The organism is Amycolatopsis sp. CA-126428 (assembly GCF_002904335.1).
Taxonomy (GTDB): domain Bacteria; phylum Actinomycetota; class Actinomycetes; order Mycobacteriales; family Pseudonocardiaceae; genus Amycolatopsis.
The window spans coordinates 113,106-170,776 of sequence record NZ_PPHF01000062.1 but is presented as its reverse complement, the minus strand read 5'-3'; the positions used below and the strand labels follow the sequence as shown (position 1 = coordinate 170,776).

Below are 57,671 nucleotides of genomic sequence, written 5' to 3'. Positions count from 1 at the left end.
GACGCCGCTTGGAGCCCGCGCATCGTCACCCGCGTCAACGACTACGACATCCGCCTCGCGCGGTTCGACGGCGAGCACGTCTGGCACGTCCACGAGAACACCGACGAGTTCTTCCTCGTCCTCGACGGCGAGATCGAGATCGGCCTGCGCGATCCGGCGGAACGGGTGGTCACGCTCGGCCGCGGGCAGGTCTTCGTGGTCCCGAAGGGGACGTTCCACAAGCCGTCGTCGAAGGCGGGGGCGAGTGTGCTGCTCGTCGAGCCGGCGGGGACGCTCACGGTCGGCGACGTGCACGACGAGGTCCCCGACCACGTCGACGTGACCACCGGGCACCTCGTATGACGTCGAAGCACGCGGGCTGACCTGCTGAGTCCTATCCCGGGACGGCGTACTCTCAGCCGCATGAAACGGACATCGTTCGCGCAGTGGCCGTGCTCGATCGCGCGCACCATGGATCTGCTCGGCGACTGGTGGACCCCGCTGGTGCTGCGGGACGCCTTCTACGGCGTGCGCCGCTTCGACGAGTTCCAGCAGGCTCTCGGCATCGCGCGCAACACCCTCGCCGACCGGCTCAAGCGGCTGGTCGACGAGGGCCTGCTGGAAAAGGTGCCGTACCAGACCGAGCCGGTGCGCCACGACTACGTGCTCACCGAGAAGGGCCGCGACTTCTACCCCGTGCTGCTCGCGATGACCCGCTGGGGCGACAAGTGGCTCGCGAGCGAGGCCGGCCCGCCGATCACCGTGCACCACCTCGCCTGCGGGCACGACACACACGCCGAGATCGTCTGCGCCGACTGCCGCGAACCGATGACGCCGGACGACACGCGGATGCGCCGCGGCCCCGGCTTCCCGGCCCGGCTGGCGCAGCGCCCGGACGTCGAGGAGCGGTTCGCGCGGCAGGAGTAGCCGTTGACAGGGTAGGTCTATCTACGCAACTATCGTGGTCAGCAGCCTCGGGAAAGGGAGTGCGACCACGATGGAGTGGACGGGTGCGCGGTACGCCGACCTGCCGACGGCCGAGGTCTCGACCTGGATCGACGCCGCGCCGGAGGACGTCTGGCCGGTCGTCTCGGACATCACCCTGATGCCCGAGACGAGCGCGGAACTCCAGTCCGTCGAGTGGTGCGAGGAAGGCCGCAAGTTCCTCGGCCGCAGCAAGCACGACGCGTTCGGCGAGTGGGAGACGACCTCGTACGTCGTGGAGTGCGAAGCGCCGCGCGTCTTCGCGTGGGCCGTCCAGGACCCCGAAGAGCCCAGCGCCGTCTGGAAGTTCACCCTCGAGCCGGACAACGGCGGCACGCGCCTGAGCCAGTGGATGCGGATGGGGCCCGGCCGGTCCGGGCTGTCGTTCGCGATCGACCGGATGCCGGAGAAGGAACAGAAGATCGTCTTCGTCCGCATGCGGGAGTTCGAGACGGCGATGCGGACCAACCTCGCCGCGATCAAGGCCCGGATCGAAAACCGATGAAGACCGCGACCACCGTCGAGTTCTCGACGGACACCCGCACGACGCTGGACTTCGTGCTGGAAGCGGAGAAACTCGGCCTCGACGTCTGCTGGGTGGCCGAAGCCTGGGGCTCGGACGCGCCGTCCGCGCTCGGCTACCTCGCCGCCCGCACCGACCGGATCCGGCTCGGTTCCGGGATCATCCAGCTGGGCACCCGCACCCCGGTCGCGATCGCGCAGGCCGCGCTCACCCTCGCCGACCTCTCCGGCGGCCGGTTCGCGCTCGGCCTCGGCCCGTCCGGGCCGCAGGTCGTCGAAGGCCTGCACGGCGTCCCGTTCGCAAAGCCGCTGACGCGCATGCGCGAGACCGTCCAGATCATCCGGCAAGCCTTCGCGGGGGAGAAGATTTCGTTCTCCGGCAACGCCTTCGAGATCCCGCTGCCCGGTGAAGCCCGCCCGATGCGGCTGTCCACCGCGCCGAACCCGGACATCCCGATCTACCTGGCGACGCTGTCGCCGAAGCTCCTCGAGCTCACCGGCGAGGTCGCGGACGGCTGGCTCGGGACCAGCTTCGTGCCCGAAGGCGCCGACGCGTACTTCACCCACCTCGACGCCGGGCTCGCGAAGGCGGGTAGGCAGCGTAAGGACATCGACGTCTGTCAGGGTGCCGAAGTCGCCTTCGCGGACAACGAAGCCGAACTGCGCACCCTGGTCGGCAGCCGCAAGAAGGAGCTGGCCTTCAGCCTCGGCGGGATGGGCTCGGCCAGCACGAACTTCTACAACAACGCCTACAGCCGCCAGGGCTGGGCCGACGTCGCCGCCGAGGTCCGCGAGCGCTGGCAGGCCGGGGACCGCGACGGCGCCGCCGCGCTCGTCACCGACGAAATGGTGCTCGGCACGACGTTGCTCGGCACCGAAGAGATGGTGCGGGAACGCTTGCGCGTCTGGCGCGACGCCGGCATCGACACCGTCCGGCTCTACCCGGCCGGCGAAACGCTCGAAGCGCGGTTGACGACGCTGGGTCGCGCGCTCGACCTGCTGTGAAGGGGACCGCCATGGGCGAGTGGCAGCGCACCGCGTGCAGCCTCTGCTACCTCAACTGCGGGCTGGAGGTGCAGCTCGACGGCCGGAAGATCACCCGCGTCCGCGGCGACAAGGCGCACCCGCGCTCGGGTGGTTACCTCTGCCAGAAGGCGCAGCGCCTGACCTTCTACGGCGACCACGAAGACCGCCTGACGACGCCGCTGCGCCGCCGTCCCGACGGCACGCACGAGCCGATCGGCTGGGACACCGCACTCGCCGAGATCGCGGCCAAGCTGCACGCGATCCGGGACGCCGACACCGCGGCCGGGCGGCCCGGCTCGTTCGCCTACGTCGGCGGCGGTGGCCAGGGCAACCACTCCGGCGGCGCGTACGGCACGTCGCTGCTGAAGTGGATGAACTCGACGCGGCACTTCAACGCGCTGTCGCAGGAGAAGACCGGCGACTTCTGGGTCAACGGGCAGCTGTTCGGCTCGACCCTCGTGCACACCGCCGAGGACGTCGAGCACTGCGACCTGCTCGTCGTGCTCGGCTGCAACCCCTGGCAGGCGCACGGGTTCAGCAACGCCCGGCAGGCGCTCAACACGCTCAAGAACGACCCGGACCGGCGGATGATCGTGCTCGATCCGCGGCGCACCGAGACCGCGGAGATGGCCGATCTGCACCTCCCGCTGCGGCCCGGCACCGACGCCTACCTGCTGGGCGCGATCCTGGCGCTGCTGCTCGAGCGGGGTGCCGCCGACGAGCGGTTCCTCGCGGACCGGACCGAAGGGTTCGGCGAGGTCGCCGCCGTGCTGGCGAAAGTGCCGGTGGACGCGTGGATCGCGCACGCCGAAGTGTCCCGGGTGGACGTCGAGCGGGCCGTCGACCTGATGAGCGCGGCCCAGGCGATGACCGTGCGCGTCGAGCTGGGCATCCAGCAGGGGCGGCACTCGACGCTCAACAGCTACCTCGAGAAGCTGCTGTACCTGCTCACCGGGCACTTCGGCCGGCGCGGCACGAACAACCTGCACTCGTGGCTGCTGCCGCTGTGGGGCTCGACGACCGGACAGCGCTCCGAGATCACCGGCTTCGAGTACATCGGCGGCCTGCTGCCGGCGAACACCCTCGCCGATGAGGTGCTCGCCGACCACCCGAACCACGTCCGCGCGGTGTGGGTGGAATCGTCGAACCCGGCCAACACCTTCGCCGGGACACGGGAGGTCGAGCGCGCGCTGGAGGCCGCGGAGCTGTCCGTGGTCGTCGACGTCGCCTACACCGAGACGGCCGCGCTGGCGGACTACGTGCTGCCCGCGGCGTCCCAGCACGAGAAGTGGGAGTTCACGCTCTTCACCTTCGAGTGGCCGACGAACTACTTCCAGCTGCGACGGCCGTTGCTGGATCCGCTGCCGGGCACGCTCGTCGAGGCCGAGATCTACGCGCGGCTCTTCGACGCGCTGGGCGTGCTGCCGCCGTCCGATGTGCTCGCCGAACTGGCCGCCGGGCCGCGGGCCGAACTGCAGGCGGGGATCGGCGCGCTGGTCCAGGCGATGCCGGAGCGCGCGGCGATCCTGCCGGTGCTGCTCTACCGCACCCTGGGTGCGTCGCTGCCCGACGGCGCGGCGTCGATCGCGCCGCTGTGGGCGGGCTGCCACCGCGCGGCGAAGACGATGACCGTGCCGGTGCAGCGCGCGCTGGGCAGCTCGGCCACCGGTCCGCGGCTCGGGGAAGAGCTCTTCGAGCGGGTGCTGGCCGGTCCGACGCCGTTTTCGGCGCACGAACAGGACGAAGTGTGGAGCCTGCTGCGCCGCTCGCGGATCCGGCTGGCGGTACCGGAGCTGCTGGACTGGCTGGCCGCGCTGGACCCGGCCGCCGAGCGGCCCGACCCGGCGTTCCCGTTTTCGCTGGTCAACGGGCAGCGGCGGGCGCACAACGCGAACCAGATCCTGCGTGACCCGCGCTGGCGCCGCACGGATCCGGACGGCGCCCTGCGCGCGCGTCCCGAAGAACTGGCGTCGATCGGCGCTTCCCCGGGGGACTGGGTGGCCGTCGTGACGCCGGCGGGCCGGGTGGTCGTCCGCGCCGAGGCCGACCCCGCGATGCGGCCGGGCCAGCTCGCGTTGCCGCACGGCTACGGCATGGCCCACCCGGCCGCCGACGGCCGCCGCGTGGTCAGCGGCCCGCGGATCAACCTCCTGACGGACGCGCGGGACCGCGACCCGATCGCGGGCACGCCGCACCACAAGGACGTCCCGGCGCGCCTGGAACCCGCGACCGAAGAGGAGCGGGCGCGGGCGGAGGCGGACAGCGCGCGCGTCCGCGAAACCGTCACGAGTGGACGGTTCGCCGGTTTATAGTGCCGGCGTGATCACGCCGTTCCGGATCGAGGTCCCCGAGGCCGACCTCGACGACCTGCGCGCGCGGCTGCGGCGGACGCGCTGGCCCGAGGCCGGACCCGGGGACGACTGGAGCCAGGGGACGCCGCTGGGGTACCTGCGCCCGCTGTGCGAGTACTGGGCGGAGGCGTACGACTGGCGGCGCACGGAAGCGCGGCTGAACCGGTTTCCCCAGTACCGCACCGAAATCGACGGGCTCGGCGTCCACTTCCTGCACGTGCGCTCGCCGGACCCGGCCGCGTTGCCGCTGATCCTCACGCACGGCTGGCCCGGCTCGTTCGTCGAGTTCACCAAGGTGATCGAGCCGCTGTCCGAGGAGTTCCACCTGGTGATCCCGTCGCTGCCGGGCTACGGCTTCAGCGACAAGCCGTCGTCGGCGGGCTGGGGCATCGAGCGGATCGCGGCGGCGTGGGCTTCGCTGATGGCCCGGCTCGGCTACTCGCGATACGGCGCGCAGGGCGGCGACTGGGGGACGTCGATCACGACGTCGCTGGCCCAGCAGGACGCGGCGCACCTGGCGGGCATCCACCTGAACCCACCGATCGCGGCACCGGACCCGGCGACGTTCGACGACCTGACGGCCTCCGAGCGGGCCGCGCTGGCGGCGTTGGAGCACGCGCAGCGCTGGGAAGACGGGTATTCGGTGCTGCAGTCGACCCGGCCGCAGACGATCGGCTACAGCCTCCTCGACTCCCCGGCGGGCCTGTGCGGCTGGCTGGTGGAAAAGTTCCACGCCTGGTCCGACGGCTTCCCGTTCACCCGCGACGAGCTGCTGGACGACATCACGCTGTACTGGCTCACCGGCACGGCGGCGTCGTCGGCCCGGCTGTACTGGGAGAGCATCCGCAAGGTGCAGAAGTGGTTCTCGGAGGCGACGGACGACACCGTCGACGTGCCGGCGGGGTGTTCGATCTTCCCGGCGGAGATGCCCCGCCCATCGCGGCGCTGGGCGGAGCGCCGGTACACCGACATCCGGCATTGGCACGAGCTGGAGCGCGGTGGCCACTTCGCGGCTTACGAGCAGCCTGAGCTGTTCGCCGAGGAGGTGCGGACGTTCTTCCGGCTGGTCCGCTAGTTGACCTGCCGCGACCGACCCTGCCAGAACGGCTCCCGGAGCTTGAACTTCTGGATCTTGCCCGTCGCCGTCCGGGGTAGCTCCGCCAGGAACTCGATCCGCTTCGGGCACTTGTACCCCGCCAGGTACCCGCGGCAGTGCTGGATCAGCTCCTCGGCCGTGACGTCCCCGTCGACCACGACCAGCGCCGTCACCAGCTCGCCCCACTTCCGGTCCGGGATGCCGATCACCGCGGCTTCGCGGATCGCCGGGTGCGAGTTCAGCGCGTCCTCGACCTCGATCGACGACACGTTCTCGCCGCCCGAGATGATCACGTCCTTCTTGCGGTCGGCGATCGTCAGGTAGCCGTCCTCGAACGCGCCGCCGTCGCCCGTGTGGAACCAGCCACCCTCCTGGACGCGGGCCGTCTCCTCGGGGTTCTCCCAGTAGCCGTCGAGGTTGTGGTTCGACTGGGCGAGCACCTCGCCGTCGGTGTCCACGGCGATCCGGACGCCCAGCGCCGGCGTTCCCGCGCGGCCCAGCAGCCGGGCCTGCTCGTGCGGGTCGAGGTCCGCCCACTCGCTGCGCATCCGGTTGACCGTCAGCAGCGGCGCGGTCTCGGTGAGCCCGTAGATCTGGATGAACTCCCAGCCCAGCTCCGCCCGGACCCGCTCGATCGTGCGCGTCGGCGGCGGTGCGCCGGCCACGACGATCCGGACGCGGTCGCGGCCGGGGATCTCGCCGTCCCAGCTCGCGGCGCCGTCCAACGCCGCCGTGACCACCGCGGGTGCCGCGCAGAGGATGGTCACGCCGTGCTCGTCGATGCGCCTCAGGATTTCGGTGCCGTCGACCTTCCGCAGCACGATGTGCCGCCCGCCGAGGCCGGTCACCGCGTACGGCATGCCCCAGCCGTTGCAGTGGAACATCGGCAGGGTGTGCAGCAGGACGTCGTGGTCGCTCAACGTCGTGTGCAGGCCGAAGACGGCGGCGTTCAGCCAGATGTTGCGGTGGGTGAGCTGCACGCCCTTCGGCCGGGCGGTCGTCCCCGACGTGTAGTTGATGGTGGCGGTGGCCGACTCGTCGCCGGCCCAGGGCCGGGGCGTCCCGTCGCCGCCCCAGATGGCGTCGTCGTCGCGGCCGAGGACGAACACGTGCTTCGCCGTCACCGTGTCCAGCAGGTGCGCCAGCTCCGGGTCGACGATCAGCACCTCCGCCCCGGAGTGCTCCACTATGTACTTGACCTCGGCGGGAGCCAGCCGGAAGTTCACCGGCACCAGGACCCGGCCCCAGCCGGACACGCCGAAGAACGACACGAGCAGCCGCGCGGCGTTGTGCGACACCATCGCCACGCGCCCGCCGGCCGGCACGCCCAGCGCGTCGAGGTTGGCGGCCTGCGCGCGGGCCCGGCGCGCCACCTCGCGGTAGGTGAGCGAACCCCAGCTCGGCGCCGGCTGGTCCGGCTCGTCGACCACCGCGACGCGGTCCGGGTACACCGTTTCCGCGCGGTCGAGGAAGTCCCGGACACCCAGATCGAAGAACATCCTCCGATGATGACCCTTCCTGGATGCCCGCACCAGTCCGATGTGGTTCGCTGGACCACGATGGACTTCGACACGGTGGCCGGCGAACTCTACGGGGGCGACCTCGCGGAGTTCGTCAGCGCACGCAACGCGGCGGCGAAGGCGGCGAAGGCCGAGGGAGATGCCGAGCTCGCGAAGCGGATCCAGCAGCTTCGCAAGCCGACCACGGCCGCGGCGATCGTCAACGGCCTGGCCGGGGACGACTCCGCTCAGCTCCGCGAGCTGGCCGAGCTCGGCGCCGAACTGCGGGACGCGCACACGCGCCTGGCCGGCGACGAGCTGCGCGCGCTGACCCGGCGCCGCGGCGAGCTGGTGCGGCGGATCCTCCACGAGCTGCCGTCGATGAGCGACACGGTGACCCGCGAGGTGGAGGCGACCCTGGAAGCCGTCGCGGCCGAGCCGGACACCGCCGCGCTGGCGCTCGCCGGGCGGCTGACGTCGGTCGCGCACCAGGACACCGACCAGTGGTTCAGCCTCGCCGGGAGCGTCCCGCCCGTCACCGGGAAGCGCTCGGAGAAGCTGGTGGACAAGGCCGAACCGGCCCGGCCGAAACGGGACCACCGGCGCGAAGAGCGCGAACAACGCGAAGAGGAAGAGGAGCGGAAGCGGGTCCGCGCCGAACGCGAGCGCCTGCGCAAGGAAGCCGCCGAACGCGACAAGGAACGCGCGGTGGCCGAGCGCGACCTGGTCCGCACCGAGCGCGCGGCCGAGCAGGCCACGGCCCGCGTCGACGACCTCCGTGAGCGCCTGGCCGAAGCCGAGGAACGCGCCGAGCGGGCGACAGCGGAGTTCGAGACGGCGAAAGCGGCCTTCGACGAAGCCGACGAGGCCGCCTCCGCTGCGCGGAAAGCCGCTGACGCCGCCCGCTGAGCGGGGCTACCGGGCTATGCGGTTGAGGGATGGCCGTCTGCCGGCCCGATTGGGTACCGTCTGATCGTGCCCCGGATGGGCCGGCACACGCATCCGGTGAATTCGTCATCGGAAAGGACCACCCAGCTTGATCATGCTCACCACGACCGGCGCCCGGACGGGCCGGAAGCACCGGATTCCGTTGGGCGCGCTGGAAATCGGCGGCAGGCTGGTCGTCGTCGCTTCGGCGATGGGCGCGCCGAAGCACCCGGCCTGGTACCACAACATCCGGCGCAACCCGCTGGTCACCGTGGAAACGGACGCCGAAACGTTCGAGGCGATGGCGGCCCTCCCGCCGGACCGCGACAAGCTGTTCGCCGAGGTGATCGAGCGTGAGCCGGGGTTCGCGGGCTACCAGGCGCGAACGACCCGGCTCCTGCCCGTCGTCGAGCTGCACCGGATCGACACCGCGCGCCGCATGGGCGACTGGCTCGTCGAGATGCACGACTGGCTGCGCGGTGAGCTGACGCAACTGCGGGCCGAGCTGGATTGCGGCGTCCCGCGGCAGCTGCGCACGCGGTGCGCCGGCTTCTGCACGGCTCTCGGCCGGCACCACACCGGGGAGGCCACGAACATCTTCCCCCTGCTGGCCGAGCGGTTCCCGGCGCTGAAGCCCACGTTGGCCGAGCTCGACGAAGAGCACGTCGTCGTGGCCCGGCTGCAGGAGGAAATCGAGCGGCTCGTCGAGGAGGAAGCAGATCCGGTGCGGCTCCGCGCGGAGTTCGACCGGCTCAAGTCCGAATTGGACAGTCACTTCGCCTACGAGGAACGCACGCTCGTCGCGGCGCTGAACGCCCTGCTGCCCGCGCCCGGCTGATCAGAGCAGCACGTCCGCGAGCCGCCGCTGGTTCGCCAGCTCCGCCTCGGGGGACGCGCCGAGCACCTGCACGGCCACGTGGTCGGCGCCGGCGTCCACATGGGACAGCAAGCCCTTGGCGATGGTCTCCGGCGTGCCGTGCAGGACCAGGTCGTCGATCAGGCGGTCGCTGCCGCCGCCGGCGACGTCGGCCTCGGTGTACCCGTGGCGCAGCAGGTTGTTCACGTAGTTGCGCAAGCCCAGGTACGGGGTCCGGACGTACGGCCGTCCGATGGCGCGCGCGGCCACCGGGTCGTCGTCCACGACCACCTTGTGCTCCGGCGCCAGCAGCTTGCCCGCGCCCAGGATCGCCCGCGCGTGCCGGGTGTGGGTGACCGGCACGAGGTACGGGTGCGCGCCCGCGCTGCGCTCGGCGGCCAGCTTCAGCACGCGGTCGCCGAGCGCGGCGAGCACCCGGGCTTCGGCCGGGACGCCGGCCGCGTCGAGCCGGTCGAGGTAGTCGACCATCTTGGCGTACGGGCCGCGGTATTCGGTGACCGACTCGGGGTGGCCGACGCCGATCCCGAGCAGCAAGCGCTTTCCGTAGCGGTCCGCGAGCCGGTGGTAGGACGCGGCGAGCGTCTCCGGCTCGTCGACCCACATGTTGACGATCGCCGTCGCCACGGTGATCCGCTCGGTGGCGGCGAGGATCTCCTCGACGAGCGCCAGGTCGCCGACCGAGTTGCGGCCGGTGCCCAGCCACACCGCGCCGTACCCCAGCCCGTCCGCCGCGATCGCCTGTTCCTTGCGGGTCACGTCGTCGCGGTGCGGGGCCAGGAACACGCCGAACTTGCCCGGTACATTTGTCATATCGAGTAATGTAGCAAATGTAGCGATCAGTGCGCCAGGCGGTGCAGCCACTCTTGCAGCATCAGGCGTTCGGTCGGGGTCAGCGCTCGGTCGTCGTCCTCGATGGCGGTCGACAAAGCGACAGCGAGGGCGCCCACGGACGAGCCTTCGGCGGGGCGGTCGGCGAGCAGCCCGGCCAGTACCGCCTCCCTGACCTGCGCGGACATGGCCAGGTCGCGGCGGTCTTCGGGCTGGGCGATGAGGCTGAGCGTGACGCCGCTGTTGGCCGCCGCGAACTGCCGCGCGGCCTCCGTCGCCTCGACGCGCAGGCGGCCGTCGCGCGCCAGCGGCGTGAAGAGTTCGAGCAGCATCGCTTCGGCGCTCGACGTGAGGTTGCACGGCACGCCCGGCTCGATCTGGCCGTAGAGCAGCACGTAGAACGCGGGGTGGTCCAGGCCGTACTCGACGTGCCGGTCCCAGCCCGCCCGGATCCGCTCCACCGGGTCCCCGCCCGGCTCCGGAGCCTGGACGTACTGGGTGAAGCCGTAGTTGACGACCGCGTCGAGCAGGCCCTGCTTGCTGCCGAAGTGGTGGTAGAGCGTGGGGGCCTGGACGCCGGCGCGCTCGCAGATCGCCCGCGTCGAGACCGGCCCGTCGCCGGCCTCGTGCAGGAGCTGGCCGGCGGCCATGAGCAGGCGGTCGCGGGTGCTGGTGGCGTTGCTCGATCGTCCGGCCATGTAGCAATTGTAACGCCGGTTTGTAGCGATCAGCGCAGCCGCTGCTGGACCCGCCGGAGCCCGGCGAAGGCGGCCAGCACGCCCGGGTCGGTCGTGGCCGCGGCCGGGCGGACCGACCGGTAGCCGTCCAGGAGCGCCTCCTTCAGCTCTTCGCGGTGCGGCAGGTGCGCGAGGGCGGCGCAGGCGACGGCGAGGTCGTAGGCGTAGTGCCCGTACCCGCAGTCGTCGAAGTCGATCGCGTGCACCCGGCCGCGGTGCAGCAGGTAGTTCTCCTGGTGGAGGTCGCCGTGCACCAGGCCGAAGACGTCGGAGCCGAAGCCCAGCTCGGCCCGCACCGCGCGGACGCGCGCCACCGCCCTGCGGATCCGTTCGTCGCCGCCGGCCGCCGCGACGGCCCGCTCGACGACCGTCGCGGAGAAGCCGTCCACCTGCGTGCGGCCGAACTCCGTCAGGTCGTCGACGCGGCGGCGGTCGAGGCCGTTCATCCGCGAACCGTGCAGGTGCAGCCGCGCGGTGAACTCGCCCACCGCATACAGCTGCGGCGCGCTGAGCCGTTCGTCGACGAACCGGCCCTCGACCCAATGGCAGAGCACGCAGGTGCGCGGCTCGGGCACGGCCGGGTCGGCGACCACGGTGACCAGGTCCCGCGCGCGCGTCGGCACCGGCTGCGGGACGACGAGCCCGGTTTCGCGGCGCAGCGTGGCCAGCCAGGCCATCTCGGCCCGGACCTGCGCGACGCCGGGGCCGTCCGGCCGCTGCACCCGCAGCACGTACCGGTGGCCGTCCGCGCCGTCGACGCGGAACGCCGTGTTCTGCCCGTGGGCCAGCGGAGTCAGGCGGGCCACCGGTACGGCGTAGTCCGTCAACGCCGCTTCGGCTAGCCGGCGCAGGCGTCGCGTCCGGCCGGCGCGGTCGAGCTCGGCGAACGGCCGGATATTCGCCTGGAAGTCGGCCATCGCCCAGGTGTTCAGCTGATCGACCGTTCCGGCTCGCGGGAGTGGGAGACCAGCTCGATGGCCGGCGTCGTGTGCCGCCCGCCGCCGAGCCGCTCCACCCCACGCAGTCCTTCGACCAGCCGCTCGACCTCGGTGTCCGGCCGCACCCCGAACCGCATGAACTGGCTGGTCATGCCGATCTTGTTGCCGCACTGGCGCACCAGCAGGTGGTGCTCGGCGAGCAGGTAGTCGCACAGCTCGGCGCCGTCGACCGACGCGGGCAGCTTGACGAGCAGGAAGTTCGCCTGCGAGGGGAACACCGTCAGCTCCGGGAACTGCCCGAGCTGCGACTGCATCATGAACCGGTCGAGCGCGAGCTTCTTCAGGCTGTCCTCGTACTCCGCGCGGTGCTCGGCGAGCATGAAGATCACGGTCTCGGCGAGGGAGTTCAGGTTCCACTTCGGCAGCGCGGCCGACAGCTTGCGCGTCAGCGCCGGGTTCGAGACCTGGTAGCCGAACCGGATCCCGTGCAGCCCGAAGTTCTTGCCGAGGCTCTTCAGCACGATCACGTTCGGCCGCACGACGGCTTCGGCGGCGACCGACGGGTTCCGCTCGACCTCGACGAAATCGACGAACGACTCGTCGATCACCACCAGGTCGAGGCCCTCGAGCGCGTCCATGAACCGGATCACCTCGCGGCGCGGCAGGTACCCGCCGTCGGGGTTGTTCGGGTTGCACAGCACCGCGACGCGGGAGCCGCGGCGCTTGATGAACTCGATGTACTCGTCCACGCGCAGTTCGAAGTTGTCCGCTTCCTTGAGCAGGAACATGTCGACGCGCTTGCCGGTCTCCATCGGCTGGTCGGTCCAGCGGCCGAACGTCGGGATCGGCACGGCGACGCTGGAATCGACCAGCAGCCGGTCGATCCAGGTGATCAGCTCGGTCGAGCCGTTGGCCGGCGAGATCGTCGACGGGTTGAGCCGCAGCACGCTCGCCAGCTGCGCGGTGATCGCGGCCGCGTCGCTCGGGTAGAACTTGAGGATCGTGCGGAGGTTCCGTTCGAGCTCGCCGAACATCGCGTCGGTGGGGAAGTACGGGTTGCAGGGGATGCAGAAGTCCGCGAGGTCGTCCGCGTGCCGGCCCATCGCCCTGGCCACGGAGAAGAACGACGGGCTGTGGGCCTGGTTCTGCTGGAAAAGGCCGTGGGGGGTTGTACCGTGCCGCACGCGTGTTCTCCGTCCGCCGTTTCACCGGCCCCTTGCCTTCCCGTTGAGGACACGTACGAATCGGACGGCCGGTTCAATGCCGGACAACGCGTGGATTCCGGTGCCCGCCAGAACCGCGGCGGCCAGCGCGGACAGCAGCATGAGCGGCAGTGGGGCGGCCAGCGGGTCGATGCCGGTGAACGACTCGACGCCGATCACGGCGGTGAGCACGGCGTCGGCGGCGACGGCCGTCTGGACGACGCGCAGCCGGTGGGCTTCGGAATGGCCGGTGAAGCGGAGGATCCAGGCCAGCGCGGGCAGCACCAGGATCGCGTGCATGGCGACCGCGTGCAGCGGCTTCAGGGAGCCGGCGGTGGTGTAGGCCAGCTGCGGGTCGCCGCCGCGGGCCGCGACCACCCCGCGGCCGATCATCACCGCGCCGGTGGCCAGCGCGACCAGCAGCACGGCCAGGCCGGCGCGGACGGCCAGGCGCAGGCTCGGCGCGGCCGGGCCCGGCTCGACGAGCGCGGTGGCCGTGAAGCCGATGACGGTCAGGACGAGGACACCGCCGCCCGCGGCGAGGGTCATCGAGACGAAGCTGTCGAACGCCGTCTCGAAGTTGAAGTGCGACGGCACCCCGCGCCACGCCTGCATGCTGACCAGGGCGACTTCGGCGACACTCGCCGCGGTGAACGCGCCGAGCAGGACGTTGCGCAGCCGGGGGCGCATGGTGAGGAACGACGTCGCCCAGGCGACCGACGCGAGCGTCAGCCCGAACGACAGGCCGAACGTGACGGCCTTGCGCATCGACAGCGGGCCCAGCCACGAGCCGCCGGTGGCGATGAGCACGAGAGCGTGCACGACACCGCAGAGGAACAGCGCCGCGCCGACGGCGTAGGCGACGCGCTCGGCTCGCCGCCCGTCGGACCAGATCCGGGTCAGTGCGTTCATACCCCGGAGTGTCGCGGCCCCGGTGGGGTCGCCGCGTCGGCCCGGCGGCGGCACCGCGACGTACGACGACGGGCGTACGGCAATCGGCGAGTGTGTCGAAAAAGTGCCGGTAAAGGAATTCCGTGGTTCTTGACGGAATATTAACGAAAGGCGTGTCCGGAGCCACTCGCCAGGCGGATGCGGTGCGGACGAGAGCGTTCTACTCTGCAAACATGTACATTGCACTGCTGACCTATACGGCGCCCGAAACAGAAGTCGACTACGCGCTTCCCGATCATTCGGAGTGGTTGCGTAAACAATTCACAAAGGGACTCTTCCTGGTTTCCGGAAAGGGCAACGGCGCGGCCGACCACGTGATCCTGACCCGCCCGGTGCTGCGCGGCAAGCTCGACGCCGTGCTCGCCAGCGACCCGTTCGTGGTCCGGCGGCTCGCGCGCTACGACGTCATCGAGTTCACCGCCACGCGCACCTGCCAGGAGCTGCTGGCGATCAACGAGGCCATCGCCTCCTGAGGGGCCCCCGGGGTGAAGTCCCGGGTTGCACAGCCGTCGAGGTCGGGTGGCCCGGCGATGACGCCCCGCCACCTGACGGCGAAGAACACTCACCCGCTGGTCCGCTTATGATCACGACGCACGGACGTCCAGCAGGGAGAGTGCGATGAAGACCCCCGACCTCGTCTTCCGGGGCCGCCGGTTGAGCGGCGACCGCGCGCTGGTGCTGGCCGCGGCCGAGTCGCTCCCCGAGGCCCGTGACGCCGTCGCCGACGGCGCCGATCTCGTGAGTTTCCCCGGATCCGAGTCCCTCGTCGAAGCGGCACGGGCGGCCTTTCCCGGCCTCGTCATCGGGGTGGACACCGCGGACCCGTCGGCCGCCGCGGCCTGCTGCGAAGCGGGCGCCGACCTGATCGTCGCGCGGGCGGACCTGGCCGAAGTCGCGGCCCGGTACAGCGCGGGTTACGTCGCTCCCTCGATCCCTTCGACGGCCGGTTTGTCCGTTGTCATGGACATCGGGGTGTTCCGGACGCCGTTGCCGCCGGGAGACGTCCCCCTGCTGGCTTCGGTGGCCGGGGACGGCACGCCGGCCGGCCTGGCGCGGACGGCGGTCGCGGCCTCGGCCGGGGTGGCGATCATCCGCACGAAGCACGTCCGCCAGGTGCGCCACGCGGCGGAGATGGCGGCGAGCATCGCGGGCACCCGCCCGCCGGCGAAGGCGGTCCGGTGGGAGTGATCCGCCAGGTCTGGCCGTCCTCGCGCGAGCTCGCCACGGACGACCTCGAGCGGCTGTACAGCTACCCCGCGGACCCCCGCTGGCTGGCGGTGAACTTCGTGTCGAGCACGGACGGCGCGATCGCGGTCGAGGGCCGTTCGGGCGGCCTGTCGACCCCGGCGGACCGGATCGTCTACCGCCTCGGCAACGACCTCGCGGACGTCGTCCTGGTGGGCGCCGGGACGGCGGTGGCGGAAGGCTTCCAGGGCATGCGCCCCGACGCCGCCACGGCCGAACGTCGCCGCCGGTTCGGCCTGGCGCCGATCGCCCCGGTGGCGGTGGTGACGACGGGCCGTTCCCTGCCGCCGGACGCCCCAGTCATCACCGAGGCGGCGGTCCCGACCCTGGTGTTCACCTCCGCGGCCGCGCCTTCGGCGTTGCGCGAGGCGTGGGCGGCGCACGGCGCCCGGGTGTTCGTGGTGGGGGAGCAGGCGGTGCCGGCCGAGCGGGTGGTGTCGACCTTGGTGGCGGAGGGGCTGGGCCGCATCGATTGCGAAGGCGGGCCGAGGTTGTTCGGCTCGCTGATCGAGGCGCGCTTGGTCGACGAGTTCCGGTTGACGGTGGCGCCGTTCTTGGTGGCGGGAACGTCGAGCCGGGCTTCTCTCGGCGCGGCGGTCGATCCGGCCGAGCTGGAGCTGGCTTCGGTGCTCACCGACGGCGCCAGCGTCCTGCTGCGGTACCTGGCACTTCGCTAGTTTTGTCGGTCCCTTGCGGTAGTGTTGAATTTCGGGGGCTCCCTAGCGCGGGTTTCCGTTGTGCCACAAGCGAATCCGCCGCCCGAAGGCCCGTCTCAGTTCACCCGTTCCAGCGATGACGTTCGCACACCTGTTCGCGTACCGTCGAAGACATGACCACGACCCGAAGACCTCCGCGGCACCGCGATCCGGTGCTGCGCCAAGGAAAAACCCTACCGATCGAGCAGTCGCCGGAAGTGGTCCGGCAGCAGCAGTTCCCGGGCCTCCGCCCGCGTCAGCCACGCGAAGTCGTCGTGCTCCTCAGGGTTGAGCACGACGTCGCCGGCTCCCGCTTCCTCCACCGTGTAAACGAAAGCGTGGATGCGCAGCGCCCGGCCCGCCACGTCCGGCCACGCATCTCGCGCCAGCTCACCGGTGACGCGCACCGTCAACCCGGTCTCCTCCGCCGCTTCGCGCGCCGCGGTGTCCTCGAAGCGCTCGCCTGGCTCGGCCGTGCCGCCGGGCAGTTCCCACCGGCCCGCGAGGAACACGCCGGGCGCGCGGCGGAGGAACAGCACCCGGTCGCCGCGAGCGATCCAGCAGTAGGCCAGGTGCTTGTGCGCTATCTCCGTCATGCGCGCGATTCTCGCTCAGTTGGTCTTCGACGTCGGCAGGTGGGCGCCCAGGTACCCGACATACACCGTGCCGGTGCCGTCGGTGTCGTCGAGGAAGTGCAGCCGCGGTGCCGGCGACTTGAAGCGCTCCAAGGCGATGTGGGCGCCGAAGTAGTCGCGGCCCGTCGGGTTCGTCCGGGGATCGACGCGGAACGTGCGGGCCTGGCGGAGCCGCTCGTTCGTGGTCACCGTGTCCGACTCGGCCAAGGCGATGATGTTCGCGCTGATCAGCGAACCCGGCTGGCCGGTGCGGGCGAACGCGAGCACGTCCGACAGCTCGGGGCCCGGGTCCTGGCCCGCGTCGAGCAAGGACATCCGGGCGCCCGCGTAGGCGTCGAGGGTGCGGAGCGCGTCCCACGCCTTACGGCGCCAGGCGGCGGCTTTGGGGTGGTGGTCGAGGATCGCGGCCGGCGCCGGTTCGGCCGTGATCGCGAGGTGCTTGAGCGAGGCCGACGCGGCGCCGATCAGCTCGGCGAAACTGGGGAACTCCTCCGGCGGCCGCTCGGCGGCGGCGACCTCGTCGTCGGCGTCGTGGTGGCGGGCGAGCCGGCCCGCCAGCAGCCCGTTGACGCGCCTGAGCTCGTCGCGCTCGGCCTCCGTCTCCTCGAACGCCCGCGCGTAGTCGTCCACCTCCGCCTGCAGCTGCGCCAGCTGGTCACGCAGGCAGGCGACGTCGGTCGCACACGCTTCCTCGAGGCGGCGGCGGAGCGTCTTCACCTCGCCGGCGTGCCGGTCCCGTTCCTCGGCGCGGGCTTTGGCCTTCTTCCGCAGGATCGTGATCACGCCCCGCGCCTCGGCCAGCTCCCGCTCGGCGCGGCCGAGCTTCTCGACCAGTTCGGCGTCGGGCTCACGCTCCGGCGAGGCGAACGGATCGGCCTCGTACCAAGCCCGCACGCTCGGCACGTCCGCCCACTCCTCGGGCAGGGGCGTCCGGCCGCGGGTCTGGATGAGCCGGGTGATCGCGCCCTGCAGCGCTTCGCCGGACACCGGGCTTTCACTGACGACGAAATCCGGCAGCTGGTCGCACGGCGGCACGTACAGCCGCGCGCCCTGCGGCAGCGCGCACCCGAGCGGCAGGTGCCGGTTGAGGGTGTGGCGGAAGCGGTCGTCGACGTCGAAGACGTTGACCAGCCCCGGCCAGCCCTCGACCGGCACCGTCGGCGGCTCGGTGAGCACCAGCACCGCCGAAGAGCGCCATGGCGCCGCCAGTGCCTCCCCCAGGAGGTCGGCGAGGTGGTCGCACTCCTTGCGCGACCAGCCGCGCATCGCCAGCACCGGCGTTTCGATCGGGATCTCGTCGCTGCCGCTGGCGCCCAGCTCCTCCAGCCCGATCCGCTGGGCCGGCGCGTCGTGGCAGCTGCGCCACGGCCGCGTGCAGGCGGCGGTCAGCAGCCACGTCACCCGGTCTTCGCCGGCGCGGTAGCACAGCGAAAGCAATACCTGAACGGAGTAGCGGCCTTCGCTGCCCTCGTACGCGAACTTCAGGTCGCACCGGCGCGAGCCACCGTCGTCGGACGAGCCGAGATCGGTCACCGTGTAGTCGTCCTGCTGCCGCTGGCGGCTGATCAGCCTGCTGCGCAAGGCGTCCAGGGGGCGTTTCCCCTCGGTGGGGACCAGTCCGTGGTGCCAGATCCGGTGCACCCCCACAGGACTCAACTCCGTTCGCCGGGGACAGGACCTCAGCCGAACATAGCGGATCCTGTGACCGCTCGAACGCGGGGCGTCACCCCGTGCGCGTCCAGAGGCAGAACGGGTGCCCGGCCGGATCGAAGCAGACCCGGACATCGTCCTGCGGCTGGAACTCGGCGACCACCGCACCGGCCGCGGTCGCCGCCGCCGTCGCCTCCTGGAGGTCGTCGACCTCGATGTCGAGGTGCAGCTGCATCTGCTGCGCACCGTCGGCCGGCGGCCACACCGGCGGCACGTGCTCGGTCTCGAGCTGGAACGACAGCCCCGCACTGCCGTCGTCCGGGCGCAGGGTCACCCACTCCGGTTCGTCGGTGCGGATCGGCCAGCCGAGGAGCTTCGAATAGAACTCGGCGAGCGCACGGGGTTCCGGGGTGCCGAGCACGGTGGAGGTCAGCTTCATGATCGGACTGGTACCCGCGCGGCGGATTCTCTACCGCGGTCCGGAGGGTCCCGTGTCGAAGTAGGCGATCGGCGGCCCGACGTGCCGCCACGACGTCGTCGCGAACACCGCGGCCCCGGAAAGCGCGAGCAGCACGGTGACGACGGCCAGGGTGGCACCGATCCGGGCGTAGCCGGGCTGCGTGCGTGCGCCGGCACAGACGCCGAAGACGAGTGCCAGCACGCTGATCGGCAGCAGCGCGAACCACAGCGCGCCGAGGACCAGCACGAACGCCTGCGCGACCCACGAGAACACCCACGCGGAAACGATCCCCGGCCGGACGACCAGCCAGGCCGCCCAGGTCGCAACGGCAAGCGTCAGGCCGGCCGCGCCGACGGCGACCGACGCGATCCCCAGGCCACGGCCGGGCTGGGTCGTCGTGGTGGTTTCCCCGGCTTCGAGCTCTGGTTCCCCCATGCCGGGAACATCCCCACAGGGAGGTCGCACGTTACCGGAATGCCTCGTCATCGCGTGGGTCGTTCCCCGGCTCGAGCGTCGACGAAGACGAAGGGGTCGCCGACCTGCGGACCAGGCTCGGCTTCGCCGGAGACTCACCTACCGGCGTGGTCTCCTCGACCAGGGGGCCGCATACCTGGTGGTCGCCGCTGCTCGCCCAGGACGGCGCGCTCGACCTCGACCAGCAGGTCGCCCACGACTGGCCGGAGTCCGGCGCCGCTGACAAGAGCGGGAGCACCCTGCAGGAGCTGCTCGCCCACCGTGCCGCCGTCGTGGGCGCCGATGGCGGGTTCACCGGCGACGAGCCCGCGGATAACCGCGCCATCGCCAAGCGGCTCGCCCGCAGCGGCCACCTCACCAACCTTCGTCGACCCACCTCACCGGCCGTGCGTGCGGCTGCAACCACTGCCAGTTCGCCGTCCGGCCGCGGCTGCGCCGGAGACCATCCGCCTGGTCCACGCGGTCGGCGTGCCCCCGACGGCCCGGTCGTCCACACTGGACATTCCGGCCCGAAACCCAGTCGATCGTCACGGTCCGCATCCGGAGCAACACGTACCTGCAGGCGGTCCGGACGAGGTGCCCCCAAGCGCAGGTATGCACGTCCGCAGTAGACGTCGTTACAGACTTCACTCTTTAGGACGTTCCGATCGAGACATCCAGCCTGCTCACGCACCATGGACTGACTTTCCGTAGCGAAAACTCTCCCGATCATTGCTCCGATGTGAAACTATTGGGCCGTTCGCGGGGAGAGGGCCTCGCGACAGGGGGACTCACCGTCACGGCAGCGTCCCCATGAAGATCCCCAGGGGAGAGGAGATCGACCATGTCGACGCCCACGGATGTCAAGCCCGAGGAAGCTCCGGAGCCGGTCGAGCCGACCGGGCCCACGGTCCAGTGGACCGACTCGGACGGCAAGATCCACACCGAGCACCCGGTCCACACCGAGTGCGTGGGTGGTTGCTACCAGAAGGTCACCGCCTGAGAGCAACCCGCGTGTTCAACGCCCGCCTGCTGATCTTTGACCGGTAGGCGGGCTTCTTTCTGCCATCGGCTGTGCTGTCATAAGAGGGTGCCTGTGACAAACCTGGACCCCCCGGAAGTCATCGAGTCGGTCCGCGCCCTTCAGCAAGCCGCCGCCGATGCGTCTTGCCTGGGGCGTTTCCACCAGGGGGTCAAGCACCTGCGGCGGGGGATGAGCCTGCTGGACTCGATCCACCCGGTCGCCGACCAGCACCGCACCGACTGGCTGGTCACGCGGATCAAGGTGGCCAGCACCCTGGCCGGGATGTCGTCGGAAATCACGGGAGATGTCGCGGCCGGGCTGGCCGGCCTGGACGATGTGCGGCTGCTCATCAACGCCGTGGCCGACCCGGTTCTGCGGGCCGAGCTGAACGGCGTGCTGAACCACAACTACGCCATGCGTCTCATGACGGTCGGGCGCAACGAGGAGAGTCTCGCCTCCTTCGACGCCTCGCTCGAGCACAAGGAGTTCCTGCTCACCCGGAAGAGTGATCCGGCGTCGGAGATGCGCGGCTTCGTCGTCACGCTCTACTCGCGCGGCTGGGTGCACACCAAGCTCGGCAACGTGAGCCAGGCCCGCGCGGACTTGAACCGGGCGCTGGAGCTTTCGGAGAAGTACGAATTGCGGGGACAGGCCGCCGATGTCCGGCGCATCCTCGGGACGTTGTCGCTGCGGACCGGCGATGTGCCGGAGGCTCTGCGGCTGTACGAGGAGAGCGAGCGGGTGTACCGCGCGCTGGATCTCGAGGCGCCGGCCCTCCTTTCGATGGAGCAGGCCCAAGCCCTGCTGACCGCCGGGCTGGCCGACGAGGCGGGAAGCCACCTCGACGACCTGATCGCCCGGATGAGCGCGGAACCCAGCATCGCCAACCACCTCGGCAACGCGGAGTTGCTGCGTGCTTCGGCCGCCCTGCTTAACGACGACATCGAATTCGCCCGGCAGACGGCCTCCTCCGCTCGCCGGCTCCTGCTGCGCGTGGGCTGCCAGACCTGTGTGGCCAACGCGACCGTCCTCGGCTTGCACGCCGACGTGCGCGAGGCAGTGGCCAAGGGGACGCCGCCCTCGGCGCTGCCGGTGCGGGCCCTGCGGACCGCGGACAAGATGCAGCTTCCCCGCCTGGGCGAGCAGGCCGCCACCGCGCGGATGCTCGCCGTGCGGCTGGACATCCGGCGCGGCAACCTCAAGCGGGCCGTCGAAACCCTCGGAAAGGTGCCGCGTCCCGGCCAGCTGACCCCGATCGACTACCGGATGCTCCGGCGGCTCTGCCGGGCCGAACTGGCCGTGGCCCAGGGCGACCGGGTCAAGGCGCTCACCGAGATCCGGTCGGGGCTCACCGAACTCGACGCCGTCCGGGATCGGATGGGTGGGCTGGACCTCGTCTCCGGGACCGCTCTGCACGGGCAGGAGCTCGCCGATCTCGCCGTCAAGCTGGTGCTCGAGCGCCATGATGCCCGGCGGTTGTTCGTCTGGCTCGAACGGACCCGGGCCCAGACCTACCGCTACGAACCGCTCTCCGCCGGGACCGATCCCGAACTGGCCGCGCGCGTGGCCGAGGTGCGGGGGCTCGGGCAGGCCATCCAGGAGGCCCAGCACGACGGGCACCCCATCGCCGGCCTGCGGGCGAAGTACAACGAACGGCTGCGGGAAGCCCAGCGGCTCGGCTGGCACACCGGGCGGTGGGGCCGGCCGCGGCCCGTTGCCGGGCTGGCCGAGGTCGTGGCGCGGCTCGGTGAGCGGGCCATGGTCAGCTTCGCCGCTTCGGGGGACGAGCTCGTCGCCGTCGTCGTGGCCGGGGGTGAATGCCGGCTCGTGCGGCTCGGGTCCGCCGGGGCCGCCGCCGAGTCCGCGCGCGTGCTGAACGTCGACCTCGATGCCCTTGCTCCCGACAACCTGCCCGAACGGCTGGCCGAGGTCGTCATGACCTCGGCGCACAAGCAGGCCGACAAGCTCGACGTCCAGCTCATCCAGCCCCTCGCCGACCTCATCGGCGATCGGGAGCTGGTCATCGTCCCGACCGGGCCGCTCTACGCCGTTCCGTGGGGCGTGCTGCCCGGCCTGCGGGGGCGGCCCACCGTCGTCGCGCCATCGGCGACAGCCTGGCTCGCCGCCGAGCTGACGAAGTCGTCGCGGGCGCGCAAGATCGTGCTCGTCCGCGGGCCCGGGCTGGCCGGCGCCCGCGGTGAGCTCGAAAAGCTCACCACGCACTACCGGACCGCGACGACCATGACCGGCGCCAAGGCCACCGTGAAGTCGGTGCTGCGTGCGATGGACGGCGCCAAGCTCGCGCACTTCGCCGCGCACGGCGCGCACGAGCCGGAAAACGCGTTGTTCTCCCGGCTCGAACTCGCCGACGGTGCCCTGTTCGGCCACGAGATGGCCGGGCTGCGGCAACCACCGCGGCAGGTCGTGTTCGCCGCGTGCGAGCTCGCGATGAACCGGATCCGGCCCGGCGACGAAGCCCTCGGCTTCGCCAGCGCGCTGCTGGCCAGCGGCTCCCGGACGGTGATCGCGCCGCTCTCGCGCGTCGGCGACCTCGCCTCGGCCGCCGCGATGGACGACTACTACCGGGCGCTGGCCGTCCGGGAGAGCCCGGCGCTCGCGCTGGCCGACGCGATCGCCGTCGACCCGTTCCGCCGCCCGTTCGTCTGCCTCGGCGCCGGGTAGAACCGGCTAGGGCAACTGGGCCGGCGGTGACCACACCAGCCGCGGGTCGGTCTGGACGAAGCTGCCGAGCAGCTGGTCGATCCGGGTCAGCACGTCGAGGTCGAGCCGGACGCCGGCGGCCTTGGCGTTCTCCGTGACCTGCTCCGGCGTGCTCGCGCCGGTCACCGCCGAGGCGACCGTCTCGTGCTGCAACGTCCACGCCAGCGCGAGCTGGGCCATCGTCAGGCCGGCGTCGTCCGCGACGCCGCGCAGCAGCTCCACCCGCTCCAGCAGCTCCGGCATGAGCAACGGCCGGGTGTGCGACGGCCCGGCCGCGCGCGAACCCGCCGGGATCCGGCCGTCCCGGTACTTGCCGGTCAGCACGCCCTGGGCGAGCGGCACCGAGGCGAACTGCCCGACGCCGATCCGTGCACCCACCGGCATCACCTGCGCTTCGGGCACCCGCCACAGCATCGAGTAGTGCGGCTGGTTGGCGATCAGCGGCACGTCGTACCGCGCGGCGGCCTCGTGGGCCTGCAGCAGCTGCTCGGCCGTCCACTCCGACGTCCCGGCGTACCGGATCTTCCCCTGGCGCACCAGGTCCGAGAGCGCGAGGAACGTCTCCGCGACCGGGGTACGGTAGTCGAAGCGCAGCAGCTGGTAGACGTCGACGTAGTCGGTGCGCAGCCGCCGCAGCGAGCCTTCCAGGGACGCGATGACGTGCTTGCGGCTCAAGCCCGCGTCGTTCGGGCCCGGCCCTTCCGGCCAGAACACGCCGGTGCACAGGACGAGGTCGTCGCGGCGAACGCCGGCGAACGCCGCGCCGAACGCCGCCTCCGCGGCGCCGCCGTCCCACGCCGCCGCGGTGTGGAACGTCGTGACGCCGGCGTCCAGCGCCGCGGCGACGCAGCCGGGTGCGCCGTGCGTCAGCCAGTTTCCGTAGGCGATCTCGCTGACGGCGAGCCCGCTCGCGCCGACCCTGCGGTACTCCACGTCAGCCTCCCACGGCCATCTCGTCGATCCACGCGTCGACCGCGCCCGCCTTGCGCGCGAAGGACTCCCGCACCGATTCGTGCGGCAGGATCAGGAATTCCTCTTCGCCGAGCCCGCGCACGACGGCTTCGGCGACGTCCTCGGGGTCGAGGAGCGGTGCTGCCGCGGCGATGGCCAGCGCGGCCGGGTGGCCGGCGGCGATGCCGGGTTCCAGCAGCGCCGTCCGGACGCCGAGCGGGCACAGCGCGCTGACCCGCACCCCGCGTGGCCGGTAGGTGATCGCCAGCCACTCCGCGAGGCCCACCGCCGCGTGCTTGGTGACCGAGTACGGCGCGTCGCCCGGGATGCCGAGCAGGCCGGCGCCCGACGCCGTGATCAGCAGGTAGCCCTCGCCGCGGGTCAGCATCGCGGGCAGCACGACCTGCGCGGCGTGGACGTGCTGCATGACGTTGATCTCCCAGGACTTCTGCCACTGTTCGTCGGCCGCGTGCACGCCGGTGCCGAACGCGGCGCCCGCGTTGGCGCAGAACAGGTCGACCGGGCCGAACTCGGCGCGCGCCGTCGCGACCAGGGCCTTCAGGTCCTTTTTGGACGTCGCGTCGGCGGCCACCGCGACGGCCCGCCCGCCCGCGGCCGCGATCTCCGCCGCCACCCGGGCGGCGCCCGCGGCGTCCACGTCGGACACGACCACCCCGGCCGCGCCTTCCGCGGCGAAGCGGCGGGCCATCGCGGCCCCGATTCCGTGTGCCGCGCCGGTCAGCACGACCACGCGTCCAGTCAGTTCCACGCGGGCTCCAGATATTTCAGCGTCGAATTGTCACTTGTGTGCGGGAAAGGTATTCGGCGGTTGCGATGCGGGTGATAAAAGTCCTGGTCAGTGCCATGATCGTGGGTTGTTCCACAGTTTTGCACGTTAGCATGACTATTGCGTTTCCGGTGCCTCGTGCGTTATTCCTGAAGATCGCCACAGCCCGCGCACAGGAGGTCCGCCGATGGCCGAGCTCGTCCCGCCGTCGCACGCTCGCCGGCTCCGGTACCTCGGGGCCGGCGATCCCGGCGTGGTCGCCGCGGTCGCGCGGAACGGCGGCCTCGGCGTCCTCGACGGCGCCGACCCGGAAGACCTGCGGCTGGTCGCGGCCCGGGTCCGGGTGCCGTACGCCGTGCGGACGGACGGCCCGCTGCCCGAAGGCGCGGCCTTTGCCGTCCGTACGCGAGCGCCGTGGACCGGGGCGCTGGCCGAAGTCGCGGACGTCGAGACGGCGGCCGAGGCCGTTCGCGGCGGCGCGCGAGGACTCATCGCCCGCGGCGGTGCGTTGAGCGACTTCGTGCTGCTGCAACAGCTCCTGACCACCTTCGACGTCCCAGTCTGGGGCAGCGTGGCCGGGCCGCGGACGGCGGTCGGCGCGCTCGCCGGCGGCGCGGCGGGTGTCCTCGTCGAGTCCACTGTGGACGTAAGCCGGATCGTGGGCGCGAAGGTGCCCGAGGCCGGGCTCGGCACCCGGCTGTGCCGGACGCTGGGCAGCGCGCTGCCGGTCGTCCAGGGCCCGATGACGCGGGTGAGCGACCAGCCGGGCTTCGCGGCCGCGGTCGCCGACGCGGGCGGATTCCCGTTCATCGCGGTGGCCACGGCGAACGGCGCGCGCACCACCGAGCTGCTCGCCCGGACCGCCGAGCGCCTCGGCGACCGGCCGTGGGGCGCGGGGATCCTCGGCTTCGTGCCGGACGACCTGCGCGTCGCCCAGCTCGCCGCGATCCGGGTGGCGCGGCCGCGGTGCGTGCTGGTCGCCGGCGGGAAACCGGGCCAGGCCAAGGCACTGGAGGCCGACGGCATCGCGACGTTCCTGCACGTGCCCTCGCCGGTCCTGCTCCGCCAGTACCTCGACGCCGGGGTCCGGCGGTTCGTCTTCGAGGGCGCCGAATGCGGCGGGCACCTCGGCCCGCGGCCGAGTTTCGAGCTGTGGGAGGAACAACTGGCCGTCCTCGACGCCGCGAAGGACGTCGAGGTGCTCTTTGCGGGCGGCATCCACGACGCCCGTTCGGCGGCCGTGGTCGCCGCGATGGCCGCGCCGCTCGACGCCGCCGGCGTCCTGATGGGCACCGCGTACCTCTTCACCGAAGAAGCCGTGGCGCACGGCGCGATCACCGGGCTGTTCCAGGAACGCGCGCTCGCCGCGGACGCCACCGTGACGCTGGAAACCGCGCCGGGCCACCGCACGCGGTGCTTGCCGAGCCCGTACACGGCGGAATTCGAGCAGGTCAAAGCCGGTCTGGGTGACACGCCCGAAGCGTGGCAGCGGCTGGAGGAGCTGAACACCGGACGGCTGCGCGTCGCCAGCAAGGGCGTCCGCCGTGACGGCGAGGCGCTGGACGCCGCCACCCAGCTGGCCGAGGGGATGTTCATGGCGGGCGAGGTGGCCGTGCTGCGGGACCGCCGGACGACGATCGCCGAGCTGCACCGCGAGGTGACCGCCGGGAAGACGTTCGTCCGCCCCGAGGCACCGACGACCGACTCCGGTGACATCGCGATCATCGGCATGGCCTGCACGTTCCCCGGCGCGCGCGACCTGCCGGCGTTCTGGTCGAACATCCTCCGGGGCGAAGACGCCGTCACCGAAGTCCCGCGCGACCGCTGGGACCCGGACGTCTACTTCGGACAGTCGACGTCGAAGTGGGGCGGCTTCCTGCCCGCGCTGGACGTCGACCCGCTGGCGTACGGCATCCCGCCGTCGGCGATGGGCAGCATCGACCCGGCGCAGCTGGTGTCCCTGGAAACCGCGCGTCGCGCCCTCGCCGACGCCGGGTACGCGAACCGGGACTTCGACCGCGAGCACACGAGCGTGGTGTTCGGCGCGGAGGCGGGCGGCGACCTGGCGAACGCGGGCACGCTGCGGTCCCTGCTCGACGGCTACCTCGACGAAGTGCCGGCCGAACTGCTCGCCCAGCTGCCCGAGCCGACCGAGGACACGTTCCCGGGCACGCTGGCCAACGTCATTTCCGGCCGCATCGCGAACCGGCTCGACCTCGGCGGCGCGAACTACACGGTGGACGCGGCCTGCGGTTCGTCGCTGGCCGCGCTCGACCTCGCGGCGAAAGAGCTGCGCGCGGGAACGAGCTCGCTGGTCCTGTGCGGCGCGGTCGACCTGCACAACGGGATCCACGACTACCTGATGTTCACCTCGGCGGGAGCGCTGTCCCCGACGGGCCGCTGCCGCCCGTTCGACGCGGCGGCCGACGGCATCGCGCTGGGCGAAGGGGTGGCGTGCCTGGTGCTCAAGCGCCTCTCCGACGCCGAGCGCGACGGCGACCGGATCTACGCGGTGGTGAAGGGAGTCGGCGCGGCCAGCGACGGCAAGGCACTCGGGTTGACGGCGCCCCGCCCGGAAGGCCAGCGCCGCGCGCTGGAGCGCGCCTACCGGGACGCGGGAGTGTCCCCGGTGGACGTCGGGCTGGTCGAGGCCCACGGCACGGGAACGGTGGTGGGCGACGCAACGGAGCTGCGGACGCTGACCGGCTTCTTCACCGAGGCCGGCGCCGAGGCGGGTTCGTGCGTGCTCGGGTCGGTGAAGAGCCAGATCGGCCACACGAAGTGCGCGGCGGGACTGGCGGGGCTGATCAAGGTGGCGCTGGCGCTGTGGCACGAGGTGGTGCCGCCGACGCTGCACTTGACCAGGCCGAACGACGCTTGGGACCCGGCGGCGAGCCCGTTCACGTTCACGACGGCGGCACGGCCGTGGGCGAACCCGGCCCGCCTGGCGGGGGTGAGCGCGTTCGGCTTCGGCGGGACGAACTTCCACGCGGTCCTGGGCGCGGCACCGGTGGCCCCGGACCGTGGGCACGGCCTGCGTGACTGGGCACCGGAGGCGGAGAAGGCGCTGGCCGAGCTCGAACACGCTACGGCGCCGGGGCGGGCCGCCGCGGCTGCGCCGGGCGGGCTTCGCTCGGGTGGGCTCGGCCAGCCGGTAGCCAGGCGCACCGGCGCGGGCTCCGCCGATCCCGGCAAGATCGCTTTCCTCTTCCCCGGTCAGGGCAGCCAGCGCACCGGCATGCTCGCCGAGCTCTTCGTCCATTTCCCCGAACTCGCCGAGGTCCTCCGCGTCGCGCCGGACATCGCCGCCACGGCTTTTCCGCCGAAAGCCTTCACCGCCGAAGCCGTCGAGGCGCAAGAAACCGCCCTCACCGACACCCGCGTGGCGCAGCCCGCGCTCGGGCTGGTCGAAATCGCCGTCGCGAAGCTGCTGGCCGAGCTCAACGTCCAACCCGACTTCCTGGCCGGCCACAGCTACGGCGAACTCGTCGCCCTCTCGGTCGCCGGCGCCTTCGACACCGAGACCCTCCTGCGGCTCAGCCGGGCCCGCGCGCACGCCATCGCGCAGGTCGCCCGGCCCGGGACCATGGCGGCCGTCAAAGCGAAGCGGGACGTTCTCACCGCCACGCTCATCGGCCCCGATGTCGTCGTCGCCAACCACAACGCTCCCGAGCAGGTCGTCCTCTCCGGGCCCGTGCCCGCGATCGAACGCGCCATCCGGCGGCTCCGGGAAACCGGCATCACCGCCCAGCGGATCCCCGTCGCCTGTGCCTTCCACAGCCCGCTCGTCGCCGGCGCCGGGGACGTCTTCGCCCGGGAACTCGCCGACGAAACAGTGACCACGCCGCAAAAGCCGGTGTGGGCGAACCGGACCGCGAAGCCGTACCAGGACGACGTCCGCGATGAACTGGCCGCGCAAATCGGTGCCCCGGTGCGGTTTCTCGACCAGATCGAGGCCATGTACGCGGCCGGGGCGCGCACCTTCGTCGAGGCCGGGCCCGGGCGGGTCCTGTCGCGGCTGGTGGCGGACATCCTCGGCGACCGGCCGCACACCGTCGTCGCCTGCGGGCCCGACCTCACGGGGTTCCTGGCCGCGCTCAAAGCACTCGCCGAAGCCGGCGTCGACGTCCGGACCGGACGGCTGACCCGGGCGAAGCCGCCCGAACCGGCTCCGACCGCCTGGGCCGTCGACGGGCGGTCCGTCCGCGCGCCCGGCTCCGGCACGCCCGCCCTGCCCCCGGCCCGACGAATCCGGAGTACCGCCATGACTCAGCCCGCGCCCGGCCGTGACCAGGCGATCGTGGATTTCCTGCGCACCACCCGCGAGCTCGTCGCCGCCCAGCGGGAGGTGATGCTCGGCTACCTCGGCCGCGCGCCCGGGCCGGCGCCCGCCCCGGCTCCGGTGGTGCTCGAAGAACCACGGCCAGAACCGGAACCCGAACCGGTCGCCGAAACCCCGGCCGACGTCCTCGGCACGGTGATCGGCGTGATCAGCGAGCGCACCGGCTACCCGGCCGAGATGATCGCCGGTGACCTCGACCTCGAAGCCGACCTGTCGATCGACTCGATCAAGCGCACCGAGATCGCGGGCACGCTGCTGGCGCGGCTGGGGCTCCCGGCCGACGACCGCACCGACCAGCTCAGCCGCGACCGGACGGCGAACTCCCTCACCGCGCACCTCGAAAGCTGGCTGAACCCCACGCCGGCCGCGGAAGTGCCCGTCCGGTACCGGCTCGAGCGGGTACCGGTACCGCTCGACCCGGATCCCACGCGGCTGCGCGGGAAGTCCGTGGCCGCGCCGGACGACGCCGTGCGCGCCGCCTTCGCCGCGGCCGGGGCGGAGGTCGTCACCGGGAACGCGGACATCACCGTCCTGTTCGCCCGCGACCTCACGGACGTGTTCACCCGGCTCAAAGCGCTGCGGGGGACGGTCCTCGTGGTGGCGGAGCCGGACACCGTGCCCGGGCTCCGGGGCCTGGTGCGGTCGGCCGCGCTGGAGCGCGACGGCGTGACGCGGCTCGTCGAGGTCACGCAGGACGTCGCCAAGGTGCTGGTCGACGAAGCCCTCAGCGCCGGGCCGTCCGTGGTCGGGCACGACGAGGGTGGCCGCTTCACCATCGAGCCGCGGCCGGCCGGCCTGCCGTCGATCGCCTACGCCGGTGCCGGTCCGGGCGGTGGTGAGCTCGCCGCGCTCGGGCTCGGCCCGGAGTCGGTGGTGCTGCTGATCGGCGGGGCTCGCGGGATCACCGCGCACGCGGCGGTCGCGTTCGCCGCTTCCGGCGCCCGGATCGAACTCGCCGGGCGCACGCCGTGGCCCGGCGAACCCGACGACCTGCCCGCCGATCCCGCCGCGATGCGGGCGGTGCTCGCCGGCCGTGGCGGTTCGGTCGCCGACATCGAACGCCGGGTGCGGACCGTGCTGGCCCAGCGCGAGATCGGCCGGACCCTCGACCAGGTCCGCGCGGCCGGCGGTGACCCGGCCTACCACCCGCTCGACGTGCGCGACGCGGATGCGGTCCACCAGCTGATCAAGAGCCTCGACGGCCGGCTCGACGGTGTCGTCTTCGCCGCCGGCGTCCTCGACGACAAGCTGATGGCGGACAAGGACGAGCAGTCGTTCCGGACCGTCGTCGAGACCAAAGTGGAGGGTGCGAGCGCCCTCCTCGGTGCGTTGGCGGGCAGCGAACCGCGGTTCGTCGCGTTCTTCGGCAGCATCGCCGCGGTGCTCGGCAACCGCGGCCAGACCGACTACGCCGCCGCCAACGACGCGCTCGAGACCCTCGGAACGACCTGGCCGGGCCGTGCCGTGACCGTCCACTGGGGACCGTGGGCCCCGGCCGGAGACCACGGCGGCATGGTGTCGCCGGAGCTGGCCCGCGAGTACGAACGCCGGGCCGTCGCCCTGCTCGACCCGGCCGAGGCCACCGCGGCCCTGCTGCGCGAACTCGCCTACGGCACGGACCGCTCGGTGCTGTACACGGCGTCGTTGTGGTGAGCCAGGAGCCGGTCGCGCTCGTCGGCATGGGCGTGTTCCTGCCCGGCGCGTCCACAGTGGACCAGTACTGGCGCAACCTGGTGGACGGCGCCGACGCCGTCACCGAAGTGCCGCCGCACCGCCGGGACACCGGCTTCCACGGCCGGGACGGCACCGCGCCGGACCGAACCCACGGCCGCCGCGGCGGCTTCACCCCGGACACCCTGGAGTTCGACCCGGTCGCCCACGGCGTCCCGCCGACCTCCCTCGAAGGCACCGAACCGGACCAGCTGACGGCGCTGGCGGTCGCCGTCGGCGCCGTCGCGGACGCCGGTGGCCTCGGCCGGCTCGGCGACCCCGAGCGGATCGGCGTCGTGCTCGGCCGCGGCGGGTACCTCTCGCCCGGGCTGCAGGGCTTCGACCAGCGGGTCCGCACCGTCCGGCAGATCACCCGCACGGTCGGCGAGTTGCTGCCGTCGGCCGGTCCGGCCGTGCTCGACCGGCTGCGGACCGCGCTGCTCGAACCGCTGGGGGAGTTCCGGCCAGAGACCGCCGCCGGGCTGGTGCCGAACCTCGCCGCGGCCCGCGTGGCGAACCGGCTCGACCTCGGCGGGCCGGCGTACACGGTGGACGCCGCCTGCGCGTCTTCGCTGGTCGCCGTCGACCAGGCGATCGGCGAGCTGACCCGCGGCCGCTGCGACGCCGTCCTCGCCGGTGGCGCGCACCAGACGCAGGACGACACGCTGTGGTCGCTGTTCACCCAGCTCGGCGCGCTGTCGCCGAGCCAGCGGATCAGCCCGCTGTCCCGCGGCGCGGACGGCATGCTCATCGGTGAGGGCACCGCGATCGTCGTGCTGAAGCGGCTCGCCGACGCCCGCCGCGACGGCGACCGCGTGTACGCGGTGATCCGCGGCAGCGGCACGTCGAGCGACGGGCGCGGCGCGAGCCTGCTCAGCCCGTCCGTGGCCGGGCAGACCCTCGCCCTGCGCCGGGCCTGGGCGGGCCGCGACCCCGCGGAAATCGGCCTGCTGGAGGCCCACGGCACGGCCACGCCCGCCGGGGACGCCGCCGAGCTGACCACCGTCGCCGACGTCTTCGGCCCGGCGGACGGGCCGCGCGCGGTGATCGGCTCGGTCAAGTCGATGATCGGGCACACGCTGCCGACCGCCGGCGTCGCCGGGCTGATCAAGGTGGCGCTCGCGCTGCACCACGGCGTCCTGCCGCCGACGCTGCACTGCACCGACCCGAACCCGCTGCTCGACAAGACGCGCTTCCGGGTGCTGGCCGAGGCCGAGCCGTGGGGTGCGCTGCCCCGCGTGGCCGCGGTCAACGCGTTCGGCTTCGGCGGGGTGAACGCCCACGTCGTGCTCGAAGCCGGCGATCCGGCACCGAAGCGGCGTGTGCGCGTCGATGAGCCGGACCGCGTGCTGCGCTTGGCGGCGGCCACTCCGGAAGCGTTACTGGAGCAGCTCGACCGGCCCGGCGACGGCGACGGTCCGTGCCGGCTCGGGATCGTCGGCCCGGACGAGCGCAAGCTGGCGACGGCCCGCCGGGTGCTCGCGAAGGTGGCGGCCGAAGGCCGGTCGTGGCACGGCGGTGGCGACATCTGGTGCTCGGCCGACCCGCTGCTGCCCGGCGGCAAGACCGCGTTCCTCTACCCGGGCTTGGAGGCCGACGCCGAGCCGCGCCTCGAGGACGTGGCCCGGCACTTCGGCCTCGACCGTCCACAGTGGTCGACGGCGACCGTGCCCGCGCGCGCCACGAGCGTGTCTTCGGCCGGGCTGCTGCTCGACCACGCCCTGCGGCGGCTGGGGATCCGCCCGGATGCGCTCGCCGGGCACAGCGCCGGCGAGTGGACGGCCATGCAGGCCGCCGGGATGTACCGGGCCGAACCGGACCTGCTGGAGCGGTACTGGCCCGGCGGGTTCGCCCTGCCCGAAGCGGACTACCTCGTGCTGGGCTGTCCCGCCGCGCGGGTGACCGAGCTGCTCACCGGTGAGGTGGTGATCTCCCACGAAAACGCCGCACGGCAGACCATCGTGTGCGGCCCGCCGGCCGCCGTCGCGAAGTTCGCGGTGACCTGCCGCGGACTCGGCATCGTGGCCCGGACGCTGCCGTTCCGGTCCGGCTTCCACACCCCGCTCATGGAACCGCACCTCGCGCCCTTCGCGCGGCTCGTCGCGGACCTGGACCTGCGCGCACCGGCGCTGCCGGTGTGGTCGGCGACGACCGCGCGGCCGTACCCGGCGGCCGCGGACGACGTCCGCCGGCTCTACCTGGACCACCTGCTGCGGCCGGTCCGGTTCCGGGCGCTGACCGAGGCCCTGCACGACGCCGGGTTCCGGGTGTTCGTGCAGGCCGGCGCCGGTCAGCTCGGCTCGTTCGTCACCGACACGCTCGGCGAGCGGCGGCACCTGGTCGTCGCGGCCGCGTCCGGCGCCCGGCCCGGGCTCGCGCAGCTGCGCCGCGTCGCGACGGCGTTGTGGGTCGAAGGCGGCAGCCCGGACTTCGCCGCGCTCGAACCACGGCGGATCCGGCTCACCACCGGGAACTCGCTGCTGTCGCTGGGGGAGTCGGCGCGCGGCCTGCTCGACGACCGCGCGCTGCCGGAACTGCCCGCCGGGACACCGGACGCGATCGTCGCCGAGTTCACCGCGTTGCTCACCGAAACCCGCCAGGCCGCGGCGGACGTCGTCGCGGCCGCCCGCCGCCGTGTCGAGTCCACTGTGGATGTCTCGCTGGCGTCGATGCCGTACCTGCGTGACCACCGGTTCTTCCGGCAGCGCGACGGCTGGCCCGAGGAGGCCGACTTCCGCCCGGTGGTGCCCGCGACGACCCTGGTCGACCTCGCCTGCCGGGCCGTGGAACGCACCTGGCCGGGCACGACGGCGGTCGCGGTGCGGGACGCCGTGTTCTCGCGCTGGCTGATCGCGGCCCCGGCGCAGCGGGTGCCGCTGTCGATGAGCCGCGACGACGACCACGTGACCGTCGAGATCGGCCCTTATGCGCTGATGACCGTCGAGCTGGGGGCGTTCGGGCCGCCACCGGCGCGGGCCGCGGTGCCCGGGCCGGAGACCGCGCCGCCGCTGAGCGCGGCCGAGATCTACGCGCGGCGCGAGATGTTCCACGGCCCGGCCTACCAGGGCCTGGCCCGGCTGACCGGCCTGGGCGAGCAGCACATCCGCGGCGAACTGGTCGTCCCGGCCGCGCCGGGCGGGCTGCTCGACAACGTCGGCCAGCTGCTCGGCTGCTGGCTGATGGCGACCCGGTCCGACGACCTGCTCGCCTTCCCGCGCTCGATCGGCCGGCTGACCTGGTACGGCCCGGAACCGGCGCCGGGCACGCGCGTCACCTGCCAGGTGCGGGTCCGGCTGCCGCGGCCCGACGTCCTCGAGATGGACGCCGAGCTGGTGCGGGACGGCCGGGTGCTGGCCCGCATCGAAGGCTGGCGGGACGTCCGGTTCCCGTGCGACCGCGCGGCCCACCGCGTCTACGCGTTCCCGGCGGAGCACCTGCTGGGAGAACTTCGCGACGACGGCTCGGTCGCGGTCACCGACCGCTGGCCGACGGTCGCCGCGCGGGACATCTACGCCGGGATCTACCTCAGCGCGGCCGAACGCGCGGAGTTCGCCGCCGTGCCGCCGCGGCAGCAGCGCGGCTGGCTGCTGAGGCGGATCGCCGTGAAGGACGCCGTCCGGGCCCGGCTCGGCGAACCCGTCTACCCGGCGGAGATCCGCGTCCACGACGACGGCACGGTGTCCGGCCGGCACCGGGACCTGCCGCGCTTCGCCGTCACGGTCGAGCTGACCGGCGACACCGCCACCGCACAATTCAGGAGCACGCCATGACCATCGACCATGCGTCCGCCACCTTCGACGTCGTCGCCGAGCTGCTCGCCGAGCTCGTCGGCGACGCCGAAGTCCTCGGCATCGAGATCACCCCGGACACGACGTTCCACGAAGACCTCCAGCTGGAGAGCATCGACCTGGTGACCTTCGCGAGCATCCTCGCCGAGCACTTCGGCGCGGACGTCAACCTCGCCGAGTACCTGGCGGAGCAGGACCTCGACGACGTCATCGGGCTGACCGTCGGCGACATCGCCCGGTTCGTGGGGGAGCGCACGTGCCCACGATGACCGTCAACGGGCTGCGCACGAACGTGCAGCTCGTGCCCGCCGGCGGCACCGAAACCGTGGTGTTCCTGCACGGCATGGGCACCGACAGCCTGGCGAGCTTCTACCTCACCCTGGCGCCGCCGGTGGCCGCCGCCGGCATCGACGTGATCAGCTACGACCTGCGCGGGCACGGCAAGACCGAGCGGCCGGAGCGCGGGTACACCCTTGGGGACTTCGTCGCCGACCTCGACGACCTGCTGCGGCAGCTCGGCGTCGACCGGCCGGTGCACCTGGTGGGCAACAGCTTCGGCGGCACGCTGGCCTACAGCTACGCCGTCGCCTGCCCGGACCGCGTCCGCAGCATCGTGTGCATCGAATCCGAGCCCGCGACCGAGGTCTGGGCGGAGAAGATGAGCGCGATCCTCGCGCACACCGTGCGGTTCCTGCAGGTCGAGGAGAGCTTCGACTGGATCGAAGCGAACTTCAGCGCGCACCACCGGCGGCTCGCGCGGATGGCCGCCGAGCGGATCACGTCGACGAAGATGGCCGAGGAGGTGCCGCTCGGGCCGTTGCTCACCTGGGAGCAGGTGGCGGCGATCGGCTGTCCCGTGCTGTCCATTTTGGGCAGTCACGGCTACCAGGCTGACGACCTCGAAGCGCTGACGTCGGTGCTGCCGCACGGCGAGCTGCACGTGTTCGAGGGGCAGGGCCACTCGGTGCTGGTGGAGCAGCACCGCGAGGTGCGCGAGCTGGTGCTGAAGTGGATCGAACGGCACGCGGCGTGAGGTTCCTGCTGGTCGTGCCGCCGCTGGCCGGGCACGTGGCGCCGCTGCGCGGGGTGGCTTCGGTGCTTTCTTCGCGGGGCCACGAGGTGGCCTGGTGCGGCCCGGAGCCGGCCCTGTCCACTTTGGTCGACGGCCGGGTGTTCGCGGCGGGGGACTCGGCCCCCTTCGCGCCGGAGCTGCGGCCGCCGGGGCTGCGCGGGTTCGCCGCGTTGAAGTACCTGTGGGAGTCGTACCTGGTGCCGCTGGCCGACGCGATGGTGCCGGGGGTGGCGGCCGCCGTGGCGGCCTTCGCGCCGGACGTCGTGGTCGTCGACCAGCAGGCGATGGCGGGCGCGCTGGTGGCCGCGCGGTGCGGGCTGCCGTGGGCGACGTCGGCGTCGACGTCCACCGAGCTGGCCGGCCCGCTGGCGGCGTTGCCGAAGATCGCATCCTGGGTCGGCGGCCTCCAAGCGGGCCTGTGCGCCCGGCACGGCGTGCTGCTCGGCGACCTGCGGTTTTCCCCGCACCTGGTGCTGGCGTTCACGACCCGCGCCCTGGCCGGGGACGGCCGGCCGGCGGTTCCGGTGTCCTACGTCGGGCCGGTCCTGCCGGCCGGCCCGGGCGAGTGGTCCGGGGTGGACGGACGCCCGCTGGTCGTGGTGACGCTGGGAACGTCGAATGCGGCGGCCGGGGTGCGGTTCCTGGCCGAGAGCGTCGACGCGCTGGCCGGGATGCCGTCCGTGCAGGGGCTGGTGGTGGACCCCACGGGCGAGCTGGTGAGCGAGAGCGTGCTGCTGGCGCGGCGCATCCCGCAGGTGGCGGTGTTCGCCCGCGCCTCGGTGGTGGTCTGTCACGGCGGCCACAACACGGTGTGCGAAGCCTTGGCGGCCGGGGTGCCGCTGGTGGTGGCCCCGATCCGCGACGACCAGTCGATGCTGGCCCAGCAGGTGGTCACGGCCTCGGCGGGCGTGCGGCTGCGGTTCGACCGCGCGAAGGCGGGCGACATCCGCGAGGCGATCGAATCGGCCGGGCAGTACCGCGCCGGTGCGGAGAAGATCCGCGAGTCGTTCGAAGCGGCGGGTGGAGCGGAAGAGGCCGCGACGCGGCTGGAGTCGCTGGGTTAGGTGCGGTTGCGGAAGGTGCGGGCGGCCAGGGTGGCGCCCGCCACCGCGGCCACCGCCGCGATCAGCAGGGCCACCGTGAGGGACCAGCCGAGCGGGCGGGCCAGGGCCAGCGCGCGGGTGGCGTCGATCGCGTAGGTCAGCGGGTTGACCGCCGAAACCGCGCGGACCCACGCCGGCATCGTGTCCAGGGGCATGTACGCGCTCGATGAGAACATCAGCGGGAACATCACCACGAACGACGCCGCCTGGAGCGTCTCCGCCCTGCGCAGCCACGTCGTGATCGCCACGAACACCCAGCTCAGGCACCAGCCGACGACCAGCGTCAGCACCAGGGCCAAGCCCAGGCCGAGCACCCCGCCCGCCGGGCGGAAGCCCAGGAAGACCACGCTGGCCACGGCCGTCACCAGCAGCTGGACACCCAGCCGCGCGGAATCCGCCAGGGTACGGGCCACCAGGACCGAAAACAGCGAGATCGGCAGGCAGCGCAGCCGTCCGGTGAAGCCGCCGTAGATCTCCGCCAGCAGGCCCGCGCCCGAGCTCATCGCCGTCGTCATGGCGATGTTGACCAGCGTCGCCGGCACCAGGAAGTTCACGTAACCCTGGTACGCCGCGACGCCCGGCAGCGCGCCGACGCCGCTGAACACCTGGCTGAACAACAGCAGCAGCACCACCGGCTGCAGCAGGCCGAAGAAGACCAGCCGGCGGTCGCCGAACGCCGTCCGCAGCGACCGGGTCGTCAGCACGCGGACCTGCGTCCAGAAGCCGGATTCCGGCCAGGCCGCGGGATCGCCGAGCGCGGCGACGGCCGCGCGGTGCCGGCTCGGTGTCAGCCAGCTCTGGGTCATGACGCTGCCGTCCGGTGCAGGGAAAGGTAGACGTCGTCGAGCGTCGGCTCGGTCACCGTCAGGTCCCGCAGCGGTGCGCCCGCCGCGTCGAGCGCGCGCACCACCACCGGGATGTCACCCGGGCCGGACAACGGCACGGTGAGCACCAGCCCGGCGCGGCCGGCCGCGAAACCCAGGCGCGACAACGCGTCCGCCGCGCGCCACAACGCCAGTTCGGTGCCGAACGTGAGGGTCGCCGTCCGGGTGCCGAGCCGGGCCTTCAGCTGCGCCGGCGTCCCCGACACGGTGATGTGCCCGAAGCCGAGGACGACGACGTGGTCGGCCAGCCGGTCCGCCTCCTCGAGGTACTGGGTGGTGAGCACGACGGTGGTGCCGCGCGCCGCGAGGCCCTCGACGATCGTCCACAGCCCGGCCCGGCTCACCGGGTCGAGGCCGGTGGTCGGCTCGTCGAGGAAGAGCACCTGCGGCGCGCCGACCAGGCCCGCGGCCAGGTCCAGCCGCCGGCGCATCCCGCCGGAGTACGTCCCGGCCGGGCGGTCGGCCGCGTCTTCGAGGCCGAAGGCCGCGATCAGTTCGGTGGCCCGGGCGAGCGCCTGCCGCGGCCTCGCGCCCAGCAGCCGGGCGATCAGCACGAGGTTCCCGCGGCCGGACAGGGCGTCGTCGACCGCGGCGAACTGCCCGGTCACCCCGATCCGCCGCCGGACCGCGCGGCCGCGCTGCACGACGTCGTAGCCGCAGACGCGGGCGGTGCCCGCGCTCGGCCGGACGCGCGTGCTGAGGATGTCGATCAAGGTGGTCTTCCCGGCGCCGTTGTGGCCGAGGACCGCCAGCACCGCGCCGCGAGCGACGGTGAGGCTGATCCCGGCGAGCGCGGTGACTTCGCCGTACTGTTTCGCGAGGTCCGTCACGGCGATGACCGGCTGGTGCATGGCCGCTCCTTTCCTGCCCGGGAAAAAGGTATCGGGACCGAGCCGTCGCGATCAAGAAGATCGTCGCCATCCGCCGGACGCGTGACAATTTTCGCGGAATCAAATCGTACCCATGTGATAACGCCTGACCTGCGTGACCCTTCCGGGGCCGGGCGATCCCCTGTGCGTGACAAAGAATGGGGAGCGGCTTGTTCGCCCGGAAACACGGAGGTAGCTTTGCCGAAATTCCCCCATTTCCCGAGGTGACGACCCGTGAAGTTTTCGTGGAAGTCGAGAAAGCCCGCCTTCGGCCTGGCCGCCGCAACCGCCGCGGCGGTCGCGGCGACCGTCGCGCTCGTCGGCGCGGGTCCGAGCCAGGCCGCGCCGGTGAGCCTGACGCTCAACTACAACTGCCCGTTCCCGCTGATCGGCGACCAGGTGCTGTCGGTGAAGATCGACACCAACCTGCCCGACAACGCCGTCGCGGGCGCTTCGTCGACGCCGATCACCTTCGACGTCGACGTCACCGTGCCGGAGACCGCCACCGAGGGCCTCGCCCTGGTCGGTGCCACTTCGCTGGACGGCTCGGCGAAGGCGGCGGCCGTGCTCAAGTACCCGGTGGACAAGACGCTGAACCTGAACCTGCCGCTGACGATCGCGTCGACGCCGGTGCCGCCGTCGGGCGCGTTCCACGTCAAGAGCAGCGGCAAGGCGCCGGCGGTGACGTTCCCCAGCCCCGGCACCGCGTCGGTGACGGTCGGGAACTTCAGCACCACGATGACCCCGCGCACCGCGGACGGCCAGCCGACCGACCTCGGCACGTTCACCTCGGACTGCATCGCGGTCCCGGGCCAGAACCAGCAGCTGGGCACGTTCGAGATCAAGCCGGCGGGCGGCACGACCACGCCGACCACGCCCACGACTCCGACCACGCCGACGACAGAGCCCACGACTCCCACGACGGAACCGACGACTCCGACGACCGAGCCGACGACGCCGACCACCGCACCCACGACTCCGACCACGGAACCGACGACTCCCACGACTCCGACGACCGAGCCGACAACTCCCACGACCGAGCCGACAACTCCGACGACCGAGCCGACGACTCCCACGACCGAGCCGACGACCCCCACCACGGAGCCGACGACTCCGACCACCCAGCCCACCACTCCCACCACGGAACCGACGACTCCCACCACCGAGCCCACCACTCCGACCACGGAGCCGACGACTCCGACCACGGAGCCCACGACGCCGACGACGCAGCCGACCACCCCGACCACCCAGCCGACGACCCCGACGACGCCGACCACCCAGCCGACGAACCCGCCGGGCGGCATCGAGGTCAAGTACTCCGTGCAGGGCAAGTCGGTCCTCAAGCAGCTGCACGCCACGCTGCCGCTCGGCCCCGGCACCCTGGACGCGAAGCTCGACGCGGCGTCCGGCAAGTTCGGTGCCCAGCTGGCGCTGCCGAAGTCGGACGTCTATTTCCGCGTGCTCGGCTTCATCCCGGCGTCCGCGACGGTGAAGCTCGGCCAGGTCGGCGCGATCAACGGCACGCTCACCGCCGGTGCGGTCAAGGCGAACGCCCAGGTGGACGTCCAGCTCACCAAGGTCCGCGTGTTCGGCTTCCCGATCCTGTCGTCGAAGTCGTGCCACACGGTCAAGCCCGCCGACGTGCCGCTGACCTCGGCGCCCGGCTTCGACCCGCTCAAGGGCGGCAAGCTGACCGCGACCTACGACATCCCGCGGTTCACCGGCTGCGGCTTCCTGACCGGCCTGATCACCGGCATCACCTCCGGCCCCGGCAACAAGCTGGACGTGACCCTCGCCAAGAAGTGAGGTCATGACGCGGAAACGCAGATCCGCGTGACAAGAATGAGAAAACCCTTGTGGCGCAAGGAGAATCGTCAGTAGCTTCGAAAGGATCACCTTCGATGAGGAAGTCCGGATGCTGACTCGGTTCTCGTTGCCGCTCGTGCTGGTGCTGATCGCGTTCTCGCTGGGCGCGGCGGAAGCCGCGCCCAGCGAGCCGGCGCCACCGCAAGCGGCGGCCACGCCGATCCCCTTCGGTTTCACCCTCGGGGACGCGCAGCAGCCGACCACGAGCCACGTGGCCAAGCTCGGCTCCGACATCGCCTTCCCGCCGGGCACCTTCGACGGCGCTCTGGGTGGCCTCACCAGCACCGTGCCCATCACCGGGAAGCTGGCCATCCCGCCCACCGACGGCTACTTCGTCGCCTTCCGGTTCATGGCCACCACCGGCCGGGTCGAGATCGTCCCGGACGGCGATGCCTCCGGAACGGCCACCGTGCACACCGGCAAGGACAAGGACTGCAAGGCCACCCAGACCAACATCTGCGCCGACACGGACGTGACCGCGAAGGTGTTCATCAAGCTCTCGGACGTCAAAGTGGACGGACGGCCCCTCGACGTCGGGCCGGACTGCCGCACGGCCCAGCCCGCGGCGGTCACCATCAAGGCGCTGGTCCCGATCTCGCTGCCCGCTCCGCCGGTGAAGGTGACCTCGACCTTCACCACGCCCGCGTTCGCCGGGTGCGTCGGGCACGAGGACGTCAGCCGGCTGCTCACCGGCCTGGTTTCGGGGCCGGGCAACACCTTCGTCTCGAACCTGACGCTGCGCTGCTTCAGCACCGGGTGCAAGCAGCCATGACGACTTTCCTCAGCGAGGCGCCGCAGAAGGCCGCGAACGGCCTGCGCGAGTTCGGCCGGATGTGCGCGATGGGCCTCGACGTCCTGCTCGCCATGCTCCGCCGCCCGTACCAGGTGCGGGAGTTCGTCCTGCAGTTCTGGTTCATCGCCAGCGTGTCGATCACGCCGGCGATCCTGGTGTCGATCCCGTTCGGCGCGGTCATTTCGCTGCAGCTCGGCTCGCTCACCAGCCAGATCGGCGCCCAGCAGTTCAACGGCGCGGCGAGCGTCCTGGCCGTCGTGCAGCAGGCCAGCCCGATCGTGACGACGCTGATCATCGCCGGCGCGGGCGGCAGCGCGATCTGCGCCGATCTCGGCGCGCGCAGCATCCGCGAGGAGATCGCCGCGATGGAGGTGCTCGGCGTCTCGCCGATCCACCGGCTGGTCGTGCCGCGGGTGCAGGCCGCCGTCGGGGTGTCCGTGCTGCTGAACGGTCTGGTCAGCGTGGTCGGCGTGCTCGGCGGCTACTTCTTCAACGTGATCATCCAGGGCGGCACGCCCGGGGCGTACCTGGCCAGCTTCAACGCCCTCGCGCAGCTGCCGGACCTCGTCGTCAGCTCGATCAAAGCCGTCATCTTCGGCTACCTCGCCGGGGTCGTCGCGGCCTACCGCGGCCTGAACCCGAAGGGCGGCCCCAAAGGCGTCGGGGACGTCGTCAACCAGTCCGTCGTCATCACGTTCCTGCTGCTGTTCTTCGTCAACACCGTGCTCACCGCGCTGTACCTGCAGCTCGTCCCCGCGAAGGGAACCTGAGTGGCCATCCTCGGCAAACCCGGCGACCGGCTGTTCGACCTCGGCGACCAGCTGCTCTTCTACGTCCGCGCGCTCGCGGCCGTCCCGCTCGCCGTGACGCGCTATTTCCGCGAGGTCGTCCGGCTGCTGGCCGAAGTGACGTTCGGCAGCGGTGCCCTCGCGGTGATCGGCGGCACGATCGGCGTGATGGTCGGGCTGTGCGTGTTCACCGGTGTCACCGTGGGCCTGCAGGGCTTCAGCGCGCTGAACCAGATCAACATCTCGGCGATGACCGGCTTCCTGACCGCGTACTTCAACACGCGGGAGATCGCGCCGCTCGTCGCCGGGCTGGCCCTTTCGTCCACTGTGGGCAGTGGGTTCACCGCGCAGCTCGGTGCGATGCGGATCTCCGAAGAGATCGACGCCCTCGAAGTGATGGCCGTGCGGAGCATGCCGTACCTGGTCACCACCCGGATCGTCGCCGGGTTCATCGCGATCATCCCGCTGTACGTCATCGGCCTGCTGATCTCCTACCTCGGCTCGCGGCTCACCACGGTCGTCTTCTTCGGGCAGTCCGGCGGCACCTACGACCACTACTTCACGCTGTTCCTGCCGCCCGGCGACGTCCTGTGGTCGTTCGGCAAGGTGCTCGTCTTCAGCGTCGGCGTGATCCTGACGCACTGCTTCTACGGCTACCGCGCCAGCGGCGGCCCGGCCGGGGTCGGCGTCGCGGTGGGCCGGGCCGTGCGGACGTCGATCGTGCTGATCAGCGTGCTCGACCTGTTCCTTTCGCTGGCCATCTGGGGCGCGACGACCACGGTGAAGGTGTCCGGATGAGCCGGTTCCGCACGCAGCTCGCCGGGGTCGCCTTCCTCGGCGTGCTCGTCCTGCTCGGCTGGCTCGCGGTGGCCATCTACGACAAGGACTTCGACGACGCCGAGCTGGTGACGCTGCGGGCCGACCGCGTCGGCAACCAGCTCGCGCCGACCGCCGAGGTCAAGGTGAAGGGCGTCCCGTTCGGCGAGGTCCGGGCGGTGCGCAGCACCCGCGCGGGTGCCGAGATCGACCTCGCCCTCGACCCGGCCAAGATCGGGCTGCTGCCGGGGAACGTGTCCGCGCGGCTGCTGCCGAAGACGGTGTTCGGCGAGCGGTACGTCAACCTCGTGCTGCCGTCCAGTCCACAAGGGACGCTTCGAGCGGGGGACGTCATCGCGCAGGACCGCTCCACCAACGCCATCGAGCTGGAACGCGTGCTCGGCGACCTGCTGCCGCTGCTGCGCGCGGTCCAGCCGCAGAAGCTCAACAGCTCACTCGGCGCGATCTCCCAGGCCCTCGACCACCGCGGCAAGCCGCTGGGCGACAGCTTCGTCCAGCTGAAGGACCTCCTCGGGCAGCTGAACCCGCTGATGCCGCAGTTCAAGGCCGACGTCACCGCGCTGGCGGATGCGGCCGACGTCTACACGGGAGCCGCGCCGGACATCCTGCAGGCGCTGAGCGACCTGTCGACGACGGCGAAGACCATCGTGGACACCCGGGCCGACCTCGACAACCTCTACACGAGCGTCACCAGCGCCACCGGCCACCTGAACGAGTTCCTGCGGAAGAACAAGGACAACCTCATCGGCGTCTCGGCGGCGAGCCGGCCGACGCTGGAACTGCTTTCGCGCTATTCGCCGGAGTTCCCGTGCCTGCTCGACGCGGTCAACCGGCTCAAGCCGCTGATGGAGAAGGCCCTCGGCAAGGGCACGAACGAGCCGGGCCTGCACGTGACGCTCACCGTCCAGGACCCGCGGGAGAAGTACGTCCCCGGCCGGGACACCCCGCGCTTCGACGCCACCGGCGGGCCGAAGTGCTACGGCGGCGGCGCGGCGGCCGCCGCCGATGGTGACCTGGGGCCCGCGAACTCACCGGGCGAGCGGCAGCTCGTCGCCGAACTGCTGCGGCCGGCGCTGGGTGACGTGCCGGACTGGAGCAGTGTCCTCATCGGACCGGCGCTGCGCGGGACGGAGGTGACCGTCCGATGAGGAGCGTTGCGGGACCCGCCGTCAAGGGCCTGATCTTCTTCCTGGTCACCGCGGCCGCGACCGCCGTGCTCGCGGTCACGATCGCCAACTCGAACGTGGGTACGACGATCGGCTACACCGCCCGGTTCACCGACGCGACCTCGGTCAACCCCGGCGACGAAGTGCGGATGGCCGGCGTCCGGATCGGCCAGGTCGACTCGGTGCGGGTCGTCGAACACCGGCTCGCCGACGTCGGGTTCTCGGTCGGGCGCACGCACCGGCTCACCGCGTCGGCTTCGGTCACCATCCGCTACCGCAACCTGGTCGGCCAGCGGTACCTCTCGGTCGACCCCGGCGCCACCGACACGTCCCCGACCCTGGCCGAAGGCGCGCAGATCCCGCTGGAAAAGACCAAGCCGGCGCTCGACCTCACCGCGCTGTTCAACGGCTTCAAGCCGCTCTTCCAGGCGCTCTCGCCGAACGACGTCAACCAGCTGTCGTTCGAGATCATCCAGGTCCTGCAGGGGGAGGGCAGCACGATCGACAGCCTGCTGCGGCACACGGCGTCGCTGACCTCCACCCTCGCCGGGAAGGACGCGCTGATCGGCCAGGTGGTCGGCAACCTCAACACCGTGCTCGACACGTTGAACGCCCAGGGCGACCAGTTCGACACGCTCGTCGACACCACCGCCCAGCTGGTCACCGGCCTCGCCGCCGACGCCAAGCCGATCGGCCAGGCCATCGGCGGCCTCGGCGAGCTGACCACGGCGACCGCCGGGCTGCTCGAGCAAGGGCGTCAGCCGCTCAAGGACAGCGTCACCGCCCTCGGCGACCTGTCGAAGAACCTGGCCGACAACACCCCGGTGTTCCAGCAGTTCCTCGACAACCTGCCGGAGAAGCTCGACCGGATCGGCACGCTCTTCTCCTACGGCTCGTGGGCGAACTTCTACCTGTGCGCGGTGGAGTCCGACGCGAAACCGGCGCCGGGTGGCCCGCCGCCCGGCATTCCCGTGACGGCTGCGAGGTGCCGGTGAAACCGCCCCGCATCAAGCCGTTCCGCAGCCGCGACCCGATCGCCGTCGGCGCGGTGACCGCGCTGGTCATGGCGCTGATCGGCAGCGCCACGTTCTTCTCCGACGACCTGCCGGTGCTCGGCGGCGGTACCACGTACCGGGCCGAGTTCCACGAGGCCGCCGGGCTGAAGCCGAACGACGAGGTCCGCGTCGCCGGGGTGAAGGTCGGCGAGGTCACCGACGTGCGGCTGGCCGGCGACCACGTCGAGGTGCTGTTCCGGGTCCGCGACACCTGGGTCGGCAACCGGACGACCGCGGCGATCAAGATCAAGACGCTGCTCGGGCAGAAGAACCTGGTGCTGGACCCGGTCGGCAACGGCGAGCTGAACCCCGACCAGCCGATCCCCGCCGAGCGCACGAGCTCGCCCTACGACGTCACCGCCGTCTTCAACGACCTGGCGAGCACGGTCGGGGCGATCGACACCGACCAGCTCGCGCAGGCGTTCCGCGTGCTGTCCGACACGCTCGGCGCGTCCGCTCCCAGCGACGTCAAGACGGCGTTCAACGGGATCGCCGCCCTGTCGCAAACGCTGGCGTCCCGCGACGACGAGCTGGTGAAGCTGTTCCAGAACACCAACCAGGTGTCGAAGACGCTCGGGGAGCGCTCCGACCAGATCCAGGCCCTGATCCGCGACGGCAACACGCTGCTCACCGAGCTCAACGCCCGCAAGGACGCCATCGCGAAGCTGTTCACCGGCATCAAGAACCTCTCGATCCAGCTGCGCGGGCTCGTCGCGGAGAACCAGAAAACCCTGGGGCCGGCGCTCGACCAGCTCGACCGCGTGGCCGGCGTGCTCCAGCGCAACCAGGGGAAGCTGGAGGACAGCCTCCGCCTGGCCGGCCCGTTCTACCGGCTGCTCGGCAACGCCGTCGGCAACGGCCGGTGGATCGACACCTACATCTGCGGGCTGATCCCCACCGGCACCACGCCGGGCAGCTGCCGGCCACCGAAGAACGGGGGACGCTGATGGCCCACCACCTCGCCGACCTGGGCGCCCAGGCCCGCCGCCGCACGCGGTTGCGGGCGCTCACCCTCGGCGTCGTGCTCGCGCTCGTGGTCTCGGCCGCCTGGCCCCTGGTCACCGCCCCGCGTGCGCGGACGCTGACCGCGTACTTCGCCGCCGCCGTCGGCATTTATCCGAACTCGGACGTCCGCGTCCTCGGCGTCGCCATCGGTTCGGTGTCCGAAGTGGAGCCGAACGGGACCGACGTCAAGGTGACCATGACGTTGCGGCCCGGTGTGCCGCTGCCCGCGGACGCCGGGGCCGTCGTCATCACGCCGAGCCTGGTCGCCGACCGGTACGTGCAGCTCACGCCCGTCTACCGCGGCGGACCGCAGCTGGCCGACGGCGCGTCGATCCCCCGGGAGCGCACCGCGACGCCGGTCGAGGTCGACGACCTGCTGCACAGCCTCAACCAGCTGATGTCCGCGCTCGGCCCGCAGGGCGCCAACAAGGACGGCGCGGTCAGCGACGTCCTGACCCGCTCGGCGGACTACCTCAACGGCACCGGGCAGACCATCGGCACGGCGATCAAGAACCTCGGCGAGTTCGCCCGCACGGCGAGCGACTCGAAGGACGACCTGTTCGATTCCGTCGACAACATCAGCAAGTTCACCGCGATGCTCGCCGCCAACGACGGCCAAGTCAAGCAGGCCATCTCGCAGATCGCCTCGCTCAGCAAGGTGCTGGCCGGCCAGCGAGACCAGTTCTCGGGCGCGCTGACCGAACTGACCCAGGCGCTGAGCGTCGTGCAGGGGTTCATCAAGGACAACCGCGGCAAGGTCCAGTCCGATGTGGACAAGCTGGCCGACGTCACCAAGGTGCTCGTGAACCAAAAGGACTCCCTCGCCGAGGCGCTCAACGCGGCCCCGAACGCTCTGACGAACCTCCTGGGCGCCTACGACCAGGCGAACGGGACCATCGACGGCCGCGGCAACCTCCTCGAATTCGCGGAGCCGAAATGAAGTCCCTGGTCAAGCTGGCCGCGGTGGTGACCCTCGCGCTGGTCACCACCGGCTGCGGCAGCGGCGTGAGCGTCTACGACATCCCGCTGCCGGGCGGCGCCGCGCTCGGCGACCACCCGATCCACGTGACCGCGAGCTTCACGAACGTGCTGGACCTGGTGCCGCAGTCCGGGGTCAAGGTCAACGACGTCCCGGTCGGGCAGGTCGTCCGGGTCGAGCTGGCCCCCGACGGGCACAGCGCGGTCGTCGACCTGCTGCTCAACGGCGACGTCGACCTGCCGGGCAACGCCGTCGCCCGGCTGCGGCAGGCCAGCATCCTCGGCGAGAAGTTCGTCGAGCTCGCCCCGCCGGACGACGCCACGCCGTCGGGCCGGCTCCTCGACGGCGCGGCCATCCCGCTCGATCGTTCCACGCTGACGCCCGAGATCGAGGAGGTCTTCGGGGCGCTGTCGCTGCTGCTCAACGGCGGCGGCGTGGCGCAGGTCCAGAACATCAGCCACGAGCTGAACGACGCCCTCGGCGGCAAGGAAACCGCGGCGCGCTCGCTCTTGTCCGATTTGGACACCTTCGTGCGGGGGCTCGACGAGCACCGGAACGAGATCACCCGGGCCATCGAGAGCGTCAACAAGCTCGCGGCGACGCTGAACGCGCACACCGATCAGATCACGACGACGCTGAACGGCCTGACACCCGGCATCGGCGTGCTCAACCAGCAGCGGGACGCGCTGGTCGGAATGCTCAAGTCGCTGGACGGGCTGACTTCGGTCGCCGTCGACACGGTGAACCGCAGCAAGGACGACCTGGTCGCCGACCTGCGCGCGCTGGAACCGCTGCTGCGGCGGCTGGCCGACTCCGGCGACAAGCTGCCCAAGGCGATGGAGATGATCTTCACCTTCCCGTTCCCGGACGCCGCCCTGGACACGATCCGCGGCGACTACCTCAACGGCTTCCTCAAGGCGGGCCACTGATGCTGACCCGGTTCGTGCGCGTGCAGGTGACGATCTTCGTCGTCATCGCCGTCGTCGGTGTCGCCTACGTCGGCGCCACCTACGCCGGTCTCGACAAGGTGTTCTTCGACCGCGGCTACACCGTCACGGCCCAGTTCCCGACCGGTGGCGGCATCTTCACCAACGCCGAAGTCACCTACCGCGGCGTGCCGATCGGCCGCGTCGGCGAGCTGCGGCTGACCCCCGCCGGGATGGAAGCCGACCTCGAGATCGACGCCGGGACCGCGCCCGTCCCGGCCGACACCGAAGCCGTCGTCGCCGACCGGTCGGCCGTCGGCGAGCAGTACGTCGACCTGCGGCCGCGCACCGACGGCGGGCCGAAGCTGCACGAGGGCTCGGTGATCACCCCGGCGGACACGAAGATCCCGCTGCCGGTCGACGTCGTCTTGTCGACAGTGGACTCGTTCGCGAACTCGGTGCCGAAACCCGCGCTGCGGACGGTCGTCGACGAGCTGTACAACGCGACGTCCGACGCCGGCCCGGCACTGGACCAGCTGGTCGGCCGCGGCATCGAGTTCGTGCAGGCGGCGAGCGCGCACGTCGCGCCGCTGACCCGGTTCGTGACCGACGCGCACACGGTACTCGACACGCAGGTACAGCAGGCCGGCGCGATCCGCGAGTTCGGTGCCAACGCGAAACTGCTGGCTTCGACGCTGAAGCAGTCTGACGGCGACTTGCGCACCCTGATCCCGGCGGTGCCCGCGGCCGCGAACGAGGTCAGCGCGCTCATCCGCGACTCCGGCCCGAACCTGGGCGTGCTCCTGGCGAACCTGCTGACCACCGCGGACGTCCTGGAAGCTCGCCGGGACGGCCTCCGCCAGCTGCTCATCACCGCGCCGCAGGCGGTCGCCGCGGCCGGCGCGATCGTGCGGCCGGACGGCGTCCACATCGGACTTTCCCTGACCTTCTTCGACCCACCGCCGTGCACCACCGGGTACACGACGCCGTACCGCGACGGCCTCGACACGTCGGTCCGCCCGCTGAACACGGCCGCGCGCTGCGCGCTGCCGAAGGGCGACCCGACGAACGTGCGGGGCTCGCAGAACGCACCGGGAGGACGGCCGTGAGGATCTTCGCTGCGCTGGCCATGGTCTTGGCGGCCGTCGCGGCCGGGTGGTCGGGGTTCACCTGGTGGCAGGCGGCGCACGACGACGGTGTCGCGCGCGCGGTCGTCCGGGAGGAGGCCCTGCAGGCGGGCCGGACGGCGGTCGCCGCGCTGACCACTTTGGACTACCGGCAGGCTGCGCCCGGGTACCAGCACTGGCTGGACCTCTCCGGTGGTTCGCTGCACGACGAGCTGGCAGCCGACCGGCAGGGCAGTCTCGACCGGATCGCCCAGGCGAAGACCGTCACGACCGGGAAGGTGACCGACGCCGCGGTGACCGAAGTGGACACCGGCGCGGGCACGGCGAAGCTGATCGCCGCGGTCGAGCTGGTCGTGGCCCCGGACGGCGGGGACGCCGTGACCAAGCGCAACCGGTTCCAGGCCGACCTGACGCGCGGGCCGGGCGGCTGGCGCGTCACCGGCCTCGGCCAGGTTCCCGTGGGGGAGGCACCATGACGGTCCCGACGAAGAAGCGAACGGTGAAGGTCGCCGGCCGCCACCACGAGGACCCGGACGCTCGTGAGCGGCAAGGCGGGTTAGAACCCGCGTTACCACTCACGACCACCGGGGCGCGGCGGCGGGTGCGGGTGGTGCTCGCGGTGGTGGCCGTGGTGCTGGCCGGGCTCGCGGTGTGGTTCACCCTCGAAACGCGGAGCACGAACGCCGTGGTCGCGCACAACAGCGCGCTGTCCGACGTCGCCGGTACCGCGGACGCCGCCAAGCAGATCAGTGCGGCGCTGGGCACGGTCTTCTCCTACCGCTTCGACGATCCGGCCAAGAGCGAGCAGGCCGCCAGGGACGTCCTGACCGGGCCCGCGCTCGCGCAGTACGAACAGCTCTTCGGCCAGGTCCGCAAGCTGGCCGCCGAGCAGCAGCTCGTGGTCACCTCCACCGCCGTCGCGTCCGGCGTGAAGCTCCTGGACGGCGACCGCGCGGCGCTGCTGGTGTTCCTCGACCAGACCGGAACGAGAGGGGACGGGCAGCGCAGCACCGGCGCCGCCCAGCTGAGCGTCACGGCCGAGCGCGTCGCCGGGAAGTGGCGCGTCACCGGGATGTCCGCCGCCTGAGAATGCGCGAGGAACCATGACCCTTTCCGAGCTGCTGGCCTTCCGCGCCGCGGTGGCGGGCGAAGCGCCGGCCATGACCTGGTCCCGTCCGGCGGTCACCTTGACCTGGGCCGAGCTGGACCGGCGCGTCACCGCCGCCGCCGCGGCCCTGCGCCGGGTCACCGAGCCGGGGCAGCGGGCGGCGATCCTCATCCCGCCGTCACCCGGCTACGTCGTCGCGTTCCTCGGCGCGCTGCGGGCCGGGCTGGTCGCGATCCCCGCCGGGCCCGACCGGCGGGCGAGCGTCCTCGCCGACGCCGAGCCGTCGATCGTGCTGGCGACCGCGGCCACCGTGCCCGCGATCCGGCGGTTCCTGGCCACTTTGGACACCTGCGGGCACCGGGTGCTCGCCGTGGACGCCGTCCCGGACGCGCCCGGCTGCGCCGAAGTCCCGGTCGCGCCCTCGGACGTGGCGTATCTGCAGTACCCGGGCGGGGTCATGGTCACGCACGCGAACGTGCTGGCCAACGCCCGGCAGGCGGCTCAGGTGCTCGGCGAATCCGCCGTGGTGACCGGGCTGCCACCGAGCGATCCGCTGGGGCTGGTGCTCGGGGTGGCGGTGCCGATCGTCACGGGCCGCCCGGCGGTGCTGGGCGGCGACGCGTCCGCTCCCGAGGCGCTGCGGGCGTGTTACGTCGTCGCCGAGGCGACCGCTCTGGTCGCTTGTGGACAGCCGGCCGGCCAGCTGGTCGCGATCGTCGGCCGCGACGGACGGCGGGTGCCCGCGGGCGACGTCGGCGAGATCTGGGTGAGCGGGCCGAACGTCGCCCGCGGCTACTGGAAGCGGCCCGAGGAGTCCGCGCGGGTGTTCTGCGCCCTCATCGCCGGCGACGACGAACCGCGGTGGTGGCTGCGGACCGGTGACCAGGGCTTCCTGGACGTCGCCGGCGAGCTGTGCGTCACCGGCCGGGGCCTCGTCGCCGGATATCGCCCGGAAGACCTCGAAGCCACGGCCGAGGAGGCGCACCCGGCGATCCGGCCGCGTGCGGCGTCGGCTTTCGCCGTCCGCGGGGACCAGGCCGTCGTGGTGCTGGAGCTGGCCGACGGGGTCGTCCCGCCACGCGGCGAGGTCGAACGGGCGGTGCGGCACGCGGTGTCGGCGCGGCAGGGGCTCACGCTGCGCAGAGTCGTCGTCCTGGAGTCGTCGGTCGGGGATGGGCTGTGGTGACCGGGCCGGCGGAGCGGGCGCTGTCGCCGGGCGTCCCGTTCGCCACCTCGTCGTTCGAGGTGACCTGGCCCGAGGTACCGCTGCCGCCGGTGGCGCCCTACGGGCCCGGCGCGTGGCTGCTGCTCACCGACGAGCACCCGGCGGCGCTCGGCCGGGCCGTCGCGCTGGCCCTGGCGCTGGCCGCGGCGGGCGATGACGCGCTGTCGCTGCCGCGTGACGACCTCGACGAGCTGCCCGGGTTCCTGGCCGAGCGGCCGGTGCGCGGCGTCGTCTTCCTCACCGGGTCGCCGTACGCCTACCACGATCCTGAGGCCGCGCAGGAGCTGCTGCTTTCGGTGCTGTCGGTGGTCGCCCGCCTCGGGTTCGGCGTCCGGTTCCACCTGGTCACGCAGGCGGGCGGCGAGCCGGGGCTGGCGTTCCTGCGCGGGCTGGTGCGGGTGCTCGCGGTCGAACGGCCGCAGCTGCGGGCGAGCCTGGTCGACTTCGACGCGCGGTCCGACGTGGACGTCCTGGTGCGCGAGCTGCGGTCGGACGCGCCGGACGACGAAGTGCGCTGGCGGCACGACGTCCGGTACGCGGCGCGGCTGGCCCGCGTGCCGTTCGCCGTCGAGGTGGCGGCCGGACCCGGGGCGTACGTGGTCACGGGAGGCCTCGGGCCCGCGACCGCGCGGTGGCTGGCGGGCACGGGAGCCACCCGGATCGTCCTTTGTGGACCCTCCGCGGGGGCGGCCGACGCCGTGGTGATCCCCGGCGACATCGCCGAGCCCGGCGTCGCGGAGCGGCTGGTCGCCGCCGCGACGGCGGACGGCCTCCCGCTGCGCGGCATCGTCCACGCGGCAGGCGTCCTCACCGACGACCCGTCGGCCGGCTGGCGGCACGGGGTCCTCGGCGCCCGCCGCCTGCACGAGGCCACCGCCGACACCCCACCGGACTGGTGGCTGCTGGGCACGTCGGCCACGGCATTGGCGGGCGCCCCCGGCGAAACGTCCCGCGCAACGGCCGACGCCTGGCTCGAGGCCTTCGCCGCCTGGCGCCGCGCCCGAGGCCTCCCCGCGACGATCGTCCAGCTCGGCACCACCCGCCTCCCCGACCTCCCCCGCCCCTACTTCTCCACCCTCTGACCCGTGTCGTCCCTCCAATCACGCGTGTTGACCCTCTAATCACGCGAGATGACCCTTCCCGCACACCGGCTGGCGGACGGGCGGGGCTTCATGCGTGATTGAGCGGGCATCACACGTGATTGAAGGGGCATCACTCGTGATTGGAGGGTCGACACGAGGTCAGGGGAGGGTGGCGCGGAGGGCGAGGATCATCTCGAAGCGGTCGTCCGGGTTGCGGAGGTGGTCCGCGAAGAGGGTTTCGAGCTCCTGGGCGCGGGCGCGGACCGTCTGGGGGTGGATCGCGAGGCGGTCGGCGACCTCGCGGACGTTGCCGCACGTCTCCAGCCACGCGAGCAGCGTGGGGGCCAGGCGGTTGTACTGCTTCGGGGTCAGCGCCGTGAGCGGGGCGAGGCGGCGGCGGGACACCTCCGTCACGAGGAACGGCTCCTTGCGCAGCCACAGCGTCGCGAGGTGGTCTTCACACCACGTCAGCGGCTCGTCCGGGAGGACCTCCGCCGCCACCAGCCGCAACGCCTCCTGCGCCGTCGCCAGCGAGCGGCCCGCCTGGCGCGGCGGCACCGGCGGCCCCACCGCCGCCCGGTGGCCGGCCAGGGCCGCCGTCAAAGCGTGGCGATCCTCGGGTGCCGGCAGCAGCAGCCGCGGGGTCCCGTCTTCGAGGTCCTCCAGCGCGTTCAGCCCGGTGACGTCGGCGGGCCCGTCGAGCGCCACCGCGACGAGCCGGTGCGGCAACGGCCACTCCGCCGCCGTCGCGGCTTCCTGCACCATCCGTGACGGCGACGGCGGGTCGGCCAGCAGCAGGTCCAGCAGCCGGCGCCGGCGTCGTTCCAGCGCGCCGGCCGCCCGCGCCTGGGCCGCCGCGTGCCCCTCGATCGAGAGCGCGGACAGCTCGTCGATGTAGGCGAAGATCGCCTCGGCCAGCAGGCACAGCGTCGCCGACGGCACGCCGGCCCGCGTCCCCACCTCCGCCATCCGCCGCCAGGTCACCCGCGCGCCGACCCGGTACGCGGCCTGCAGGACGTCGAGGTTGCGGCCCTGCGCGAGCTCGTGCACGCCGAGCCCGACGAACACCTTGCGCCGTTCGTCCGGCACCGGCCCCGACGCGGCGATCCGGTCGATGAACTGCAGGATCGCCGCCTGGACGCCGGCCCGCAGCGCCTTGCCGAACGCCCCGTCGAGGGGCCGCGCGTAGTCCGGGATGGTCCGCTGGATCTCGCGCAGCACCTCGTCGGCGACGTCCAGCAACCGCGGCCGGAACACCGCGGCCAGCTCGCGGGGGAGCATGGCCCACAGCTGCCCCGGCCGGCCGTCGCCGCTCAGCATCGGCCCGAAGGCCGTCTCGACGGGCGATCCCGCCATTGACCCACCTCGTCGTTGAAGGGGACTCAGGAACCGAGAAGTGCCTCCGCCCGCAGCGCGATCTCCATGTCGAGCCGGTCGTCGGCGTTGTTGAGCCGGTCGCCGAACAGATCGATGAGCTGGTGCATGCGGTACCGGACGGTCTGCGGGTGCACCTTGAGCTTCTTCGCGATTTCGGGGGCGCTCCCGCGGGACTGCAGCCAGATCAGCAACGTCTCGCCGAGCCGCGCCCGCTGCTTCGGCGTGAGGTCCTCGAACGGCTGCAGGCTGCGCGCGCACAGTTCGCGGACGAGGAACTCGTCGGCGAGCAGCCACAGCGTGGACAGGTGATCGGTGCAGCGGGTCACCGGCGCGTCCGGCAGCACGCCGCGCTGGAGCAGCTTCAGCGTGCGACGCGCCCAGAGCAGCGAGCGCGGCGCGTCGGTGAGCCGCACGGTCGGGCCGATCACCGCGCGCCATCCCGGCAGCCGCTCGGCGAGGTTCTTCAGGTGCCGGTCCGGGTCGCCGGTGACCAGGCACGGCTCGCCGCCCTCGAGGTCCACGAGGACGTCGGAATGCAGGTCCGGCGCGGCCAGGCTGTGTTGATGGCCGAGACCGTGCTGGTCGGGGCGCGGTTCGAGGGCGACGACGGTGACTTCGGCCGGCAGGGGCCACTGCGCCGTGGTGGCCTGCGCGGTGATGGTCTGCGGCGCGGACGGCGGGTCGGCGAGCAGCAGCTCCAGCAGCCGTCTGCGGCGGCGGGCGCGGGTGCCCGCGGCGCGCGTCTGCGCCGCCGTGTAGCCCTCGATCGAGAGCGCCGAGATCTCGTCGACGTAGGCGAAAATGGCTTCGGCGCTGGTGCACAGCGTGTCCGCGGAGACGCCGGCGGCCTGCCCGAACTCGCTGATGTGCCGCCACGCGACCCGCCCGCCGACCCGGTAGGCGGTCTGCAGGCAGTCGAGGCTGCGGCCCTCGTTGAACTCGATCTTGCCGAGGTTGCGGAACACGGTCGTCCACGTCTCGAGCGGCACGGCACCGGGCGTGCCGACACTGTCGAGGCACTGGATGATCGACTGTCGGACACCCTGCGTGATGATGTGCCCGAACGCGCCTTCCAGCGGCTGGCGGTACTCGGGCACCGCCCGCTGCACCTCCTGCAGGATGGCACGGGCGAGCGGGTCGACCCGCGGTTTGAAGCGGATCGCCAGCTCGCGGGGCAGGGACGCCCACAGCCCGATCGCGCCGGACGCACGTCCGGGCCGGGGATCCGCCGGGGTGCGCGGCGCGGGTGGGTAGGCGGGCCGGGCCCGGTCGGCCGACACGGACTGCTGCCGGTAGGCCGGTCCGGGCGTGCGCTCGCCGGGGTTCGGCCGGCCGGCCCGCAGGGCGGGGGCGGCGAATCCGGTGTCCACGGTGTCCAACTCGGGCATGTGTTTTATCCTTGCTGGCAACAAAATCGGCCTCGTCGGCGGGAACGCCGATCCGGTTTTTGTGGCTCAGGCAACATAATTTCGTCCGAACGGCACTGTCAACGGGTTGTCTGCTGACTTTGCGGTAACCCGTCCGGACTACACCCGAACGGGTGGAACGTCGCGAGAGGACGTGACACTTCCGGCGCGCGCGAATGGTGCGCGCGTGACAACTTTTCAGAAGGGTGGTTCCGGGGTTGTCAGCCGCGTGACGACGTCGTCGAGGGTCAGCCGGGCGGGCGCGGTCTCCGAGAGGAACTCGTTGAGCAGGGCGCAGAACCGGTCCGGGTCGGCCACGTGCGGAAAGTGTTTCACGTTTTCCAGCACGGTCAAGCGGCTGTCCGGCAGCAGCGCGGCCGTCCGGCGTCCGTGCGCCACCGGGATGAGCGGGTCGCGGGCGCCCCAGACCAGCAGCACCGGCACCGCTTCGGCCAGGTAGAGCTTATCCACGGCGCTGGCGCGCTGGCCCCGCAGGTCGATCAGGCTGCGCGCGATGAACAGGAACGCCCGCCGCCGCGCGGGGTCGGCCAGCGAGCCGAAATGCCGGGCCAGTTCCCGGGTTTCGGGTCCGAGCGAACCGCCGAGCCGCCGGCCGAGCCGGGCCACGGCCCGCGCGAGCGCGAGCGTCACCCGGTTGACGGCGAGGGCCATGGTGGCCGGTGCCCCCGGCAGGGCGGCGGCCCGCAGCACCGGGCTCACCTCCGGGCCGAGGCCGGCGCTGCCGACCAGCACGAGCCGGTCGCACATTTCCGGGAACTGGTAGGCGAACTGCAGGGCGATGCCGCCGCCGAGCGAGTGCCCGACGACGGTCGCGTGCCGCACGCCGGACACGGCGAGGACGTCCCGCACGGTGCTCGCCATCGCGCCGAGACCGTAGTCCGCGCGCGGTGCCTCGGATTCGCCGTGGCCGGGCAGATCGGGCGCCAGCACGCGGCGGCCGAGCGGGCCGCACCGCGCCAGGACGGGGGCCCAGGTTTCGGCGCTGCCGGCGATCCCGTGCAGCAGCACGACCGCTTCGTCGCCGGCGTCCGAGGGCGGCCGGTGCTCGTGCAGCCGGATGCGGCGGCCGTGCAGGGTCAGGGTTTGGACGGTCATGGGCGGCCTTTCTCGCGGACCCGAAATTAAGGCATCCGGCGGCCGCCGCGGATGTGGTGAACGCCACCGCCGGGAAATCACGGACGGGCGTGACAAGAAGCATTGCGGAAACGCGGTGGCGCATGCGGGTTTTCGCGGCGTCACCGGGAATGAGTATCGACATTCCGGCGGTATCCGGTAATCCTCGGAGCATGGTCGCAATGACGCACCGGACGCGCTGATGTCCTGCCGCGCGAGTTTCCATTTCGTTCCCCAGGGGCTGCCGCGCAGGTGGCCCGGCCGCCGCTCGTGGCGCCGGGTGCTGCCGATGCCGGTGCGCGCGCTGGACCGGATGGTGAGCGCTGCGGGGCACGGGCCTCGCCGCGCCGGATCTCCGGACGCGTCGAAGCTCCCCACCGCTTGGGGGACCCCCGGTTTCAACGTTACTCGCGGCCACTGACAATTCCGGTCCCGCGTCCAAGCCGCACCCGGAGTTGTCCACAACTTTCTCCGCACCGAAGGCCGCTCAGCCCTCCGGGGGCCGGTGGGCGCGCATCAGGCGTTGGGCGCGCAGGGCCAGTTGCATGCCCAGGCGGTCGTCGGCGTCCTTCAAGCGGTCGCCGAACAGCTCCTCCAGCTGGCGCAGGCGGTTGCGGACCGTCTGCGGGTGGACGCCGAGACGCTGCGCGATCTCCGGTGCGCCTCCGCGCGTCTCCAGCCAGGCCAGCAGGGTTTCGCTCAGCCTGTCCCGCTGCTTCTCGCTCAGCGAAGCGAACGGGTCCAGGCTCTGCCGGGCCAGCTCGGCCGCCAGGAAGTCCTCGGCCAGCAGCCAGAGCGTCGCGAGGTGGTCGCGGCACCAGATGATCGGGCCGGGGACGTCCGGGCCGGACAGCAGCAGCGCCCGCCGTGCCGTGCGCAGCGCGGCCGGGGCGTCGGCCAGCGGCACCGTCGGGGAGACCGCCGCGCGCCAGCCGTCGAGCTTGGCCGCCAGGGGCGTCAGGTCGGCGTCCGGGTCGCGGGTCAGCAGATACGGCTCGGGGCCGTCGAGGTCGGCCAGGACGCCGTCGCCGAGCAGGTCGGCGGGGAAGTCCGCCGCGTCGGGGCCGCGTTCGAGGGCCACCATCGCCGCCGTCTCCGGCAGCGGCCAGCCCGCCCCGCCGGCCAAGCCCGCGATGCTGCTCGCCGCGCCTTCCGGGGCGCCGGCGATCAGCTCCAGCAGCCGCCTCCGCCGGACCGGGACGGCGCCCTCGGCCTCGGCCTGCGCCTGCTGGTACCCCTCGATCGCGGTGGCGCACAGCTCGTCGACGTAGGCGAAGATCGCCTCCGCGGCGACCGAGATGACGGCCGGGTCGACGCCCGCGGCGACCACCCCCTGGTGCATCGCGCGCCAGGCCACCCGGGCCCCGATCGTGGCGCTGTCCTGCAGCGCGTCGAGGTTGCGGCCTTCGGTGAACTCGATCCGGCCGCGGCCGCGGTAGAACTCGATCCAGTGCTCGTGGCCCAGTGCCGGCTCGCCCATCGAATCGATGC

51 protein-coding genes (2 of these 51 cut by a window edge) are annotated in these 57,671 nt (G+C 72.2%); 33 read left to right on the top strand and 18 right to left on the bottom strand.

All coding sequences use genetic code 11. The features are described from left to right. From C2L58_RS16465 to C2L58_RS16440, 6 genes are all read left to right on the top strand, one after another. On the top strand, positions 1 to 342 hold the 3' portion of the coding sequence (locus C2L58_RS16465) for a cupin domain-containing protein (RefSeq protein ID WP_103338448.1). 48 nt of this gene lie to the left of the window's left edge; 342 of the gene's 390 nt are visible here — the last part of the coding sequence; its start codon lies beyond the left edge, outside the window; its stop codon occupies positions 340 to 342. A gap of 60 nt (positions 343 to 402) precedes the next feature. Continuing rightward, positions 403 to 906 (top strand): winged helix-turn-helix transcriptional regulator, encoded by a 504-nt coding sequence (locus C2L58_RS16460; RefSeq protein ID WP_103338447.1) that lies wholly within the window; start codon positions 403 to 405, stop codon positions 904 to 906. Between the two features lie 70 nt (positions 907 to 976). Next, positions 977 to 1,468, top strand: a complete 492-nt coding sequence (locus C2L58_RS16455; protein WP_103338446.1) for an SRPBCC family protein — start codon at positions 977 to 979, stop codon at positions 1,466 to 1,468. After that, positions 1,465 to 2,490 carry an LLM class flavin-dependent oxidoreductase gene (locus C2L58_RS16450; RefSeq protein ID WP_103338445.1) on the top strand — a complete coding sequence of 342 codons (1,026 nt, stop codon included), beginning with the start codon at positions 1,465 to 1,467 and terminating at the stop codon, positions 2,488 to 2,490. The genes C2L58_RS16455 and C2L58_RS16450 overlap by 4 nt, the downstream gene beginning before the upstream one ends. Positions 2,491 to 2,501: 11 nt before the next feature. After that, complete coding sequence (locus C2L58_RS16445; protein WP_103338465.1) at positions 2,502 to 4,823, top strand: molybdopterin-dependent oxidoreductase; 2,322 nt, start codon at positions 2,502 to 2,504, stop codon at positions 4,821 to 4,823. 7 nt (positions 4,824 to 4,830) lie between these two features. After that, positions 4,831 to 5,937, top strand: coding sequence for an epoxide hydrolase family protein (locus C2L58_RS16440; protein ID WP_103338444.1), 1,107 nt, complete (start codon positions 4,831 to 4,833; stop codon positions 5,935 to 5,937). Here the strand turns inward: C2L58_RS16440 and C2L58_RS16435 are convergent. Beyond that, complete coding sequence (locus C2L58_RS16435) at positions 5,934 to 7,457, bottom strand: AMP-binding protein (protein ID WP_103338443.1); 1,524 nt, start codon at positions 7,455 to 7,457, stop codon at positions 5,934 to 5,936. The two genes, C2L58_RS16440 and C2L58_RS16435, sit on opposite strands and share 4 nt — an antisense overlap. 60 nt (positions 7,458 to 7,517) lie before the next feature. Here C2L58_RS16435 and C2L58_RS16430 point away from each other — a divergent pair, with 60 nt between their 5' ends. Continuing rightward, the gene (locus C2L58_RS16430) at positions 7,518 to 8,366 is read left to right on the top strand and encodes a hypothetical protein (RefSeq protein WP_199191296.1); all 849 of its coding nucleotides are present in this window, start codon (positions 7,518 to 7,520) and stop codon (positions 8,364 to 8,366) included. A 100-nt stretch (positions 8,367 to 8,466) separates the two neighbouring features. Next, positions 8,467 to 9,222 (top strand): nitroreductase/quinone reductase family protein, encoded by a 756-nt coding sequence (locus tag C2L58_RS16425; RefSeq protein ID WP_255410543.1) that lies wholly within the window; start codon positions 8,467 to 8,469, stop codon positions 9,220 to 9,222. Here the strand turns inward: C2L58_RS16425 and C2L58_RS16420 are convergent, their stop codons facing one another. Genes C2L58_RS16420 through C2L58_RS16400 form a run of 5 tightly spaced genes read right to left on the bottom strand, consistent with a single transcriptional unit; the run spans position 9,223 to position 13,878 of the window. Further along, positions 9,223 to 10,071: an LLM class F420-dependent oxidoreductase gene (locus C2L58_RS16420; RefSeq protein WP_233225759.1), complete on the bottom strand. Its 849-nt coding sequence runs from the start codon at positions 10,069 to 10,071 to the stop codon at positions 9,223 to 9,225. Between the two features lie 26 nt (positions 10,072 to 10,097). Beyond that, the gene (locus C2L58_RS16415) at positions 10,098 to 10,787 is read right to left on the bottom strand and encodes a TetR/AcrR family transcriptional regulator (protein ID WP_103338439.1); all 690 of its coding nucleotides are present in this window, start codon (positions 10,785 to 10,787) and stop codon (positions 10,098 to 10,100) included. A 29-nt stretch (positions 10,788 to 10,816) separates the two neighbouring features. After that, entirely contained in the window at positions 10,817 to 11,743 is a 927-nt protein-coding gene (locus C2L58_RS16410; RefSeq protein WP_103338438.1) for a phosphotransferase enzyme family protein, read from the bottom strand. 11 nt (positions 11,744 to 11,754) lie between these two features. After that, on the bottom strand, positions 11,755 to 12,948 hold the full coding sequence (locus C2L58_RS16405; protein WP_103338437.1) for a pyridoxal phosphate-dependent aminotransferase: 1,194 nt from the start codon (positions 12,946 to 12,948) through the stop codon (positions 11,755 to 11,757). A 21-nt stretch (positions 12,949 to 12,969) separates the two neighbouring features. Next, positions 12,970 to 13,878 (bottom strand): hypothetical protein, encoded by a 909-nt coding sequence (locus tag C2L58_RS16400; protein WP_103338436.1) that lies wholly within the window; start codon positions 13,876 to 13,878, stop codon positions 12,970 to 12,972. Positions 13,879 to 14,090: 212 nt separating this feature from the next. Between C2L58_RS16400 and C2L58_RS16395 the strand changes: the two genes are divergently transcribed. The 3 genes from C2L58_RS16395 (at position 14,091) to C2L58_RS16385 (ending at position 15,839) form a co-directional block, all read left to right on the top strand. Beyond that, the gene (locus C2L58_RS16395; protein ID WP_034284548.1) at positions 14,091 to 14,390 is read left to right on the top strand and encodes a YciI family protein; all 300 of its coding nucleotides are present in this window, start codon (positions 14,091 to 14,093) and stop codon (positions 14,388 to 14,390) included. A gap of 145 nt (positions 14,391 to 14,535) precedes the next feature. Then, a complete protein-coding gene (locus tag C2L58_RS16390; protein ID WP_103338435.1) occupies positions 14,536 to 15,105 on the top strand; it encodes a dihydropteroate synthase in 570 nt (189 codons plus the stop codon). Next, complete coding sequence (locus tag C2L58_RS16385) at positions 15,102 to 15,839, top strand: dihydrofolate reductase family protein (protein ID WP_103338434.1); 738 nt, start codon at positions 15,102 to 15,104, stop codon at positions 15,837 to 15,839. The genes C2L58_RS16390 and C2L58_RS16385 overlap by 4 nt, the downstream gene beginning before the upstream one ends. Before the next feature lie 212 nt (positions 15,840 to 16,051). Here C2L58_RS16385 and C2L58_RS16380 read toward each other — a convergent pair whose 3' ends face one another. The 4 genes from C2L58_RS16380 to C2L58_RS16365 all read right to left on the bottom strand — a co-directional run bounded on the left by C2L58_RS16380 (position 16,052) and on the right by C2L58_RS16365 (position 19,037). After that, positions 16,052 to 16,453, bottom strand: a complete 402-nt coding sequence (locus tag C2L58_RS16380) for an NUDIX hydrolase (RefSeq protein WP_103338433.1) — start codon at positions 16,451 to 16,453, stop codon at positions 16,052 to 16,054. A gap of 15 nt (positions 16,454 to 16,468) precedes the next feature. Continuing rightward, a complete protein-coding gene (locus C2L58_RS16375) occupies positions 16,469 to 18,139 on the bottom strand; it encodes a hypothetical protein (protein ID WP_103338432.1) in 1,671 nt (556 codons plus the stop codon). 76 nt (positions 18,140 to 18,215) lie between these two features. After that, positions 18,216 to 18,581 (bottom strand): VOC family protein, encoded by a 366-nt coding sequence (locus C2L58_RS16370; RefSeq protein ID WP_103338431.1) that lies wholly within the window; start codon positions 18,579 to 18,581, stop codon positions 18,216 to 18,218. A gap of 30 nt (positions 18,582 to 18,611) precedes the next feature. Then, a complete protein-coding gene (locus C2L58_RS16365) occupies positions 18,612 to 19,037 on the bottom strand; it encodes a hypothetical protein (RefSeq protein ID WP_103338430.1) in 426 nt (141 codons plus the stop codon). A gap of 146 nt (positions 19,038 to 19,183) precedes the next feature. Here C2L58_RS16365 and C2L58_RS48655 point away from each other — a divergent pair, with 146 nt between their 5' ends. From C2L58_RS48655 to C2L58_RS16355, 3 genes are all read left to right on the top strand, one after another. Next, positions 19,184 to 19,687, top strand: a complete 504-nt coding sequence (locus C2L58_RS48655) for a beta-lactamase family protein (RefSeq protein WP_233225758.1) — start codon at positions 19,184 to 19,186, stop codon at positions 19,685 to 19,687. Between the two features lie 212 nt (positions 19,688 to 19,899). Then, on the top strand, positions 19,900 to 20,058 hold the full coding sequence (locus C2L58_RS49825; protein WP_199191289.1) for a hypothetical protein: 159 nt from the start codon (positions 19,900 to 19,902) through the stop codon (positions 20,056 to 20,058). Positions 20,059 to 20,151: 93 nt separating this feature from the next. Continuing rightward, positions 20,152 to 22,761, top strand: coding sequence for a CHAT domain-containing protein (locus C2L58_RS16355; protein WP_103338428.1), 2,610 nt, complete (start codon positions 20,152 to 20,154; stop codon positions 22,759 to 22,761). Between the two features lie 6 nt (positions 22,762 to 22,767). On the opposite strand, the gene C2L58_RS16350 is transcribed toward C2L58_RS16355, so the two are convergent. Both C2L58_RS16350 and C2L58_RS16345 read right to left on the bottom strand, forming a co-directional pair. Further along, positions 22,768 to 23,733, bottom strand: coding sequence for an aldo/keto reductase (locus tag C2L58_RS16350; protein ID WP_103338427.1), 966 nt, complete (start codon positions 23,731 to 23,733; stop codon positions 22,768 to 22,770). 1 nt (position 23,734) lies between these two features. Next, entirely contained in the window at positions 23,735 to 24,520 is a 786-nt protein-coding gene (locus tag C2L58_RS16345) for an SDR family oxidoreductase (protein ID WP_103338426.1), read from the bottom strand. 205 nt (positions 24,521 to 24,725) lie between these two features. On the opposite strand from C2L58_RS16345, the gene C2L58_RS16340 reads away from it, so the two are divergent. From C2L58_RS16340 to C2L58_RS49820, 5 genes are read left to right on the top strand one after another with little or no spacing between them, the layout of a single operon-like run. Next, complete coding sequence (locus C2L58_RS16340; protein ID WP_103338425.1) at positions 24,726 to 30,533, top strand: type I polyketide synthase; 5,808 nt, start codon at positions 24,726 to 24,728, stop codon at positions 30,531 to 30,533. After that, positions 30,527 to 34,360, top strand: a complete 3,834-nt coding sequence (locus tag C2L58_RS16335; protein ID WP_103338424.1) for a beta-ketoacyl synthase N-terminal-like domain-containing protein — start codon at positions 30,527 to 30,529, stop codon at positions 34,358 to 34,360. Before C2L58_RS16340 ends, C2L58_RS16335 begins: the two co-directional genes overlap by 7 nt. Then, on the top strand, positions 34,357 to 34,647 hold the full coding sequence (locus C2L58_RS16330; RefSeq protein WP_103338423.1) for an acyl carrier protein: 291 nt from the start codon (positions 34,357 to 34,359) through the stop codon (positions 34,645 to 34,647). The genes C2L58_RS16335 and C2L58_RS16330 overlap by 4 nt, the downstream gene beginning before the upstream one ends. Beyond that, a complete protein-coding gene (locus tag C2L58_RS16325) occupies positions 34,635 to 35,411 on the top strand; it encodes an alpha/beta fold hydrolase (RefSeq protein ID WP_103338422.1) in 777 nt (258 codons plus the stop codon). Before C2L58_RS16330 ends, C2L58_RS16325 begins: the two co-directional genes overlap by 13 nt. Continuing rightward, positions 35,408 to 36,514, top strand: coding sequence for a glycosyltransferase (locus tag C2L58_RS49820; RefSeq protein ID WP_103338421.1), 1,107 nt, complete (start codon positions 35,408 to 35,410; stop codon positions 36,512 to 36,514). The genes C2L58_RS16325 and C2L58_RS49820 overlap by 4 nt, the downstream gene beginning before the upstream one ends. Here C2L58_RS49820 and C2L58_RS16315 read toward each other — a convergent pair. Then, positions 36,511 to 37,344 carry an ABC transporter permease gene (locus C2L58_RS16315; protein ID WP_103338464.1) on the bottom strand — a complete coding sequence of 278 codons (834 nt, stop codon included), beginning with the start codon at positions 37,342 to 37,344 and terminating at the stop codon, positions 36,511 to 36,513. The two genes, C2L58_RS49820 and C2L58_RS16315, sit on opposite strands and share 4 nt — an antisense overlap. A gap of 11 nt (positions 37,345 to 37,355) precedes the next feature. Beyond that, on the bottom strand, positions 37,356 to 38,288 hold the full coding sequence (locus C2L58_RS16310) for an ATP-binding cassette domain-containing protein (protein WP_103338420.1): 933 nt from the start codon (positions 38,286 to 38,288) through the stop codon (positions 37,356 to 37,358). Positions 38,289 to 38,540: 252 nt separating this feature from the next. Here C2L58_RS16310 and C2L58_RS16305 point away from each other — a divergent pair, with 252 nt between their 5' ends. The 14 genes from C2L58_RS16305 to C2L58_RS16240 all read left to right on the top strand — a co-directional run bounded on the left by C2L58_RS16305 (position 38,541) and on the right by C2L58_RS16240 (position 52,263). Further along, on the top strand, positions 38,541 to 40,112 hold the full coding sequence (locus C2L58_RS16305) for a DUF6801 domain-containing protein (RefSeq protein WP_103338419.1): 1,572 nt from the start codon (positions 38,541 to 38,543) through the stop codon (positions 40,110 to 40,112). A gap of 109 nt (positions 40,113 to 40,221) precedes the next feature. Then, positions 40,222 to 40,944, top strand: a complete 723-nt coding sequence (locus C2L58_RS16300) for a hypothetical protein (RefSeq protein WP_103338418.1) — start codon at positions 40,222 to 40,224, stop codon at positions 40,942 to 40,944. Further along, a complete protein-coding gene (locus C2L58_RS16295; RefSeq protein ID WP_103338417.1) occupies positions 40,941 to 41,735 on the top strand; it encodes an MlaE family ABC transporter permease in 795 nt (264 codons plus the stop codon). The genes C2L58_RS16300 and C2L58_RS16295 overlap by 4 nt, the downstream gene beginning before the upstream one ends. After that, positions 41,736 to 42,551, top strand: coding sequence for an MlaE family ABC transporter permease (locus C2L58_RS16290; protein ID WP_013229372.1), 816 nt, complete (start codon positions 41,736 to 41,738; stop codon positions 42,549 to 42,551). It abuts the gene before it with no gap. Then, positions 42,548 to 43,738: an MCE family protein gene (locus tag C2L58_RS16285; protein ID WP_103338416.1), complete on the top strand. Its 1,191-nt coding sequence runs from the start codon at positions 42,548 to 42,550 to the stop codon at positions 43,736 to 43,738. Before C2L58_RS16290 ends, C2L58_RS16285 begins: the two co-directional genes overlap by 4 nt. Continuing rightward, positions 43,735 to 44,751 (top strand): MCE family protein, encoded by a 1,017-nt coding sequence (locus tag C2L58_RS16280; protein ID WP_103338415.1) that lies wholly within the window; start codon positions 43,735 to 43,737, stop codon positions 44,749 to 44,751. Before C2L58_RS16285 ends, C2L58_RS16280 begins: the two co-directional genes overlap by 4 nt. 11 nt (positions 44,752 to 44,762) lie before the next feature. Continuing rightward, entirely contained in the window at positions 44,763 to 45,758 is a 996-nt protein-coding gene (locus tag C2L58_RS16275; protein WP_103338463.1) for an MCE family protein, read from the top strand. Then, on the top strand, positions 45,758 to 46,756 hold the full coding sequence (locus C2L58_RS16270; RefSeq protein WP_103338414.1) for an MCE family protein: 999 nt from the start codon (positions 45,758 to 45,760) through the stop codon (positions 46,754 to 46,756). The genes C2L58_RS16275 and C2L58_RS16270 overlap by 1 nt, the downstream gene beginning before the upstream one ends. After that, on the top strand, positions 46,753 to 47,724 hold the full coding sequence (locus C2L58_RS16265) for an MCE family protein (protein WP_103338413.1): 972 nt from the start codon (positions 46,753 to 46,755) through the stop codon (positions 47,722 to 47,724). The genes C2L58_RS16270 and C2L58_RS16265 overlap by 4 nt, the downstream gene beginning before the upstream one ends. Next, positions 47,724 to 48,830 (top strand): MlaD family protein, encoded by a 1,107-nt coding sequence (locus tag C2L58_RS16260; protein WP_103338412.1) that lies wholly within the window; start codon positions 47,724 to 47,726, stop codon positions 48,828 to 48,830. Before C2L58_RS16265 ends, C2L58_RS16260 begins: the two co-directional genes overlap by 1 nt. Beyond that, a complete protein-coding gene (locus tag C2L58_RS16255) occupies positions 48,827 to 49,324 on the top strand; it encodes a hypothetical protein (RefSeq protein ID WP_103338411.1) in 498 nt (165 codons plus the stop codon). The genes C2L58_RS16260 and C2L58_RS16255 overlap by 4 nt, the downstream gene beginning before the upstream one ends. Then, positions 49,321 to 49,935 carry a hypothetical protein gene (locus C2L58_RS16250; RefSeq protein WP_103338410.1) on the top strand — a complete coding sequence of 205 codons (615 nt, stop codon included), beginning with the start codon at positions 49,321 to 49,323 and terminating at the stop codon, positions 49,933 to 49,935. Before C2L58_RS16255 ends, C2L58_RS16250 begins: the two co-directional genes overlap by 4 nt. A 16-nt stretch (positions 49,936 to 49,951) precedes the next feature. Continuing rightward, positions 49,952 to 51,142, top strand: coding sequence for an AMP-binding protein (locus tag C2L58_RS16245; protein ID WP_103338409.1), 1,191 nt, complete (start codon positions 49,952 to 49,954; stop codon positions 51,140 to 51,142). After that, on the top strand, positions 51,139 to 52,263 hold the full coding sequence (locus tag C2L58_RS16240) for a KR domain-containing protein (protein ID WP_233225756.1): 1,125 nt from the start codon (positions 51,139 to 51,141) through the stop codon (positions 52,261 to 52,263). The genes C2L58_RS16245 and C2L58_RS16240 overlap by 4 nt, the downstream gene beginning before the upstream one ends. Before the next feature lie 159 nt (positions 52,264 to 52,422). On the opposite strand, the gene C2L58_RS16235 is transcribed toward C2L58_RS16240, so the two are convergent. The 4 genes from C2L58_RS16235 to C2L58_RS16220 all read right to left on the bottom strand — a co-directional run. Further along, entirely contained in the window at positions 52,423 to 53,619 is a 1,197-nt protein-coding gene (locus tag C2L58_RS16235) for a helix-turn-helix domain-containing protein (protein ID WP_103338407.1), read from the bottom strand. 26 nt (positions 53,620 to 53,645) lie between these two features. Beyond that, positions 53,646 to 55,028, bottom strand: coding sequence for a helix-turn-helix domain-containing protein (locus C2L58_RS16230; RefSeq protein WP_103338406.1), 1,383 nt, complete (start codon positions 55,026 to 55,028; stop codon positions 53,646 to 53,648). Positions 55,029 to 55,244: 216 nt separating this feature from the next. Continuing rightward, complete coding sequence (locus tag C2L58_RS16225) at positions 55,245 to 56,162, bottom strand: alpha/beta fold hydrolase (protein WP_103338405.1); 918 nt, start codon at positions 56,160 to 56,162, stop codon at positions 55,245 to 55,247. 505 nt (positions 56,163 to 56,667) lie between these two features. Continuing rightward, on the bottom strand, positions 56,668 to 57,671 hold the 3' portion of the coding sequence (locus C2L58_RS16220; RefSeq protein WP_103338404.1) for a PucR family transcriptional regulator. 199 nt of this gene lie beyond the right edge of the window; the window shows 1,004 of its 1,203 coding nt (coding positions 200-1,203); the start codon falls outside the window, past its right edge; it ends in the stop codon at positions 56,668 to 56,670.

Coding starts and splice junctions, on each gene's coding strand:
- C2L58_RS16460 (WP_103338447.1), top strand. CDS start 403: ATGAAACGGACATCGTTCGCGCAGTGGCCGTGCTCGATCGCGCGCACC.
- C2L58_RS16455 (WP_103338446.1), top strand. CDS start 977: ATGGAGTGGACGGGTGCGCGGTACGCCGACCTGCCGACGGCCGAGGTC.
- C2L58_RS16450 (WP_103338445.1), top strand. CDS start 1,465: ATGAAGACCGCGACCACCGTCGAGTTCTCGACGGACACCCGCACGACG.
- C2L58_RS16445 (WP_103338465.1), top strand. CDS start 2,502: ATGGGCGAGTGGCAGCGCACCGCGTGCAGCCTCTGCTACCTCAACTGC.
- C2L58_RS16435 (WP_103338443.1), bottom strand. CDS start 7,457: ATGTTCTTCGATCTGGGTGTCCGGGACTTCCTCGACCGCGCGGAAACG.
- C2L58_RS16430 (WP_199191296.1), top strand. CDS start 7,518: ATGGACTTCGACACGGTGGCCGGCGAACTCTACGGGGGCGACCTCGCG.
- C2L58_RS16420 (WP_233225759.1), bottom strand. CDS start 10,071: ATGACAAATGTACCGGGCAAGTTCGGCGTGTTCCTGGCCCCGCACCGC.
- C2L58_RS16415 (WP_103338439.1), bottom strand. CDS start 10,787: ATGGCCGGACGATCGAGCAACGCCACCAGCACCCGCGACCGCCTGCTC.
- C2L58_RS16410 (WP_103338438.1), bottom strand. CDS start 11,743: ATGGCCGACTTCCAGGCGAATATCCGGCCGTTCGCCGAGCTCGACCGC.
- C2L58_RS16400 (WP_103338436.1), bottom strand. CDS start 13,878: ATGAACGCACTGACCCGGATCTGGTCCGACGGGCGGCGAGCCGAGCGC.
- C2L58_RS16395 (WP_034284548.1), top strand. CDS start 14,091: ATGTACATTGCACTGCTGACCTATACGGCGCCCGAAACAGAAGTCGAC.
- C2L58_RS16390 (WP_103338435.1), top strand. CDS start 14,536: ATGAAGACCCCCGACCTCGTCTTCCGGGGCCGCCGGTTGAGCGGCGAC.
- C2L58_RS16380 (WP_103338433.1), bottom strand. CDS start 16,453: ATGACGGAGATAGCGCACAAGCACCTGGCCTACTGCTGGATCGCTCGC.
- C2L58_RS16370 (WP_103338431.1), bottom strand. CDS start 18,581: ATGAAGCTGACCTCCACCGTGCTCGGCACCCCGGAACCCCGTGCGCTC.
- C2L58_RS16365 (WP_103338430.1), bottom strand. CDS start 19,037: ATGGGGGAACCAGAGCTCGAAGCCGGGGAAACCACCACGACGACCCAG.
- C2L58_RS49825 (WP_199191289.1), top strand. CDS start 19,900: ATGTCGACGCCCACGGATGTCAAGCCCGAGGAAGCTCCGGAGCCGGTC.
- C2L58_RS16340 (WP_103338425.1), top strand. CDS start 24,726: ATGGCCGAGCTCGTCCCGCCGTCGCACGCTCGCCGGCTCCGGTACCTC.
- C2L58_RS16330 (WP_103338423.1), top strand. CDS start 34,357: ATGACCATCGACCATGCGTCCGCCACCTTCGACGTCGTCGCCGAGCTG.
- C2L58_RS16310 (WP_103338420.1), bottom strand. CDS start 38,288: ATGCACCAGCCGGTCATCGCCGTGACGGACCTCGCGAAACAGTACGGC.
- C2L58_RS16300 (WP_103338418.1), top strand. CDS start 40,222: ATGCTGACTCGGTTCTCGTTGCCGCTCGTGCTGGTGCTGATCGCGTTC.
- C2L58_RS16295 (WP_103338417.1), top strand. CDS start 40,941: ATGACGACTTTCCTCAGCGAGGCGCCGCAGAAGGCCGCGAACGGCCTG.
- C2L58_RS16285 (WP_103338416.1), top strand. CDS start 42,548: ATGAGCCGGTTCCGCACGCAGCTCGCCGGGGTCGCCTTCCTCGGCGTG.
- C2L58_RS16280 (WP_103338415.1), top strand. CDS start 43,735: ATGAGGAGCGTTGCGGGACCCGCCGTCAAGGGCCTGATCTTCTTCCTG.
- C2L58_RS16270 (WP_103338414.1), top strand. CDS start 45,758: ATGGCCCACCACCTCGCCGACCTGGGCGCCCAGGCCCGCCGCCGCACG.
- C2L58_RS16265 (WP_103338413.1), top strand. CDS start 46,753: ATGAAGTCCCTGGTCAAGCTGGCCGCGGTGGTGACCCTCGCGCTGGTC.
- C2L58_RS16260 (WP_103338412.1), top strand. CDS start 47,724: ATGCTGACCCGGTTCGTGCGCGTGCAGGTGACGATCTTCGTCGTCATC.
- C2L58_RS16250 (WP_103338410.1), top strand. CDS start 49,321: ATGACGGTCCCGACGAAGAAGCGAACGGTGAAGGTCGCCGGCCGCCAC.
- C2L58_RS16245 (WP_103338409.1), top strand. CDS start 49,952: ATGACCCTTTCCGAGCTGCTGGCCTTCCGCGCCGCGGTGGCGGGCGAA.
- C2L58_RS16235 (WP_103338407.1), bottom strand. CDS start 53,619: ATGGCGGGATCGCCCGTCGAGACGGCCTTCGGGCCGATGCTGAGCGGC.
- C2L58_RS16230 (WP_103338406.1), bottom strand. CDS start 55,028: ATGCCCGAGTTGGACACCGTGGACACCGGATTCGCCGCCCCCGCCCTG.
- C2L58_RS16225 (WP_103338405.1), bottom strand. CDS start 56,162: ATGACCGTCCAAACCCTGACCCTGCACGGCCGCCGCATCCGGCTGCAC.